Here is a 56255-nt window from a genome sequence, read left to right on the forward strand (position 1 = left end):
GTACGTTCCTGCTCGGGCCGTTCGCCGGCACCGCGCTGACGTTGCCGCTGTTCGACGGCGGGCGTCGTGCGGCCGGCGTGCAGCAGGCGCGCGCGCAGTACGACGAGCAGGTCGCGAACTACCGGCAGCAGGTGCTCGTCGCGTTCCGCGAGGTCGAGGACAATCTCGCCGATCTGCGTTTGCTCGATGATCAGATCCGCGCGCAGGATGCGGCCGTCAATGCGTCGCGCCGGGCGGCCACGCTGTCGCGGACACAGTATCAGGAAGGTGAGGTCGCGTATCTCGACGTGATCGACAGCGAGCGCTCGGTGCTGCAGTCGCAGTTGCAGGCGAACCAGTTGACCGGTGCGCAGGCGGTGTCGACCGTCAATCTGATCCGTGCGCTGGGCGGCGGGTGGGGCGCGGCGCCGACGGCGGTCGGCGATACGGCGTCCGTCAAGGCGGAAGTGGCGGCGCGGTGACGCGCGAACGGCGGGCGGTTCGTCGCTCGCCGGCCGGGAAGCGAAAAGCCCCGGCATGCAGGCTTTGGTCTGCATGCCGGGTTTTTTTTTATGGGGCGTCGCGAATTTCGGGGAGGAGCGGTCAGTCGACAGCATCCGGGAGATCGGTAACAATCCATCTGATTCTCACGGGTAGCTGCTGATCGTGACGGAAGACATATGACGCATTCCTTATAGGCGCATCACGACAATAGCGTTCCCATCCGGTTTTCACTACCAGATCATCGAGAATCCGCATGCGCTTTGCGGTGACACGATAAAACCTCGAGAGGGGTACGATGGCCGACTCAATCTCGGATGAGGAGCTGTTCGAGCTCTGGCTCAATAACTTCCTGAAGTGGCTGGAAGTTTTGACCATGGAACCAGTTGAGCTTTGTGATACTTGGGGAAACTACAACGTCGCCTGGGAATTGGTTTCCGACCTGAACACGGCCGGAAGTTTCATCGTCGCCGTCAAGTGCGGGTATCTTACTGAACGACAAAAACAAGAGATTCGCGTTTTTCTCGATAGTCTCACCCTGATACCGAAGTCGTTGCTTGTTTCAGCGACAACGGCAGCGGCCAATCGAAAAGCGATGAGCGACGCGTGTTGGGTGCGCTATCGCGAAGGCGCGCTCGCCCTGCTGGTTATCCTCCGGCCTGCGGCCGAAAGGAACAGAGAATACTTTTCCCGCCAGAAATGATCGGATGATTACTTCGGGCCGATGCCGGCCATCGACTTCGCGCGCAAGCGCATCGTTCGATGGCGTCACGGACGGAGCCGCACCGATAGATGCAAGCGTTGAATTCCGGTCTTGGTCGACACGGCGGCCGTCTAATCGTGGAGTAGTATTCCCGCATGTCCGCGGTTACTGTCCAGGCCTCCACGGCGCCCGGCCGATGATCTACCCGTGACGGCGGTGGCAAGCTCGTTAGCGAGCGTCTGGAACCTGCTTCGACGATACGTGCGGCGGCGCCGTCCGCGGCGACGGCATTGACGGGAACGCATCATGTCAACCGAGTGGAAGCACCGCGTCAGACTGTTTATCCAGCGCTTCTGGCAGCCGACCAGTGCGTGCATGACCTGCATGCCGGGGAGCTGGGGAAATATCACGAGCCTGCCCCACTGGACCATCGCATTTCATACGGGTCTGCTGACCGGGCTCCTGGCTGTACTTCTGACTTTCACGCCGGTGGGGAAACTCTATGCGCATCGATATGGCAATGCGCTGGTCGTTGGCGTCCTGACGACGTTGGGCGATGCGTACTCGCACACGAGTCATTACCGTATCCCCTATGTCGAGCACATCGTGACGGGTGCCATTTCAGGTCTATTGGCGCTTGCGGCCTCCTATCTCTTCGAAGATCGCGCGCGGCGCCTTCGCGCGGTGTGGGCTCGCGTTTCCGGACAGCTTATCCGCTGACTTTCCGGGCAACGTGCCGACAAGTGACCGTTGCGGGCCGGAAGTGAGACGTCCACGGAAATCCACGAAGAACCTTTTTCATTGCACCGCATGTCGCAACTAACGGTCAGTTCCGCCCGCCGCCTTCCGACGGCGCGGCGGCGTCCCGCCCCGCGCGCCGTCGATGGATGACGACGATCAGCGTGCGGGCAGAGCGGCAACGCGTGACGCCGCGTCCGCATCCGCGCGGAACCGGTCACGCGCCACCACATCACCGCATCACGCGCCGCCGAACGCGCGTCCCATCGGCTTCATCCGCATCCCGCGCGCGAGCCGGGTCCACGGCAGGTCCGCCGGGTCGGCCTGCATCGGCCCCGGCGCCTTGGCGACCAGCACCGCGTGCGCGATGTCCTGGAAATCGGCGCGGAAGTGCACCGAGCTCTTGTTGACGAGAATCTTCATCGCCTCCGGCTCGATTCCGCCCACCCGATACAGATTGCGATCGAGCATCTGCGCCTTGCCGGCGCTCACGACGATCCGCACGCCGTCGATCCGCAGGCACGCGACCGGCCCGACGTCGGCCTGCATGCCGTTCATCATCGGGCCGTCGTAGCGGCAGATGCCGTCGGACAGCGCGACGACCTCGAAGCGCGCGCGAAGCGGCTCGTCGCCGGGCACGCCCGAGCCGCCGAGCGACAGGTCGACGCGCGCGCCGGCTCCCGCGCGCCACGCCGCGGCCACCGCCGCCGGATCCCACAGCAGGCCGAGCGCCGCGTCCTGCGCGCCATGACGCAGCAGCGCGCGAAGCAGGCCCGTCGTATTCGAATCGCCGCCCGCGCCTGGGTTGTCCTGCGTGTCGGCGATCACGACCGGTTTGCTTGCGTCCGCCGCGAGCCGCATCGCCTCGCGCACGGCGTCGTCCGGCGACAGGAACGGCACCTGCCACTGCGCCTCGTCGGCCAGCATCGTGTCGTACAGCGTCTGTACGGCGGCCTCTACCGCGTCGGCGTCGCCATAGCCCCAGATGACCGGCCCGCATTCCGGGAAATCCGCGGCCGGGAAGCCCGGTGCGAACGACAGCGACACCACGCCGCCGGCTTCGAGCGCCGCAAGGCGCGCGTACATCGTGCAAGCGGGATCGAGCAGCGTGCACATCCCGTTGATGGGAATCAGAAACGGCAGCCGCCGCGCCGCGCGATGCAGCGGGCCGCGGCCCGCGAGCAGGCGTTCGAGCAGCGCGGCCGCGCGTGCGCCGGTTTCCGCCATGTCCACGTGCGGATACGTGCGAAAGGCGACCAGTGCGTCGGCGTGGCGCAGCATCAGGTCGGTCACGTTCGCGTGCAGATCGAGCGACGCGACCACCGGCACGTCCGGGCCGACCGCGGCGCGCACGCGCTCGAGCAGGGTGCCTTCGCCGTCGTCCGTGTGCTCGGCGACCATCGCGCCGTGCAGGTCCAGATACACCGCGTCGCAGCCGCCGCGTCGCGCCGCCTCGACGATCTCGCCGGCGATGCGTTCGAAGGCGTCCTCGGTGACGTGCGCCGACGGGCTCGCGCCGGCCCAGATCACCGGCAGCAAGCGCCAGCCGCGCCGCTCGGCCGCGTTGATGAAGCCGCCGGCCGGAATGTTGACGTCGCGTAGCGCGAGCACGTCGGCGCCGCGCACCAGCGCGGGAAATCCTTCGCCGCGTTCGAAGTTGGCATAGGCGGCCTTGGTGGGCGCGAAGGTATTGGTTTCATGCTGGAAACCGGCAACGAGAATGCGTCGGGTCATGTGTCTGAGTCCAGTAAAGCAGGTGGGTGTGCGGGGTCGATGGGGCGCTACGGTGCCGTCGCGGCACGCCGGTCAGCGCGCTGCGGCGGGCAGGCGGTTCATGATCAGCGCGACGGCGCCCGCGACCATCAGCGCGACGATCACGAGCAATCCCGCCTGCATGCTGCCGGTGGCGGTGCGGATCTCGCCGATCAGCGTCGGGCTGAGGAAGCCGCCGAACAGGCCGATCGTGTTGATGAGCGCGATGCCGCCGGCCGCCGCGTTGCCGGTCAGGTATTGCGACGGGATGGCCCAGAACACGGTGTAGGCCGCCCACAACAGCGCCGTGGCGATCGTCATGCAGACGAGCGAGATCGCGAGATTGCCGCCGGCCCAGGTCGCGGCGGCCAGCGCGGCCGCGCCGACGAGCGCCGACACCGCGCTGTGCCAGCGGCGTTCGCCGCGCCGGTCCGAGCGCCGGCCGATCACGAGCATCGCGCAGGCGGCGCCGATGTACGGAATCATCGAATAGAAGCCGATCTGCATCGTGTCGGTCACGCCGTTGGCCTTGAGGATCGACGGCAGCCAGAAGCTGACCGCGTAGATTCCGCAGATCATCGTGAAGTACGCGAACGCCAGCAGGTAGACGCGCGGGTCGCGCGCCGCCTGCCCGAACGCGTGGTGGCCGGCCGCGGGCGTCTGCAGCTCGGTGGCGAGCAGGCTCTTCTCGCGGTCGCTCAGCCACGTCGCATCGTCCGGGCGATCGGCCAGTACCTTCAGCACCAGCAGGCCGAGCACCGCGCACGGCAAGCCTTCCGCGACGAACATCCACTGCCAGCCGGCCAGCCCGTGCGCGCCGTCGAGGGCCGTCATCAGCCAGGTCGACAGCGGCGAGCCGACGATGCCGCCGATCGGCCCGGCCAGCATCACGACGGCCATCACGCCGGCCATGCGGCGCGGGCCGTACCAGTAGGTCAGGTAGAAGATCATGCCCGGCGCGAAGCCGGCCTCGAACACGCCGAGCAGAAAGCGCAGCACGTAGAACGACGTGGTGTCGTGCACGAACATCATCGCGGCGGACGTGAGCCCCCACAGCACCATGATCCGGCTGATGGTCTTGCGCGCGCCGATCCGGGGCAGCATCAGGTTGCTCGGAATCTCGAACAGCACGTAGCCGAGGAAGAAAATGCCCGCGCCGAGGCCGTAGGCCGCGTCGGAGAAGCCGAGCGCGCTTTGCATGTGAAGTTTCGCGAAGCCGATGTTGACGCGATCCAGATACGCGAACGTGTAGCAGAGCAACAGCAGCGGCAGCAGGCGCCAGTTCAGTTTGCGGTACAGCGCCTGTACTGGCGCGCTGTCGTGCGCGACCGGACGGCGGGAGGTTGGGACGGCGGACATGTCGCTCTCCAGTGGCGTAAGCGTGTTGCGGGACGGGTTCCGATTGCCGCATCGTCGAAGAGTCGAAAAAGCAGAGCAAGAGCAACTTAAGTGATCTAATGTTGCTCGACAGGCAACACTCGGGCAAACCGCCAGCAAACATCAGACAGACCGGACACGCCATGCGCGAACTCAACCAGCGCCGCTTGCGCTACTTCCACGAGGTGCTGACCCACGGCTCCATCCGCGGCGCGGCCGACAGCATCAATACCGCGCCGTCCGTGATCACGCGACAGATTCGCCTGCTCGAGGAGGAGATCGGCGTCGAGCTGTTCGAGCGGCAGGCGCGCGGCGTGCGGCCGACCGAGGCGGCCGCGCATCTGCTCGAATACTGGCGCGGTTGCCGCTCGCAGCAGGAATTGTTCGAGGAACGCCTGCAGGCGTTGCGGCGGCTGCAATCCGGCCAGGTGCGCATCGTCACCAGCGAAGGCTACGTCGACGTGCTGATGGACGAGGTGCTGACCGATTTCTGCATGCGTTACCCGAAGCTCGACGTGATCGTCGATGTGCTGCCCGTCAACAACGTGCTGCAGGAAGTGGCGGAGAGCCGCGCGCACATCGGGCTCGCGTACAACCCGCCGGCTCATCCGGAGATCGCGTATCTCGCCACGTCGTCGCAGCCAGTGGTCGCGCTCGTTCATGCCGGCCATCCGCTCGCGGTGCGGGGCGGCGCGGTGCGCGCGCACGAACTCGGCGAATATCCGCTCGCACTGATGCCGCCGGCGTTCGGCCTCGGTCAGGTCGCGCAGATGCTGGCGTATACCGAGAACCTGCCGATCCGTCCGACGCTGACGACCAACTCGCTCGCGGTGTTGCGCCATTTCGTGAAGCGCCACGAGGGGATTACGTTGATCGGCGCATTCGCCGCGTATCGCGAACTCGAGAGCGGCGAACTCGTCGCGCTACCGATCGCGCATCCGTTGTTCGATTCCGCGAAAGCGCGCCTGCTCGTGAAGGCGGGGCGGCCGCTTGGCGTCGCGGCCGATACGTTGCTGAACTGCCTGCTGCACGACATGACGATGTTCGCGGGAGCGGCGACGCGTCGGGGCCCGACCGGGAAACGGCCGCGCGCGGCGAAGCGCGCGCGTTGACGGGCGCTGTCGCCGGTGGCGACGTTCAGGTGTCGGCGCGTCGTCGTTGACAGGCCGTCCGCCGCCTTCCGCGATGCGATTTCCCGGCAAGCCGTCGCGCCGGGCTCCCGTTCCCTTTCCCGCCACCCGCCGAAACGACATCGGCGCGGCGCTTCATTCGTCGCGCCCACTCGGGTTACTCGGTACGCAATTTCTCGACAGTCCGCAATAAGTTGATATCTCGTCGCGGCACCGCTCACTACCATCCATCGATATCGAATCCACCCGATGGGCGGGCGGTTTGACGGAGCCACCTCGCGTGGCGTGAGTGTCGATGGAACGAAGCACGAGCATCGAGGCAGGGCGCCGGTCGTCGTGTGGCCGGGCGTCGGCATGGATCGCGATCGCGTTGACGCTGCTGCTGGCGTACGGCGTCGCGAGGCATGTGTCGCGGGCATCGCCGGCGCTGCCGCAGCAACGGCATTTTTCCGTCGACGTGGACCGCGACCGGGCGCCGTGGGCGCGACCCGTGATCGCGATTCACGAAGGCATGCCGGTGCATATCGACGTGCATGCGCGGGAAACCGGCGTCCTGATGGCGCACGAAATACCGGGGGCGTTGGCGGCATGCGCGTCCGGCAGCACGCAGTCGCTGGATATTGTCCCGGTCGGCATCACCGGGCGTTTCTCGCTGCATTTCCACAGCCGGACCGGCGACACGATCGAGGTCGCCGTGATCGAAATCTATCCGGGGCCGTGACCGCAGCGCATTTTCACCACGACAAACAAGACGGAAGGAGACAACGATGCAATCACCGATTCGCGCAGCGTTCGCGCTGTCGCTCTGCATGTTCGTGCTGACCGGCTGCGGCGGAGAAGCCGATGACACGCCGGCGGCCACGCCCGGCGTGTCCGTGGCCGACTATGTCGTGCCGCGGGCGCCGAGCTGCAGCCCGGGCGATACGCCCGAGACCGCGCTGCAGGGGCAGGTGCCGGCCGCACTTCGACAGGCCGGCTTCGGTGGCTTCAACTGCAACCTCAAGCGCGTGAGCCAGGTTCAGGGCGAAGGCGCGTCGTGGTCGGCCGCCACGTATACCGACAGGAAAGGCCAGACCTGCTTCTATCACGCGACGATGGGCGCGAGCGCGCTGTTCAACAATCCCGATGCGCCGCCGCGCGTGAACCCGGGCGTGCCGGTGATCGACATCACCAACCCGGCGCGGCCGGTGCGGGTGAGCTCGCTGACGTCCACGTCGATGATCGATCCGTGGGAGTCGCTGCGCGTGAACGTCGCGCGCGGGATCCTCGCCGCCGACAACGGCCTGGGCGGCGGTGGCGGCCCGGAGATCGACCTGTACGACATTGCTTCGGATTGCACACGGCCGCAGTTGCTGGCGAGCGTGCCGGTCGGCACGGGCGCGGACGGCGGTATCGTACCGACCACCCGGTCGCTCGGCCACGAAGGCGGATTTTCACCCGACGGGCTGACCTATTACGTCGGCGGCGCCTTCACGAAAAGCTACTACGCGATCGACCTGACCGTGCCGACCCGGCCGAAGATGATTTCCGCGATCGGCCTGCCGGATCTGGGCATGGGAAGCTTTTCGCACGGCCTGTCGGTGAGCCAGGACGGAACGCGGGCGTACTTCGTCGCGTCGGGGAACGGCGGTGCGGCCGTCGGCATGAGTGCGCCGCCGCTGAACGACGCGAACGCGACCGGCGACAACGGCTTTTTCGTCGTCGATACCAGCGAAGTGCAGAGCCGGCGTCCCAACGCGCAGATGCACCGGATCGCGACCGTGCCGGTGCGGAACGGCAGCGTCGCGCAACATACGATCTCGTTCGCCGTGGCGGGCAAACCGTATCTGATCGAAGTCGACGAGGGCGGGGGCGGCGGGCTCCAGGATCCGGGCGCAACGGCGGTCAAAGCCGCATGCAATGCCGGTGTGGCGCCGTTCCCGATGGGGCACATCTACGACATGTCCAACGAAGCTGCGCCGCGGCTGGTGTCGGAGCTCCGGCTCGAAACGCACGCGATCGCGAACTGCAGCAAGGTCATTCCCGATATCGCCGGCCTGACCACATTCACGTACGGCGCGCACTACTGCAGCGTCGACAACCGGCAGAACGCGACCGCGCTCGCGTGCAGTTACTTCAACTCCGGCATTCGCGTCTTCGACATTCGCGATCCGTCGAAGCCGAAGGAGATCGCGTACTACAACCCGGCTTCGGTGAAGTCGCCCGGCGCGGGCTCGGCGCATCTGATGTTCGGTCAGTACCGTGCGGGCGGGCCGGACTGGTGTGCGTCGCGTCTCGATTTCGATTTCGATCGCCACCTGCTGACCACCGCATGCCAGGACAACGGCATGCTCGTGTTGTCGTTCGAGAACGACAGTTGGCCGTTCCCCGAAAGCACGAAGGCGACGGAGATCGGCAATTGATGCGCTTTCGCCGTGACCTGCTGGTTTGCGCGATTGCGCTCGCGATGCCGCTGACGTGTGCCGGTTTCGAGGCCGACGTGCACTTCGGCCTCACGCTTTGGCTGGCACGGCAGGCCGGCTTCGCGCCGCGCGACGCCGAGGCCATTGCGCTCGCGGATCAACGCATCGATGCAGGATCGATCGAGTACATGACATCGCCGTTGCAGTACGCGTGCCTGTCGCGCTTTGTCCCCGATGCGCTCGATGCGCAGGCCCGACACTATCCGGGCGCGCCCAGCGTACCGGCCGATGCGCAGGCAAGAGCCGTAGTGCCCGGTGGGCCGGCTGCGTTCGCGCCCGTCGACGCGGCGCTCGGCAAGGCCGGCGGCGGCAAGGCCGCATTCATGCTCGGCGAATTCGGCCGCGCGCTCCATGGCTGGCAGGATTCGTGGGCGCATCGCGGTGTGCCGTCCGTTCCGGACTGGAGCCGCGACGGCATCGCGTGCGATGCCGGTCTGGCGATGGCGGCGCCGCTCGATCGACACGCATCGTCGAGCCACGCGGCGGAGCTGACCTGGCGTCGGGTCGCCGATGTGGAAGCGATGGCGCAGGCGACCTACCTTCAGATGATCCGGTATCCGGCTATCGATGGAGCGGCGCGGCAGGCGGCACCCTGGGATCAAGTCCGGCAACGGCTTCCCGACTTCGTCGCTGCGCGAACGAAGCGCGCGAAGTCGGACTGGTTCGTCGCGAACGGCATCGCGGATACGTCGTTTCTCGACGGTATCAGCCTGCCCGACGGGCCTGCGTGGAAAACCGTCCGATGGCATGGGCGGCGCGACCTGCCCGCGCCGCTGCCGTCGGCGATGCAAGCTGGCGTCGACAAGGACATCGTCGATTTCTACACACGCTTTCTCAGCGACTGGGTCACGACGTCGCCGGTCGACAAGCGCTGGCTGCCCGCGATTTCGGTCGAGCGCGGGCAGAAGCCTGACGATGCGTTGGTCAACGCGCTGGTTGGATGGAGACTGAGGGATCACGGCGCTTATCTGGCCGTCGAGGGGTTACCGCATTCGGCGACGCATTCGCTCGCACCTGCGCGCAATCGCACGTCGTTCGAGGTGTTCAGGTCATTGAACGACGCCGTGCTGCCGCTGATCGTCGAAGGCGAGAAGCCGTCCCCCGTCCTGCCTTTCGTGGTGTTTGCGCTACCGTGGTCGAGCGCCGGCCACCCGCGCGCCGTTGCACTCGTCAAACTGCTCGACGCACCGTACGACACCGTGGGGATCGTGTCGGAGAAGCGCAATGGAATCGGCTGGAAGGTGACGGGATGGATCTCGTCGGCCGACTACTGATCGGGAAGACGTCGAAATGCGTGACGATATCGTGCATCAATCGGCGCGGGCGAGCGGCCAGTTCGAAGGCGTCGCATTGCACGGAAAGGGATGGCTGACCTTCGGGCTCGCATGGATTGTCTTGTGCACGCCAACCGGCGCGAGCGCCCACGCATGGAATATCCCGTACTACCTTCCGGTGCCGTTGTGGCTGTATGCGTATGCCGCAACGGGCACGCTGATGGTGTCCTTCATGATCCTTGCGTTTGCGTCGGGCATGCGCGCACCCGAGCCGGGAAGGCAATCCGGAACCTGGACGAAAGCGCTGCGAATCCCGGTTCCGCTCGTGAACGCCGCGCAAATCGCGAGTGCGGTATTCGTCGCGCTCCTGGTCGTGGCCGGCCTCGCGGGAACCACGAATCCGTTCCTGAACCTGGCGATGCCGGGCTTCTGGATCTGGTTCTATCTGGGCGCCTTGTATGTCAGCGCGATATTGGGTGACGTCTATGCATTCACCAATCCGTTTGCGCTTCTGTTGCGAATCGCCGTGCGCTGTTTCCCCGTCCTGGAGCGCGGGCGCTATCGTTATCCCGAACATCTCGCCTCGTGGCCCGCGTTGGGCGGCTATATCGCGCTCATCGCGCTGGAACTGTTCGGCGCGGGGCGCCCCCGAGACGTCGGCCTGTTCCTCGTCGCGTATGCCGCGTATGCGCTGATTGGTGCGTTCTGCTTCGGGCGCGAGCGCTGGCTCGCCCACGGCGATACGTTCGGCGTGCTGTGCAGGCTATGCGCGAAGCTGTCGCCGCTGAAATGGCGTGGGGCAGCGCGTCGTCACGTGATCGTGGAATCGAGAAAGCCGGTCGCGGACATGTCGCGCGACGGGCCGGCGGATACCAGCGTCATCGCCGTTCTGTCGTTCATGCTGTCGTCGACGGCCTACGACGGCTTGCGCGATACGGCTACGTGGCACGCATTCTTCTGGCGCAGCATCTATCCGCACGTCGTCGATCTGTTTCCGTCGCTCGGCCGGCACTACGCTTTTTCAGCGGACATCCTGCTGATCTGGCAATGGCTGGCGTTCGCGATCATCGGCATCGCGTATTACCTGGTGTTCCGGGGCTGCTGCACGCTCGGCGCGATCAGTTCGCGTTCGTCGTCGGGCGGAGCGTCGTTCTCGCGGCAGTTCTGCCTGGTACTGCTGCCGATCGCGTTCTTCTACAACGTCTGCCATTACTTCACGCTGTTCTGGGATCAGGGGCGGCAGATCTTCCGGCTCGCGTCCGATCCGCTCGGCCTCGGGTGGAATCTGCTGCCGGTGGCGGCCGCGGCCGATCAGATGTCGGCGGCCCAGGCGCTCATCGACGTCGGATACATCTGGCATGCGCAGGTGCTCCTGATTCTCGCCGGGCACGTCGTGAGCGTGATGCTCACGCATGCGATTGCCGTCCGGAGCGACCGTCCGGCCGCAACGGCGACCGTCGGCCAGTTGCCGCTGCTGGTGCTGACGATCGCATTGACGATCAGCGGCCTGTGGATTCTGTCGCTTCCGCTGGCGTAGCGGTCGCGGCGCGCGGCTTGAGTGCGGAGGGCGACACGCCCCACCGCTTGCGGAATGTCGCCGAAAAGTGGCTCGCCGACGAGAAGCCGCAGTCGATCGCGGCTTCCGTCACGCCGTATGCCCCGCGCTCGATCAGGCGGCGGGCGGCTTGAAGGCGGTTCTCGATGATGTACTGGTGCGGCGTCAGTCCGTTGGCCTTTCTGAAGCTCCGGATGAACGAATAGAGATCGCCCGGGTAGCCGACCGCATCGGCCACCATCATCAGCGTCAGCGGGCCGCGGAAATGGTCCCTGATGTACTCACCGGCCTTGCGCATCATGCCGGCTTGCGCATATTGCTTCGCCTGCGGCCGAGCTTCCAGGTGCAGCATGCGGTGCAGCGCGGCTGAGCCGAGCGCTTCCGCATAGGTCGGGCCCTGCGGCATCCCCGCGACGGCGTCTTCATGGAGGCTGCGGACGATCTGTGTGAGCAGGTCGTCGATCACGTCCATCCGGAGCGCGGCCGACGCGAACCAGACGTCGCTTTGCAGCCCTGTCCGCGACAGCCATGACGGTTCGAAGTGGACGCTGATCCACTCGATTTCATCGGACCATCGGCCGGAAAACGAGAAGCCGGGCGGAACATAAGCCAGCGGTCCGCGGATGCGGGTCGGTGCCCACCGGCCGGTGTTCGTTCGCAGCTCGAGTGTCGTGGGCGCCTGCAGATACATGCCCAGGATCGGGCCGGTCGTCTCCAGATCGACGATTTCCGTGGCGCCAGCGATGTAGTGCTCGATCGAGACCGCGGCGAACGATGGTGCGACGGGCTGCCTTTTCCACTTGTGCGGCGGATGCCAACCGACGCGGCTTCCGTTCGGCGCAATCGCGCAGACGTCCCTCATGGCTGGCCGGCTGATCACGCGTTCTCCTTTCGTCTGATCTGGCGAGCGGTTCCCGAGATGCGATTCGATGCCACGATGGCATCGCGCAAGCGAACCTACTGTAGGCCGCGATACTTACTCGACGCTTACCTGGCGGCGTGTGTGAGCCAGGGCCGCAACCGTCAGGAATTGCCGGCGGCAGCCCGCAGCGCCCGCACCAGCTCGCTCGCCGCCTTGCCGAGCCCCGTATGTTTCGGCCGCCGCAAATACACGGGCAACGGCAACCCGTTGCGGATGTTCGCGAACACGAGCGGTGCGAGTTCGCCGTCGGCCACATAGCGGCCAATGATCGATTCCGGCAAGTTCGCCCAGCCATGACCGGCCTTCACGAGCGCGATCGCGGTCGCCATGTCGGTCACCTTCCACGTGCGGTTGCCGATCAGCGGCCGCACGTCGGTGAGTGGCCGCTCCGGATCGGCGATCACGATTTACCGAAATCCCGACAATCGCTCGATCGCCTCCGGATGCGCGGCTTCGGCAATCGCAGGATGGTCGGGCGCGGCGACCGCGATCAGCGTCTCGGTCCACAGCGCGTGAATCTGTTCCTGCGGATGCAGATCGAGCCCGCCGTACGCGACGCAAAGATCGACGGCGCCGCGATGCAGCGCATCGACGATCGCATCCTGCGGCGCCGTGACGACGCTGACCGCGAGCGCCGGATATTGCGCCGCGACGGCCGTCAGCGCGCGTGCAACCGGCGCACCGTCGATTTCGGCCGCGAGCCCGAGCCGCAACGTGTCCTCGACGCCTTCGGACAAGTGCTGCGCATGCGCGCGCAGCGCATGCAGCCGTTCGGCGATCGCGCGTGCGTCGGGCAGCAGCGCGGCCATCGCGGCGGTCGGCGTCGGCTCGCGCGTGCCGCGATCGAACAGCACGAGGTCGAGTTCGGCCTCGAGGTTCGCGATCGCCATGCTGACTGCCGACGGCGTACGGCCGAGCGCACGCGCGGCCGCCGAGAACGAGCCTTTGTCGATGACGGTCAGCAGCATGTCGATGTGATCGCTGGTCAGCATGGTCGGCCGTCTCCTGTCAGAAAAATTGAAAGGACCTGACTTTGGCGGACGACGTGCCCGCGGTAGTCTCGCCACCTGGTTCGATATGAAGGTGGTCGGTCATGCAAGGATGGAAGAGACGCATAGTCTACGTCGTGATGTTCGAGGTGCTCGGCATCCTCGTCGCGTCGTCGGTGCTCGGCATGTTGAGCGGCGCGAGCGCGGCGACGAGCGGGCTGCTCGGCGTGATGATCTCGACGACGGGCGTCATCGTCAATTTTCTGTACAACCTCGGCTTCGAGGCGTGGGAGCGGCGGCGCGCGGAAACGACGCGCACCGTCGGGCGGCGCGTCGTGCATGCGATCGGGTTCCAGATCGCGCTCGTGACGTTCCTGATTCCGCTGATCGCGTGGTGGCTCGACGTGTCGCTGCTGCAGGCGTTCCTGTACGACGCGGTGCTGATCGTGTTCTTCCCGATCTTCACGTTCACGTACAACTGGGCGTTCGACAGCGTGTTCGGGTTGCCGGACGCGGTGACGCGCAAGGCGGCGCCGGTGGCATGACGCAGAGGGATGCGAAACGATTCGATGCGGGCAGTACGCGTCGTGTCGTTTCGGTAGCAGGCCGTGCGACGACGGCAGCGAAGACGGGCGGCGCGCCTGCCGCCCGCGACGTTACGCGCCGACGAACTCGTGCACGTAACGGTTGAACACCGCGGGGCTCGCCGCGTTCATTCCGTGCGATGCGCCGGCGACGGTCTGCCGTTGCGCATCGCCGATCCACTGCGACAGCGTGTCGACGTTGTGACGGAACATCTTCGGGCTGCGCTGGCCGTCGATCAGCAGCGTGCGGCATGCGATGTCGCCGGCCGTGTGCTGCGAATACGCGGGCAGCGGGTCGCGCAGCTGCTTCGGCAGCGTGCTCGCATTGTCGATCGCCATCGTGCGAAAGCGCGCCGTGCTCTTCTTCCATGCGCCGGGCAGGCTCACGGAATCGACGAACATCTCGAGACCGGCTTCGACGTCGCCTTGCCCGATCAGGTTCACGGCCTTCGTGCGCAGCGCGAGGGCGGCGGCCGGCAGCGCGGCTTCGCGCACGCCGGGCTGCTGGAGCGGGCCGCCCGGATCGGCGAGCGTCAGCGACTCGACGAGGTGCGGATGCTGGCGCGCGACGTTGAACGCGACGCTACCGCCGCGCGAATGGCCGACCAGGTGCACGGGGCCGAGATCGAGCGCATCGATGAATTCGGCGAGCTCGTCGACGTGGTTCTGCCAGCTGAACTCGTCCTGAATGCCTGCTTCGACGGCCGGCCAGTAATGGCTGAGGCTCGGCGCGATGCAGCGGTAGTGGGCCGACAGCGCCGCGAGCTGCGGATCCCAGTAGCGGTAGTCGCACAGCGAGCCGTGCACGAACACCATCGGCGCACCGCTGCCCCGCTCGACATACGGCAGGCTGATGCCTGACGAAAGCGTCGCAAATTGCAGGTCGGGGTTCGCGAGCACGGACGGCTCGATTCGCATGTTCATGGCTGAAAGGCTCAAAGGTGCGTCAACACGACGCAACTATGCATCACGGCGACCTGCAAGGAAAACGCATAATTTTCATCGTGACGATCAATTTTTTTGATGGCACAGCCGGAAACCCCTGTCGGAGCGTGGTCATGTACCGAAGCCTTCAATCGTCTGACGATTCGTTTCGCCGATGAAAGGGCGTGCCGCGGGCTGCGCGCACGCGCGCTGGCATCGGAACGGGGAAGGGGGCGCGTCAGCGCACGCTCAACGCGGGCGCGGTCTGAAGCTCGACGGGGAGGTCGTTGTCGGTGGCGAACTGCATCGCGAAATCGAATGCGTCCGCGCAGACGGCGCGCAATTCGTCGGACACGAACAGGCATTTGACGCCGCCGTCGACGACCGGCATCGCGAGCCGCGATAGCGCGCACGGATAGCCGGGCCGCCGTTCGCCGACGAACAGCGTGATGACGCCCGCGAGGCGCTCGGGCCAGTCGCTCGGGCGGAAGGTTTTCTGCGCGCGCGTGACGCCGCGGATCAAATGGCCGGCGATGCGGCCGTGGTCGGTGATGTCGATGCGATCCATGCTGGGGTGCGTGTCCTCGTGCGCGTCATTCGCCGCCGTCGGCCGCGGCGTCGCCGCGCGCGGGAATCCGGAGGTTGCGCAGCTTGTGATAGAGCGTTTTCTTCGGCATGCCGAGCGCCTCGCTCGCGTCCGCGACGTTGCCGTGGTGACGCCGCAGCATGTCCTCGATCAGCATCCGCTCGAAATACGCGAGCTGCTCCGCGAGCGTGCTGCCGGCCGTCGGCGTGCCGCCGGACGACAGCAGGCTGTCGCCGGTCAGCCCGAGCACGAAGCGGTCGGCCACGTTCTGCAGCTCGCGCACGTTGCCCGGCCACGCGTGCGTCATCAGTTCGGATACCTGCGCGGCGGTGACGACCGGCGCCGGCTGCCCGAAGCGCCGCGCGGCCGCGAGCACGAAATGCTCGAACAGCAGCGGCACGTCCTCGCGCCGCTCGCGCAGCGGCGGCAGCTCGATCTGCGCGACGTTGAGGCGATACAGCAGATCCGCGCGAAAACGTCCGTCGGCCGCGAGTTCGGCGAGATCCGCCTTCGACGCGGCCACCACGCGGCAGTCGACCGGAATCAGGTCGTTCGCGCCGAGCCGCTCGACCACGCGTTCCTGCAGCACGCGCAGCATCTTGATCTGCAGCGCGATCGGCATCGTCTCGATCTCGTCGAGGAACAGCGTGCCGCCGTCCGCCCACTCGATCTTGCCGATGCGCTTCTTGATCGCGCCGGTGAACGCGCCGGCCTCGTGGCCGAACAGCTCGCTCTCGAACACCTGCTCGGGCAGGCCGCCGCAGTTCAGCGCGACGAAATGCGCGTCGCGGCGGCCGCCGAAGTCGTGCAGGCTGCGCGCGATCAACTCCTTGCCGGTGCCCGTCTCGCCGGTGATCAGCACCGACACCGACGTATCGGCGAGGCGCAGGATCTTCTTGCGCACGTCGGCCATCGCGGGCGACTTGCCGAGCACGAACGCCTCGATGCCCTGCCAGTTGTTCAGCGCCGCGCGCAGCCCCTTCACCTCCAGCGTCAGGCGGCGCTTCTCGACCGCGCGCGCGACGCGGCCGGCGATCACGTCCGACGAAAACGGCTTCTCGATGAAGTCGTACGCGCCGACCTGCATCGCGCCGACGGCCGTCGAGATGTCCGCGTGGCCGCTGATCAGCACGACCGGGATCTGCGCGTCGATGGCCATCACGCGGTCGAGCAGCTGCAGCCCGTCGATGCCGGGCATCCGCACGTCCGACACGATCACCACCGGCGCGCCGGGCGCGACGTGCGCGAGCGCGTCGGCGGCGGACGCGAACGCGTCGACCGGGAACCCGGCGAGCGCGACGGCCTGCTCGACGCCGATCCGGACGTTTTCATCGTCCTCGACGACCAGCACCCGAATCTCATCTTCCATGCTCTGTCCTCTGTTGCGGCGTCGCCGCCGCGAATTCGATGGTGAACTGCGCGCCGCCTTCGTCGCGGTTCGTCGCGGTGATCCTCGCGCCGAACGCCTCGACGATGCGCGACGTGATCGCGAGGCCGAGCCCGAGGCCCTGGCCGCGCGGCTTGGTCGTGACGAACGGCTCGAACAGGTGCGGCAGCACGTCGGGCGCAATGCCGGCGCCGCTGTCGGTCACCGTCAGGCGCACGCGACCGGCGTCGTCCGCCTCGTCCGCGTCGTCCGCTTCGACCGCCTCGATGACGATGCGGCGCACCGGCGCGTCGTGCACCGCGTCGAGCGCGTTGCCGAGCAGGTTCACGATCACCTGCTGCAACTGGCTCGATTCGGCCGAGACCGTCGTGCCGGGCGCGATGTTCACGTCGAGCCGTACGCCTTCGTCGCGAATGCGCGCATCGTAGATGAGCCGCGCATGCGCGACGGCCTCGTTCAGCGATACCGCGACGCGCTCGACGTCGGGCTTGCGCGCGAAGGTCTTGAGCTCGCCGGTGAGCACGGCCATGCCGTCGACCAGCTTGCCGACCCGCTCGAGATTCGCGAGCGCCGGCGCCGGCTGGCCGCGCTCGAAGAACGTGCGCGCGTTGTCGCACAGCGTGCGGATCGCGACGAGCGGCTGGTTCAGCTCGTGCGTGAGGCCGGCGGCCATCTGCCCGAGCACCGCGAGCTTGCCCGCGTGCACGACTTCCTGCTGCGACGCGCGCAGCCGCTGCTCGGTGCGTTCGCGCTCGTCGATCTCGCGCTGCATCCGCTCGTTCGCGGCCGTCAGCGCGGCGGTGCGTTGCGCGACGGTCAGTTCCAGCCGGTCGTTCGCGCGGCGCAGCGCGTCCTGCGCGTTCAGCCGCGCGAGGATCGCCCGGCGGCGCTGGATCGCATAGCCGACCAGCAGCGCGACGATCAGGAACGCGCCGGTGACGAACACGAACGCCGTCTGCTGCTGGCGTCGCGCGCCCGCGATGTCGAGCAGCACCATCAGCGAATCGCCGGCCTGCGGCGCGGGGCGCGACATCACGAGATAGCGCGTGGTGCGGCCGGCGTGGCGCGGATCGGGGAAGGTGCCGAACCACGCGGCCGAGCTGCGATCGCCGATGCGGCGATAGGGCAGCGCGTCGACGGTGCGGCCCGCGTACTGGCGCGACGCCTGGATGTCGCGCTGCTGCTGCGCGGTGATCGGGCGCAGCGCGGTGAATTTCCACGCGGGCTCGGTCGAGATCACGACCACGCCGTTGCTGTCGACGACCATCGCGGCGACGCCCGGCGCGCGCCATGCCGATTCGAGCGGATCGACGCTGATCTTCACGGCGGCCACGCCGATCGGTACGCCGTCGCTGCGCACCGCGCTCGCGAAGTAGACGCCCGGCACGCCGGTGTTGGTGCCGATGCCGAAGAAGCGGCCGCTGCCGCGCGCGAGCGCGTCCTTGAAGTACGGCCGATACGACACGTTGGTGCCGACGAAGCTGATCGTCTCGTTCCAGTTGCTCGCGGCGATCACGTCGCCTTGCAGGTCGATCACGTCGACCGCGCCGCTGCCCGCGTCGCGGTTCACGGCTTCGAGGTAGGTGTTCACCGCATGCACGCGCTCGGGCGCATCGTTCGGCGCGGCTTTCAGCATCGCGCGCACGCCGTCCTGCCGCGCGACCAGGCCGGGCAGGATCTCGAAGCGGCCGAGCTCGCTTTTCAGGCTCGACGCATACAGGTCGAGCCGGTGCGCGCCGGCTTCCTCGAGCGCGTCGATCGCGCGTTCCCACGCGAAGTCGACGGCCGCGCCGGCCACGCCGACATACAGCACCGCGGCCGATGCCCAGCCCCACCACGGGATTCCCTTGAAGCTCTTCTGCACGTTCGCCCTCATCGAAGCCCGCTATCGGCGTGAACCGGCCCTGGCCGCGTTGAACGGCGCGCGCCGCGCACCGGCCAAGGCCGGCGGCGGCGCGTGCGAGGCAGCCGGCGCGACGGGGCGCGCGGCCGCGCGTTATCCGAAGTGCGCGACCAGGATCAGCGTCACCGTGACGACGATCGCGCCGCCGATGCGGGTGGCGATCTGCGCGAACGGCATCAGCTGCATCCGGTTCGCGGCGGTCAGGATCGCGACGTCGCCGGTGCCGCCTTGCCCGCTGTGGCAGGCGTTCACGATTGCGGTGTCGATAGGGTACATCTTCAGCAGGCGGCCGACCACGAAACCGGTGCCCATCAACGTCGCGACGGTCGACACGATCGTGACCACGTTGACGAGCGTGAACGCGGCGGTCAGCTTGTCCCACGGCGTCATCGCGACGCCGATCGCAAACAGCAGCGGATACGTGACGGCGGTCGAGAAGAACTTGTAGACGACGAACGCGCCTTCCTGCAGCGGCGGCGACACCGCACGCGCGAGCTTCACCAGCACCGCGAGGAACAGCATCGCGACCGGCGCGGGCAGGCCGAACAGCTTGTGCGCCATCAGACCGACGAGGTACAGCGTGATCGCGGTGATGCCGGCGCCCGCGATGTGCGTGACGTCGACGTGGCCGCGGATCTCTTCGCTTTCCGGCGTCATGTCGCCGCTTTCGCCGACCTGCAGGCGGCCGTTGCCGGTCAGGTGCGGCAGGCGCTTGCCGAGCATGTCGAGCGCGCCCGACAGGATGATCGCGGTCAGGCTGCCGAGCATCACCGGCGGCAGCACCATCGCGAACATCTCGCCCTGCGGCAGGTGCATCAGTTCCGAATAGCCGATCGACAGCGGAATCGCGCCTTCGCCGACGCCGCCCGCCATGATCGGCACGACGATGTACAGCAGCGTGTGGCGCGCGCCGAGGCCGAGCGCGGTGCCGACCGCCGTGCCGACGATCGCCGCGGCGACCGACCCGGCCGCGAGCGGAATGAAGATCTTCACGAAGCCCTGGATCAGCACGCGGCGGTCCATGCTCAGGATGCTGCCGACGATGATCGACGCGATGAACAGGTACAGGAAGTTGGTCGACTTCGTGAACTCGACGGTGAGGTTCAGCACCGGCTTCGGCAGCACGTGGTAGTACGTGAGCGCCGACGGCACGAAGGTCGCGAAGATCGCGGCCGCGCCGATGTTGCGCAAGAGCGGCAGGCGCTTGCCGAGTTCGGCGCAGGTGAAGCCGAAGAACGCGAGGACGGCGATCGCCATCGAGATTTCGCCGGGCACCTTGCCCGTGACCGCGAAGCCGACGATCAGCCCGAACAGGATCACGTAGACCGGCAGCGGGATGATGCCGATGCGGATTTCCATCAGCTTCCACCAGCCTTCCGGCCAGAAGCGTTCGCGCGTGGCGGGACCGGCCGCGGCAAGCGGCTCCGGATGGGACGGGGTTTGGATAGAGGTCTGCAAGACGTGTCTCCTGATGTTTGGAATGCCTGCATCGCTTCGCGGCATCGTGTGCCGTCTATTACGCAACCCCCGTGCCAGCATGACGGCCTGCCGGAATATTTTTAATGCATTGATTCATAAGGGATTTGTTTCGTCTGCGGAAAGGGTTTTCTGCGCAGGCTGGCCGAGATTTCGGAATCGGCGCGGCGCTCAGGCCGAGATTTCGGCCTGGCGGCGGCCGGGGTGCGCGGCCAGGCCCGCCGTCCGCCGTACCGCCGGCCATATCGCCGCGCGCGATTTTCTTCGCACAATCGCTTCGTAGACCGCCTTCCCGCCGCTCTCTATCATCGGCTGATCCTTTTCCGATGCGATGACGACTGTCCGGAGAACGCCCGCGCGTTCGCCGCGGTGTCGCTCATCCGTCGATACCGTCTTTGGACAGGAGAGTGGTTTCCATGCTGCATCCCGTTTTTTCCGCCCGCTTTTCCGCCGGCCGCCTGGCCCGCCTGGTGACGACCGCGCTGCTCGGCGTCGTGCTGCTGAACGGCGCGCGCGCCGACACCGCGCCGCTGAAGGTCGGAATCTCGACCAGCCCGCAGATCGAGGCGCTGAAGATCGCCGCGAAGGAGGCGAAGGAGCAGGGGCTCGACGTGAAGATCGTCGAATTCACCGACTGGAATACGCCGAACGCGGCGCTCGCGAACAAGGACATCGACGTCAACTACTTCCAGCACATCCCGTTTCTCGAGAACGCGAAGAAACAGGGCGGCTACAACTTCATCTCGATCGCGCCCGGCACGATCATGAAGATCGGTCTCTATTCGAAGAAGGTGAAAAGCTTCGCCGAGCTGAAGGACGGCGCGCGCGTCGCGATCGCGAACGATCCGGTCAACGGCGGCCGCGGGCTGTTGCTGCTGCAGCGCGCGGGGCTCATCACGCTGAAGCCGGGCGCCGACTACCGCGCGACCACGCACGACATCGTCGCCAACCCGAAGCACCTGAAGATCATCCCGCTCGAAGCGTCGCAGCTCGCGCGTTCGCTCGACGACGTCGATCTCGCGCAGGGTTACCCGAGCTTCATCAAGCTCGCCGGCACGACCGACCCGAACAGCGCGCTGCTGTTCGACGGCACCGAGAACAAGAACTTCGCGATCCAGTGGGTCGTGCGGCCCGAGAGCGCGAACGATCCGCGCATCCGCAAGTTCATCGCGATCTACCAGCACTCGCCGGCGGTGCGCCGTGCGCTCGACAACGCGTTCGGCTCGCTGTACGCGATCGCGTGGTGACGGAGGCGGCATGACGACGGCGAACCGCAAGAAGATCCTGCTCAACGCGTTCAACATGAACTGCGTCGGGCACATCAACCACGGGCTGTGGACGCATCCGCGCGACCGCTCCGCGCATTACACCGATCTCGACTACTGGGCCGATCTCGCGAGGACGCTGGAGCGCGGCAAGTTCGACGGGATCTTTCTCGCGGACATCGTCGGCGTGTACGACGTGTTCGGCGGCGGCCCGGACGCCGCGCTGCGCGAATCGGTGCAGGTGCCCGTCAACGATCCGCTCTTGCTCGTGCCGGCGATGGCGCAGGTCACGCGGCATCTCGGCTTCGGCGTGACCGCGAACCTGACCTACGAGCCGCCGTACCTGTTCGCGCGCCGCATGTCGACGCTCGATCATCTGACGAAAGGGCGCGTGGGCTGGAACATCGTCACCGGGTACCTCGACAGCGCCGCGCGCGGGATGGGCCTCGCGCAGCAGATCGGCCACGACGACCGCTACGAGCGCGCCGACGACTACATGGACGTCGTCTACAAGCTGTGGGAACAGAGCTGGGACGACGATGCGGTGATCCGCGACGCGCAGGCGCGCGTGTTCGCGCAGCCGGGCAAGGTGCGGCGCGTGAAGCACGACGGGCCGTTCTATTCGGTCGATGCGATTCACCTGAGCGAACCGTCGCTGCAGCGCACGCCGGTGCTGTACCAGGCCGGCTCGTCCGCGCGCGGCGTCGAGTTCGCGGGGCGCCACGCGGAATGCGTGTTCGTGAACGGGCAGAGCAAGGCGGCCGCACGCGCGGCGGCGCTCGACATCCGCGCGGCCGCCGCGCGGCAGGGGCGCGACCCGGCGTCGATCAGGATCTTTGCCGGCGTGAGCGTCGTGACGGCCGAGACCGAATTGCTCGCCCGCGAGAAATTCGACGAATACCGGCGCTACGCGAGCCCGGAAGCCGGCCTCGCCCATTTCGCGAGCTCGACGGGCATCGACTTCTCGAAGTACGGCCTCGACGAGCCGATCTCGTACGTGAAGACCGATTCGATCCAGTCGGCCGTCGACGCGATCTCGAAGAAGAGCACGACCGGCACGTGGACCGTGCGCCGCATGCTCGAACAGATGTCGCTCGGCGGCCGCTATGCGCCGATCGTCGGCTCGCCGTCGCAGGTCGCGGACGAGCTGCAGTCGTGGATCGACGAGACCGGCATCGACGGCTTCAACCTGACGCGCACCGTGATGCCCGAGTCGTTCGAGGATTTCGTCGACTGGGTCGTGCCCGAGCTGCAGAACCGCGGCGTCTACAAGGAAGACTACGATCCCGCGCCGACGCTGCGCGAGAAGCTGTTCGGCGCGGGGCCGCGCCTGCCCGCGTGGCATACCGGTGCGCAGCACCGGCCGGCGGCCGCAGCCGAACCCGCGCACCCCGCGCATGCCTGAACGTGACGGAGCGAAGCGATGACGCAATTGTTCGATACGCTGGGTTTCATCGAGGCATCGGCCGTGCGCGCCGGTGCCGGTGCCGATGCAGCGGCACATGAGGAAGCCGTGACGCCGGCCGGCGGCGCGGCCGTGTCGCTGGAACAGGTCGGCAAGGTATTCGCGACGCCGCGCGGCCACGCCGCCGCGCTGCGCGACGTGACGCTCGACGTGCGGCGCGGCGAGGTGTTCGGGATCATCGGCCGCAGCGGCGCGGGCAAGTCGACGTTGCTGCGCCTCCTGAACGGCCTCGAGCGGCCGAGTTCGGGCCGCGTGCGCGTGCAGGGCGTCGACGTCGGCGCGCTCGACGAGGATGGCCTCGTCGCGTTGCGTCGTCGCACCGGCATGGTGTTCCAGCATTTCAACCTGCTGTCCGCGAAGACGGTGTTCGAGAACGTCGCGCTGCCGCTGAAGATCGCCGGCGTGCCGAAGGCCGAGCGCGTGCGCAAGGTCGAGGCGCTGCTCGACCTCGTCGGGCTCGCCGCGAAGCGCGACGCGTATCCGGCGAGCCTGTCGGGCGGGCAGAAGCAGCGGGTCGGCATCGCGCGGGCGCTCGTGCACGATCCCGAAGTGCTGCTGTGCGACGAAGCGACGTCGGCGCTCGATCCGGAGACCACGCAATCGATCCTCGCGCTGCTGGCCGACATCAACCGTCGTCTCGGGCTGACGATCGTGCTGATCACGCACGAGATGGAGGTGATCCGCGCGGTGTGCGACACCGTCGCGGTGATCGAACAGGGCGAAGTCGTCGAAACCGGCCCGGTGTGGCGCGTGTTCGGCGATCCGCGCCACGGCGCAACGCGCGCGCTGCTGAGCACGCTGCAGCACGACTTGCCGGCCGAGCTGGCCGCGCGCGTGCGGCCGCTGCCCGAACAGGCCGCGCTGCCCGACGGCGCACAGATCGTGCTCGACGTCCGCTATACGGGCGAGAGCGGCGGCGAGCCGGATGTCGGTGCGCTCGCGGCGGCGCTCGGCGGCTCCGTGCGGTTCCTGCACGGCGGCATCGAACGCATCCAGGGGCACGCGCAGGGGCGGCTCGTGATCGCCGCGACGCCGCGGGCGGACGACGCCGGCCCGGCGGCGCGCGGCGGTGCGGTCGCCGCGCTGCTCGAACGTGCGCGCCGCCATGCGAATCACGCGGAGGTGCTCGGCTATGTTTGACCTCTGGTGGCCCGAACTGCTCGACGCGATCCGCGACACGCTGTCGATGGTCGCCGCATCGGCCGCGATCGCGGCGCTGATCGGCATTCCGCTCGCGGTGATCCTCGTGACCACCGCGCCCGGCGGCATCTATGCGCGGCGCGGCGTGAACGCGGTGCTCGGCGCGCTCGTCAACGTGTTCCGCTCGACGCCGTTCATCATCCTGCTGGTCGCGCTGCTGCCGTTCACGCGCGTGCTGATCGGCACGACGATCGGCGTGTGGGCGGCCGTCGTGCCGCTGTCGATCGCCGCGATCCCGTTCTTCGCGCGAATCGCCGAAGTGAGCCTGCGCGAAGTCGATCGCGGGCTGATCGAGGCCGCGCTCGCGATGGGCGCGAAGCGCCGCCACATCGTGTGGCACGTGCTGCTGCCCGAAGCGTTGCCCGGCATGCTCGGCGGCTTCACGATCACCGTCGTCGCGCTGATCGGCTCGACCGCGATGGCGGGCGCCGTCGGCGCGGGCGGGCTCGGCGATCTCGCGATCCGCTACGGCTATCAACGTTTCGACACCACCGTCATGGCGACCGTGATCGTGATCCTGATCGCGCTCGTCTCGGCCGTGCAAATCACGGGCGACCGCCTGGTCCGACGCGTGACCCGGCGCACCTGAGCGACGCCACGAGCGTCCGCTCGCTTCATTCCTGATCCTGAGAGAAAAATCATGACCTTGCCCATCGGCGCGCCGCGCGAATGGAACGGACAATTCGAGGAAGCGCTGTTTCTGGAGGTGGCGCGACGCCATCGTCCGGACTTCCCCGACAAGCTGGCGACCCCGCCGCGCGAGCCGCGCGACGGCGACGAGCTGGCCGCCGTCGCCGACTACTACACGAAGATGGCGTCGCACGACCTGTTCATCGTGCAGGTCGTCGCGAAGGCGATCGACACGCTGTTCCGCGACGATCCGCATTTCCAGTTGATCCTGTCGCGCCAGTTGGGCGACGACGGCGCGCACGCGGTGATCGGCCGCGAACGCGTGACCGCGCTCACCGGGCGCGATCCGCTGCCGGAAGTCGACCGGCTGGTCGCCGCGCACTGGGCACGCGTCGGCGACATCGCGGTGCGCGACGTCGCGGGCTTTCTCGCGTTCGAATGGCATTACGAGCTGCACATCCTCGCGAAGCTGTGGATCCAGCGCAAGACCGGCCGCATCGGCGACAGTGCGATGCGCGAGCACGGCGAGAACCGGATCCGGCCGGACGAGGAGTGGCACCGCGTGCAGATCGTCCAGTGGTGGTTCGACACGCTGCAGGCGCTGCCGGTCGCCGAGCGCGACGCACTGATCGATCGCGTGATCGCGGCCGACGAGGAAACCCAGGCGCGGCTCGACGGCTATTTGCACGACGAGTACGCGCATACCGCACTGGTGTTCGGCGCGGATATCGCCGAATATCGTGCGATCTACGACGACTGGCGGCGCGAGATCCTGTCGCGGCTGACCGGCCGCCAGCTCGGCGCGCTCGTCCCGCTGTCGGGCGAAACCGTTGAACAGGAAGCTGTCGCATGAACGATCCCCGCGGCCCGGCGACGCTGGCGCCGGATACCGATGCACCGGCCGTCGACCGCGCTGCGCTGGCGCGCGCGATCGACGCGTTGCGCGTGAGCGCCGCCGAGCGCGACCGCGCGGGCGGTCACGCCGCGCAGGAGAAGCAATGGCTCGCCGACGCGGGTTTGCTGACGCTCGCGGTTCCGCGCGCGTTCGGCGGCCAGGAGGCGGCGTGGCCCGCGATCTACGACGTGATCCGGCAGGTCGCGCGGGTCGACAGCGCGCTCGCGCATCTCGTCGGGTTCCAGTGCCTGCAGGTGGTGAGCGTCGACGTGTGGGGCAACGCCGCGCAGCGCGAGCGCTACCTGCGCGGCACGGTCGACGGGCGCTGGTGGTGGGGTAACGCGGTCAATCCGCTCGACACGCGGCTCGTGGCCACGGCCACGCCCGACGGCGGCTACCGGCTCGACGGCGTGAAGGGCTTCTGTTCCGGCACGCGCGGCTCGCAGCGGATGACGGTATCCGCGCACGATCCGGCCATCGGCCGCACCGTGTTCGGCGTGGTGCCGACCGATCGGGCCGGGATCACCGTGAACGACGACTGGGATCCGGTCGGCCAGCGCCAGACCGACAGCGGCAGCGTGCGCTTCGACGGCGTGACGCTCGCGGCCGACGAGGTGCTGCATCGGTCGGAAGCGCCGCCGACGCCGCGCGCGACGCTGCGCACGCTCGTGTCGCAGCTCGTGCTGACGAACCTGTTCGTCGGTCTCGCGGAGGGTGCGCTGGGCGAGGCGCGCGACTACGTGCGGCAGCATGGCCGCCCGTGGATTCACTCGGACGTCGAGCGGGCCGAGGACGATCCGTACACGCTGCAGCGCCTCGGCGACATGCGCGTGCGTGCGGTCGCCGCGGCGGCGCTGGCCGATCGCGCGGCCCACGCGTTGCAGCACGCGTGGGCGCGGCAGGATGCGCTGACGGCCGACGAACGCGCCGAAGTCGCACTCGCGGTGTCGGAAGCGAAGATCGTCGCGCAGCGCGCGGCGCTCGACAACGGCGAGGCGCTGTTCGACGCATGCGGCGCGCGCGCGACGGCCGCGTCGCTCGGCCTCGACCGCTTCTGGCGGAACGCCCGCACGCATACGCTGCACGATCCGCTCGACTACCGGCTGCGCGACGTGGGCCGGTTCGCGCTGACCGACGCATTGCCGCCGGCGTCGCTCTATACGTAATACGCAGCGGGGCGCTGCCGGCACGGCCCCGCGTACCGCGGCCTTCGTGCCGCCCTCGCTGTCGCCGCATCGATGATGCCGGGCTGCTGGACGCCTGGAATGATATGTTATATCGTAGCGATACAATATATCATTTCATCCTCAATGTCCTGTTCCGGAATCGCCCGATGAGCCCCGCCCTTCACCCGTCCACGCGGCTTCCCGTGACCGTCCTGTCCGGCTTTCTCGGCGCCGGCAAGACGACGCTGCTCAACCACATCCTCAACAATCGCGAGGGCCGGCGCGTCGCGGTCATCGTCAACGACATGTCGGAGGTCAACATCGACGCCGCGCTCGTGCGCGACGGCGGCGCGGGGCTGTCGCGCACCGACGAGAAGCTGGTCGAGATGAGCAACGGCTGCATTTGCTGCACGCTGCGCGAGGATCTGCTGATCGAGGTTGACCGGCTCGCGCGCGAAGGGCGCTTCGATCAGCTCGTGATCGAATCGACCGGCATCTCGGAGCCGCTGCCGGTGGCCGAGACGTTCACGTTCGAAGGCGAGGACGGCCGCAGCCTCGGCGAAGTCGCGCGGCTCGACACGATGGTGACGGTGGTCGACGCGTTCAATTTCCTGCGCGATTACGCGTCGCGCGACAGCCTGCAAGCGCGCGGCGAATCGATGGGCGACGAGGACGCGCGCACGGTCGTCGATCTGCTGATCGACCAGATCGAGTTCTGCGACGTGCTCGTGATCAACAAGATCGACCTGATCGACGGCAGCGCACGCGAGCGGCTGGTCGCGCTGCTGCGCGGGCTGAACCCGCGTGCGCGGATCGAGATCGCCGAATTCGGCAAGGTGCCGCTCGAACGTGTGCTCGACACCGGCCTGTTCGACTTCGACGCGGCGTCGCGCGCGCCGGGCTGGCTGCAGGAACTGCGCGGCACGCACACGCCGGAGACCGACGAGTACGGGATCCGCAGTTTCGTCTATCGCGCGCGGCGGCCGTTCCATCCGCAGCGCTTCTTCGATCTCGTCGAAAGCGAATGGCCGGGCGTCGTCCGCTCGAAGGGGTTCTTCTGGCTGGCCACGCATCCGGCCGTCGCCGGTTCGTGGTCGCAGGCGGGCGCGGTCGCGCGGCACGGGCCGGCCGGCCACTGGTGGGCGGCCGTGCCGCCCGAGCGTTGGCCGCAGGACCCGGAAGCCGTCGCGCAGATCCGCGCGCGCTGGGACGAGCACGTCGGCGACGCCCGGCAGGAACTCGTGCTGATCGGCATGGACATGGACGAGCCGGCGTTGCGCGCGCGCTTCGACGCGTGTCTGCTGACCGACGCCGAGATGGCGACCGGCCCCGAACACTGGACCACGTGGAACAACCCGTTTCGCGACTGGCCCTGACCTGAACGCGCGCTTCCTGCATCGATCCGGATGGAGAAGGCGCTCCACCGGATGTCAAGCATGAACGCAGCGCTTCCCGATATTTCCCTGACCGATGCCGCGCCGGGGCACCGCCCGCTGGAATGGGTCGGCATGCAGGGCATCGACCTGCCCGTCGTCGTGGCGGAGCCCGGCTGCCGGCGCGACGTGCATGCGCGTGCCGACGTGCAGGTCGATCTGCCTGCGCCGCAGGTGAAAGGCATTCACATGTCGCGGCTGTACTGGCTGCTCGACTGGCTGGCCGACGGCGAAGCGCTGTCGCCGGCCGGCCTGCAGCGCGTGCTGCGCGCGATGGTCGACAGCCACCGCGACTGCGATACGCGCAGCGCACGCGTGCGGCTGCACTTCGACCTGCTGGCCCGCCGCACGGCGCTCGTGACCGACGGGCTGAGCGGCTGGAAGGCCTATCCGGTGCGGGTCGACGCGACGCTGGCCGGCGACGCATTCGCGTTGCGCGCGCAGGTGACGGTCGTCTATTCGTCGACGTGCCCGTGTTCGGCCGCGCTGTCGCGGCACTGGATCGAACAGGCGTTCCTGACGGCGTTCGGCCGCGAGGATCGCGTGGACCCGGCAGCGGTCGCCGCATGGCTGAAACAGCATGCGACGGCCGCCACGCCGCACAGCCAGCGCAGCGAAGCCGTCGTCAGCGTGGCGCTGCCCGCCGATGGCGCGACGCTGGGGCTGATCGGCCTGATCGATCGCGTCGAGCAGGCGCTCGGCACGCCGGTGCAGACGGCCGTCAAGCGTGCGGACGAGCAGGCGTTCGCGGTGCTGAACGGCGGCAACCTGATGTTCGTCGAGGATGCCGCGCGCCGCGTGCAGGCCGCGCTGGAAGGCCATCATGCGGGCCCGCGCGTGCGCGTGCGCCATCTCGAAAGCCTGCATCCGCACGATGCTGTGGCGTGGGCCGCTCCGCTGCGCGAGGGGGCCGACGCATGCTGATCCGCAAGCTGTTCCGCTTCGAGAATGCGCACGTCGTGCGCGGCTGCAGCACGCGGCGCTGCTCGCATTCGATCCATGGTCATTCGTACCGTGTCGAGTTGCTGCTCGAAGCGCATGCGCTGGACCACGGGCAGATGATCTACGACTTCGGGCTGCTCAAGGGCGACGTGCGCGACCTGATCGACGCGTTCGACCATGCGGTGACGCTGTGGTCGGACGACGATCCGCGCTATGTCGAAAGCATGCGTCGGCATTCGGAGCGCTGGGTGCTGCTGCCGGTGTCGCCGAGCGCCGAGCAGTTCTCGCGCGTGCTGTTCCGGCTCGTCGATGCCGCGCTGTCGGGCACGCCGATGTCGAACGGCGAAGCCGACGTGCGACTGCATTCGGTGATCGTTCACGAGACCGAGACCGGCTACGCGCAGTGCTTCCGCGACGACGCATTCAACCCGCGCATGGGCCGCATCGATCTCGACGCGATCGTGTTCGCGCCGGCCATCGTCGCGCAGTGGCGCGATCCGGGCCTGTTCGAGCGGCTCAAGCGCAGTCATGTCCTTTCAAGGCAGGAATCCTGATGATCCGAAAGAACCCGCGCGGCGATCTGCCGACGATTCATCCGAACGCGTTCGTCGACCCGACCGCCATCCTGTGCGGGCACGTGATCGTCGAGGAGAACGTGTTCATCGGCCCGTACGCGGTGATCCGTGCCGACGAAACGGATGCCGACGGCCAGATCGCGCCGATCGTGATCGGCGCGCATTCGAACATCCAGGACGGCGTCGTGATCCACTCGAAATCGGGTGCGAGCGTGACGATCGGCCGGCACACGTCGATCGCGCATCGCGCGATCGTCCACGGGCCGTGCAAGGTCGGCGACGGCGTCTTCGTCGGCTTCAACAGCGTGCTGTTCAACTGCACGATCGACGACGGCTGCGTGGTGCGCTACAACGCGGTCGTCGACGGCTGCCACCTGCCGCCGGGTTTCTACGTGCGCTCGACCGAACGCATCGGGCCGGAAACCGACCTCGCCGCGTTGCCGCAGGTGACGGCCGACGCGAGCGATTTCTCCGAGGACGTCGCGCGCACGAACAATGCGCTGGTGCTCGGTTACAAGCACATCCAGAACGAGTTCTGACGCATGGACGCGCGGCTGCGACAGGAAGCGGGCGACCGATCGAAGCTGCGGCACGCCGATCTGCTGGTGCACGGCGGCACGGTGATGACGCCCGGCGGCGCCGAGCGGATCGACGTCGCGTGCGCGGATGGCCGCGTCGTCGCGCTGGGCGCGCTGCACGGCGCGTGGAGCGCCGACGTGCTGCTCGATGCGCGCGGCTTGCACGTGTTGCCGGGCGTGGTCGACAGCCAGGTGCATTTCCGCGAACCGGGGCTCACGCACAAGGAGACCCTCGAGGCCGGCATGCGCGGCGCGGTGCTCGGCGGCGTCACGACGATCTTCGAGATGCCCAATACGCATCCGCTGACGCTGGACGAGCAGGATCTGGGCGCCAAGCTCGATCTCGCGCGCGGCCGTGCGTGGTGCAACTACGCGTTCTACATCGGCGGCTCGGCCGTGAATGCCGAACGGCTGCCGGTGCTCGAACGGTTGCCCGGCTGCGCGGGGGTGAAGGTCTTCATGGGCAGTTCGTTCGGCGATCTGCTGGCCGACGACGAAACCGTGTTGCGCCGGATCCTGCGCAACGGCCGGCGGCGCATGGCCGTGCATGCGGAGGACGAGGCGCGGCTGCGCGAGCGCAAGGCGATCGCGGAAGCGAGCGGCGACGTGCGCGACCATCCGCGCTGGCGCGACGCGGAAAGCGCGCTGGCCGCGACGCGGCGCATCGTCGGGCTGGCCGCGCAAGCGGGCCGCCGGCTGCATGTGCTGCACGTGTCCACGGCGGATGAAATGGCGTTGCTCGCGCGGCACCGGCGGCGCGTGACGGTCGAAGTCACGCCGCATCACCTGAGCCTGCATGCACCGGATTGCTACGAGCGACTCGGCACGTTCGCGCAGATGAATCCGCCCGTGCGCGAACGGCATCATCGGGATGCGCTGTGGCAGGCGGTTCGCGACGGCGTGGTCGACGTGATCGGCAGCGATCACGCGCCGCATACGCGCGACGAAAAGCGCCGCCCGTATCCGCAGTCGCCGAGCGGGATGACCGGCGTGCAGACGCTGCTGCCGTTGATGCTCGATCACGTGCAGGCCGGCCGCCTGAGCCTCGAACGGCTGGTCGACCTGACGAGCGCCGGGCCGGCGCGCGTTTTCGGCATCGAAGGGAAGGGGCGCATCGCGGCCGGCTACGACGCGGATTTCAGCATCGTCGACCTGCGCGCGCGGCGGATCATTCGCGACGCATGGATCGCGAGCGTGAGCGGGTGGACGCCGTACGACGGCTGTGCGGTCACGGGGTGGCCCGTGCATACGGTCGTGCGCGGGCAGGTCGTCGTGCGGGACGAGGCGCTGAACGGGCAGCCGGCGGGGGAGGCCGTGACGTTTCTCGACACCTAGATCGGCAACCGCACCGTCTGCTTGATGCGCTTCAGCGGGATTTCGGTTTCGACGTTGCGCACGCCTTCGATCTGCGTGAGCGTTTCCATCTGAAAGCGCTGATAGTCGTCGAGATCCTTCGCGATCACGCGCAGCAGATAGTCGTAGCTGCCGGCCATCAGGTGGCACTCGAGCACTTCGGGCGCCTGCTCCATCTCGCGTGCGAAGCGTTCGACCGTCGTCTTGTCCTGGCGCTCCAGCGTGACGCGCACGAATGCCGTGAAGCGCAGCTCGACGGCTGCCGGGTTCAGCAACGCAACGTAGGCGTCGATCACGCCCTGTTCCTCGAGCAGGTGAACGCGGCGCAGGCACGGCGTGGGCGACAGTCCCGCCTGTTGCGCGATGTCGGCGTTCGTCTGGTTCGAATTCTGCTGCAACGCACGCAGAATGCGTCGGTCGATTGCATCCAGTTTGATTGGCATGTTTGGCTACCCAAAACCTCAAGATTGGAGAATAACTCCAAATCAACAGCCGGAAGTAGCCGGTTTTGCATCCAATCTCCACGGGAAATTGCCGATAATCTGACGACTGCCCGGCCTCCGAAGCGCGCGATCCCCGCGCGCCGCGGCGCCGCTTTCAGGAGTTTCCAGATGCCGCACGTCGCCTGGTTGCCGTTCATGGCCACCTCCCTTCTGATCATTCTGACGCCCGGCCAGGACATGGTCCTCGTGATGTCGCGCACGCTGTCCGGCGGCACGCGCGCGGGCCTCGTGACCGCCGCGGGTGTCAGCGTCGGGCTGCTCGTGCATACGATGCTCGCGACGCTCGGGCTGGGCGCCCTTCTTCAGGCCTCCGAATGGCTGTTCACGGCGCTGAAGATGGTGGGCGCGCTATACCTGCTGTACCTCGGCATCACGCTGTTGCGCTCGACGGGCGAATTGACGCTCGCGGGCCACGGCAATGCGCCGGCATCGCGGCTGCGGGCGTTCGCGCAAGGCGCGCTGTCCAATGTGTCCAATCCGAAGGTCGCGCTTTTCTATCTGGCGTTCCTGCCGCAGTTCGTGCCGGCCGGCGCCCCCCATCCGATGCTGTCGCTGTTCGTGCTGGGTGCGACGTTTGCCGGGCTGACGTTTCTCGTCAAGGGGCCGGTCGCGCTGTTCGCCGGCCTGCTGTCGGCATCGATCCGCCGCAACCCGCGCATCCTGACGCGCATGCATCGCGTCAGCGGGGTAGTCTTGCTCGCGCTGGGCGTGAAGCTGGCGCTCGAACGCCGCTGAGCGCGGCCGCGGCGCCGGCGCGCCTGCCGGCTACTCCGCCGGCAACGCGTCGGCCAGCGCCCGCATCGCCTCCGCCGTTTCCGGGTTCGCCGGAAAGAACGCCTCGATCGCGAGTTCCGACAGCGTCACGTCGACCGGCGTGCCGAATACCGTCGTCGTACTGAAGAACGTCAGCTCGCCGCTCGCCGTGCGCAGCCGCAGCGGCACGGCGATCTCCGCGAAATCGGTGCGTGCGTGCGAATCGTCGGGCTGGCCGGCCGGTGCCGGATACGCGGCGAGCTCGTCGCGCAGCGCATGCAGCGTACGGTCGCCGCTCGCATCGATCTGCCGCTGCAACCGATGCAGGATGTGCGCGCGCCATTCGTGCCAGTTGGCGATCTGCGACGCGAGGCCGTCCGGATGCAGGCTCAGTCGCAGCACGTTGACGGGTGGTTGCAGCAGCGCCGGATCGGCCTGCGCGACCAGCGCGCCGAGCATCCGGTTCGCGGCGAGCAGCGTCCAGTGGCGGTCCACCGCGAGCGCCGGATAAGGCTCGTGCCCGCGCAGCACGGCTTCGACCGCATGACGCGCGGCATCCAGTTGCGGGTCCGAAAACGGCCGTTCGCGAAACAGCGGCGCGAAGCCGGCCGCGACGAGCAGCGCGTTGCGTTCGCGCAGCGGCACGTCGAGGCGCTCGGCGAGATGCAGCACCATCTCGCGGCTCGGCTGCGCGCGGCCCGATTCGACGAAGCTCAGGTGGCGCGCGGAGACTTCCGCATCGAGCGCGAGCGCCATCTGGCTCAGGCGCCGGCGTTGCCGCCACGTGCGCAGCAGCGGGCCGATGCCGGACGCGCGGCCGGCGGACGGGGAGGGCGAATGGAGCGTGGCGGTCGAGTTCATGGAGCGAATGATAGGCAATCTCGCGCCGCTTCGGCATTACCTGCGAGGTAAGCGCCGCGTGCCGCCGCGGTCGCGCGCAGCCGCTGCGTTACCATAGCCCCCGTGCCACCTGAGAGGCGGCGCCGGACCTGCGGCCACGATGCCGAGGCCGGACCCCGCGCACATCGACAACAAGGCATTCCAGGGGAATCCAACAATGAAAAAACTTGCCGTCCGGCTCGCCTGCGTGGCGACGCTCGCACTCGCCGCGACCAGCGGCCACGCGCAGACCGAAGCCGCGCAGGTGGAAATGAGGGCCGCCGCCGCGGCCGCCAACGAAGCGGTCGTGAAGGGGCCGACCGACATCGACGTCAAACACGAAGCCGTGCTGAAGCTGAAAGCCGGCGAATCGTTCGTGCCGGCCGCCGAAGCCGGCCGCTACCTGCGCTCGATGGGCAACGCGATCGACGAAGCGAAACTGGTCGGCCTCGTGCTGCCCGACGATCCGGACGCCGACTGGATTTCGGTCGTGTCGTTCGAGCCGAGCGGCTACATCCGCGACGACGACGCGAAGGACTGGAAGCCCGACGAACTGCTGAAAAGCCTGCAGGCCGGCACCGAGGAAAACAACCCGGCGCGCAAGGCGCGCGGCCTGCCCGAAACCGAGGTGGTCGGCTGGGCGAAGGCGCCCGCGTACGACGCGGCCACGCACCGGCTCGTGTGGTCGGCGATCATCCGGGACAAGGGCGCGGCGCCGAATGCCGCGAACGACGGCGTGAACTACCGGACGCTCGTGCTCGGCCGCGACGGCTACCTGTCGCTGACGATGGCGTCGACGCTCGCCGACCTGCCGAAGTACAAGGCGTCGGCCGACGAACTGCTGTCGAACATCCGTTTCAACGACGGCAAGCGCTATGCCGACTTCAACCAGTCGACCGACCACGTCGCCGAGTATGGGCTCGCGGCGCTGATCGTCGGCGTCGGCGCGAAGAAGCTCGGCCTGCTCGCGCTGATCGGCGCGTTCGCGGTCAAGTTCTTCAAGATCGGCGCGGTCGCGCTGCTGGCCGGCGGCGCGGCGCTCAAGCGTTTCTTCGGGCGCAAGCCGAAGGCGGCCGCGGCCCCGGCCATCGCGGATGCATCCGACGCCGCCGCCACGGAGCGCAAGGAATGACGAAGCTGTTGCTGCTGATCTTCGGCGGCCTGAAGCTCGGCAAGGTGCTCGTCTCGGCGGGCACGATGCTCGCGTCGATCGCGGTCTACGCGCTGTTCTACGGCTGGCGCTTCGCGGCCGGTTTCGTCGCGTTGCTGCTGGTGCACGAAGCCGGCCACTACGTCGCCGCGCAGCGGCGCGGGCTCGACGTCGGGCTGCCGACCTTCATCCCGTTCGTCGGCGCGTGGATCCAGTTGAAGGACATGCCGCACGACGCGGAAACGGAGGCCTACGTCGGCCTCGCCGGGCCGTTCGTCGGCACCCTCGGCGCGCTGGCCTGCTACGCGGCCGCGCGCCACACCGACAGCAACCTGCTGCTCGCGCTGTCGTACACGGGTTTCTTCCTCAATCTGTTCAACATGATTCCGCTGTCGCCGTTCGACGGCGGGCGGATCACCGCGGTGCTGTCGCCGCGCATCTGGTTCGCCGGCGTGCCGGTGCTGATCGCGCTGTTCGTGTATTGGCCGAGCCCGCTGCTGATCGTGATGGCGATCCTCGCGCTGCCGCAACTGAAGCGCGCGTGGCGCTACGATCCCGACGCGCCGGAGAACCGCGTGTACTACGCGACGTCGATCGAGACGAAGACGACCTACGCGCTTTGCTACGTCGGTCTGCTTGCGTTCCTCGCGTTGATGACGTCCGGCGTGCACGACATGCTGCGCGCCGTGCACGCGTCGACCTGACGTCGCTCCGATGTAAAAAAACGGCGGCCGCGCATGAAGCGGCCGCCGTTTTTCAAAGGTCGAACCTCACGCGTCGCGATGACGCAGTTCGACGCGCTTGATCTCCTTCACGATCACGAGATAGCTGAACACGGTAACGAGCGCGTTCAGCCCGACGAACACGAGCGCGCCGTTGAACGAGCCGCTCGCGCCGACGAGGTAGCCGATCGCGATCGGCGCGACGATGCCCGCCGTGTTGCCGAACATGTTGAACAGGCTGCCCGACAGGCCGATCGCTTCCTTCGGCGCGGTATCCGCGACGACGGCCCAGCCGAGCGAGCCGATCCCCTTGCCGAAGAACGACACGGCCATCAGCATGATGACCAGCGCTTCGCTGTCGACGTAGTTGCAGCCGATGATGACCATCGACAGCAGCATCCCGCCGACGATCGGGATCTTGCGCGCGAGCGTCAGCGAAACGCCGCGGCGGATCAGCGCGTCCGACAGCATCCCGCCGAGCACGCCGCCGAGGAACCCGCAGATCGCCGGCAGCGACGTCATGAAGCCGGCCTTCAGCAGCGACATCCCGCGCGCCTGCACGAGGTAGATCGGAAACCACGTGAGGAAGAAGTACGTGAGCACGTTCACGCAGTACTGGCCGACGTACACGCCGATCAGCATCCGGTTCGACAGCAGCTGGCGCACGTAGTACCAGCCCGCCACGCGGCTGCCTTCGGACGCGCCGCCGCTACCGCGCGTGGTGGACCGCACGAGGCCGCCGCCCTGCTCGATATGGTCGAGCTCCGCCCGGTTCACGGCCGGATGGTCGGCCGGGTCCTTCACGACGCGCAGCCACAGGAATGCGAGCGCGATGCCGGCGAGGCCGAGCCACAGGTACACCTGGTGCCAGCCGTACGCATGCGTGAGCCAGGCCATCAGCGGCGAGAACACCACGGCCGCGAAGTACTGCGCGGCGTTGAAGATCGCCGATGCGGTGCCGCGCTCGGCCGTCGGGAACCAGCTCGCGACGACCTTCGCGTTCGCCGGAAACGCCGGCGCCTCCGCGATGCCGACCGCGAAGCGCATCGCGAACAGCGCGGCGACCGCGAACGCGGCGCTGCCGCCGAGGCCGATCGTGCTCTGCAGCAGCGTGAACGCCGACCACAGGAAGATGCTCGCCGCATACACGCGCCGCGCGCCGAAGCGGTCGAGCAGCCAGCCGCTCGGCAGTTGCGCGAGCACGTACGCCCAGCTGAACGCCGAGAAGATGTAGCCCATCGTCACCGGATCGATGCCGAACGCCTTGCGGATCGGCGTGCCGGTGATCGACAGCGTGGCGCGGTCCGCATAGTTGAGCGTCGTGACGACGAATAGCATCGCCAGGATCCAGTAGCGCACGGCGGTCCGGCGCGCGGTGCGCGCGAGGTCGAGCGGAAGATCGCGCGGGGAGGGTTGATTGCTCACTTTAAATATACGTCGTCGTATGACATGAGCGAAAGTTTATTGAGAATGCTCGAATCCAGAAACCTCGGGTTTTCCCTTTGAGGATCGTCGTCACAGTGTGGGAAAGTCGTGAGAGGCTGGCCGGGAAAGGCTTCCGCGTGTATCGTCGGCGCCTTTGCCTGCGGACAGGATACTGCGCGGATGTCGGCAGACATCGTATCTGTTGAGCTACAATAGGCAATCCATTCCCGAACCACGGAGCACACCCATGCAACTGACAGGAGAGATGCTGATCGGCGCCGAAGCGGTGGCCGGCTCGGCCGGAACCTTGTACGCGTTCGATCCGGCGAAGGGCGCACCGATCGAGGCGCCGGCGTTCGGCGTCGCGACGCAGGCCGACGTCGACCGCGCGTGCGAACTCGCACGCGACGCGTTCGATGCGTACCGCACGCAGCCGCTCGCGGCCCGGGCGGCGTTTCTCGAAGCGATCGCCGATGAAATCGTCGCGCTCGGCGACGCGCTGATCGAGCGCGCGCACGCCGAAACGGGCCTGCCCGTCGCGCGGCTGCAGGGCGAGCGCGGCCGTACCGTCGGCCAGCTCCGGCTGTTCGCGCGTGTCGTGCGCGACGGACGTTTCCTCGCCGCGTCGATCGATCCCGCGCAGCCGGCGCGCACGCCGCTGCCGCGTTCGGACCTGCGGCTGCAGAAAGTCGCGCTCGGGCCCGTCGTCGTGTTCGGCGCGAGCAATTTCCCGCTCGCGTTCTCGGTGGCGGGCGGCGATACCGCGTCGGCGCTCGCGGCCGGCTGCCCGGTGATCGTGAAGGCGCATGAAGCGCACCTCGGCACGTCCGAGCTGGTCGGCCGCGCGATCCGCGCCGCCGTCGCGAAAACCGGCATGCCGGCCGGCGTGTTCTCGCTGCTGGTCGGCCCCGGCCGCGTGATCGGCGCGGCGCTGGTCAGTCATCCGGCGATCCAGGCCGTCGGCTTCACGGGCTCGCGGCAGGGCGGGATGGCGCTCGTGCAGCTCGCGAACGCGCGTCCGCAGCCGATTCCCGTCTATGCGGAAATGAGCAGCATCAACCCGGTCGTGCTGTTCCCGGCCGCGCTGGCCGCGCGCGGCGACGCGATCGCCGCGGGCTTCGTCGATTCGCTGACGCTCGGCGTCGGCCAGTTCTGTACCAATCCGGGCCTCGTGCTCGCGATCGACGGCCCCGATCTCGACCGCTTCGAGACGGTCGCCGCGCAGGCGCTCGCGAAGAAGCCGGCCGGCGTGATGCTCACGCGCGGCATCGCCGATGCGTACCGTCACGGTCGCGGCAAGCTGGCCGAACTGTCGGGCGTGCGCGAAATCGGCTCGGGCGAGGCGGCGCAGACCGACTGCCAGGCGGGCGGCGCGCTGTACGAAGTGGGCGCGCAGGCGTTCCTGGGCGAGCCGGCGTTCAGCCACGAAGTGTTCGGGCCGGCGTCGCTGATCGTGCGCTGTCGCGATCTCGACGAAGTCGCACGCGTGCTCGACGCGCTCGAAGGCCAGTTGACGGCCACGCTGCAGATGGATGCCGACGACAAGCCGCTCGCGCGCCGGCTACTGCCGATCCTCGAGCGCAAGGCCGGGCGCCTGCTGGTCAACGGCTACCCGACCGGCGTCGAGGTGTGTGACGCGATGGTGCACGGCGGGCCGTTCCCCGCGACGTCGAACCCGGCCGTCACGTCGGTCGGTGCGACGGCGATCGAGCGTTTTCTGCGGCCGGTGTGCTATCAGGACTTCCCGGACGACCTGTTGCCGGAAGGGCTGCAGGAAGGCAACCCGCTCGCGATTCCGCGGCTGCGGGACGGCAAGGCGGAGTGACGGGCGGCGGCCCGGCGGCGAACGCCGGGCCGCTCGCCGGATGGGTAAAAACGGAGGCGGCCGGTGGCCGTCTCCGTTTTTTTCAGCGCGGCTTTCCTGTTGGCACCGTTTCTCCTACAGTAGCGAAGCCTCGGACCGTCAGGTCCGCGGGCGAGCCTGAGAGACGCACAAGACCAACAAGGAACCATCCAATGAATATCAGCAAGCGTGGCGACCACCTGTTCGCGGCCGGATTGTGGAAAGCGATCGGCGACGTCGCGAAATCGGTCCGTACCCAGATCGGCGAAACCAGCGAAGGGCGCGTGCTGGCCGACGCGCTGTTCGCGCTGCAGCGCGAGCTGGGCGGCAGCGAATTCGACGTGACGATCAACCAGGGGCGGCCCGTCGTGGGCCCCGATCCGCATTCGGTGATCTTCGGCAGGGCCGTCGAGCGCTTCAAGCAAGACATGGAGGCGGTGGTGTTCGCGCTGAAGCACCGCCGCAGCATCGACGGGCCGAACGGCGCGCAGCGCGCCGACGCGCTCACGCAGGCCAACACGCATCTCGCGACGGCGAAGCAGTACGCGATGTTTACCGTCGGGCGCTTCTTCGATGCAGTCGTCGATCGCGACGTGCTGGAACAGATCGTGGGCGCCGAGTCGCCGGCGCGCGGCCGGCCGCTTGCGGCGCGCAAGGGGATCGACGAGACGCAGCACACGCTCACCGGTGTGCGTCAGCGGATCATCGGCGCGATCGCGCAGATGTAATGCAATGGCCGCGCCGGCTCGTCGAGCCGCGCGGCCATCGCGTGAGACGGAGGCGGAGCGGGACGCCCGCGCCGCCGGCGAACCCGCTTACTGCGGGCCCATCTTCCTGATCAGCACGTCGAGCTCGGCCGCTTCGGCTTCGGTGAGATCGACGAGCGGTGCGCGCACCGGGCCCGCATCGTGGCCGACGAGCTTCGCGCCCGCCTTCACGATGCTGACCGCGTAGCCCGCGCGGCGATTGCGGATCTTCAGGTACGGCAGGAAGAACTCGTCGATCAGGCGGCCGACCGTCGCGTGGTCGTCCTTCGCGATCGCTTCGTAGAACGCCATCGCCGTCTTCGGGATGAAGTTGAACACGGCCGACGAATACACCGGCACGCCGAGCGCCTTGTACGCGGCGGCATAGACTTCGGCCGTCGGCAGGCCGCCGAGGTACGCAAAGCGATCGCCGAGGCGGCGGCGGATCGTGACCATGCTCTCGATTTCACCGACGCCGTCCTTGAAGCCGATCAGGTTCGGGCAACGGTCGGCGAGGCGCTCGAGCATGTCCGCATTCAGCTTCGAATTCGCGCGGTTGTACACCACGACGCCGATCTTCAGCGCGCGGCACACCTGCTCGACGTGGTCGGCGATCCCTTCCTGGCTCGCTTCGGTCAGGTAGTGCGGCATCAGCAGCACGCCGCTCGCGCCGAGGCGCTCGGCCTCCTGCGCATATTCGATCGCGACGCGCGTCGCGCCGCCCGCGCCGGCGAGGATCGGCACCTTGCCCTTGCAGGTTTCCGTCGCGACGCGGATCACGTCCGAATACTCGCGCTGCGTGAGCGAGAAGAATTCGCCGGTGCCGCCGGCCGCGAACAGCGCGCTCGCGCCGTACGGCGCCAGCCATTCCAGGCGCTCGGCATAGGTGCTCGGACGGAAGCTGCCGTCGGCGTCGAAATCCGTCAGCGGAAACGACAGCAGGCCGTGGGAGATGATCTGTTTGAGTTCTTGCGGTGAAGTCATGGTTGGGGTCGTCCGTCTAGCGCGAGTGCTGGTTCGTCGGGAACGGCATACGAGCCGAATTGGCGATGTCGTTGTATGTCATCGTACAACGCAAGAAAGAGCGACGCAAGCGGTTTGCTGGCGGGTCAAGGGTAGGGTCTTTCCGGATAAGGGTTTACGCAGCATCGTCGAGTGAGGTTGAATGTCGTATGATGACTAACGATATCGCAGAATGCTTCCAGGAATTCCGATGACTGCTTCCCCGCTCTACATCCGCGTGCATCCGGACGACAACGTCGCGATCGTCGTCAACGACGGCGGTTTGCCCGAAGGCGCGACGTTCGCCGACGGGCTGACGCTGTGCGAAGGCGTGCCGCAAGGACACAAGGTCGCGCTCGTCGACCTCGCGGCCGGCGCCCCGGTCGTGCGCTACAACGTGGTGATCGGCTATGCGCTGACCGACCTGCGCCGCGGCAGCTGGGTCAACGAGCGCACGATGCGCATGCCCGAGCCGCCGGGCCTCGACGACCTGCCGCTCGCGACGCGTGCCGCGCCGCCGCTCGAGCCGCTCGAAGGCTATACGTTCGAGGGTTTCCGCAACGCCGACGGTTCGGTCGGCACGCGCAACATCCTCGCGATCACGACGACCGTGCAATGCGTGTCGGGCGTCGTCGAACATGCGGTGAAGCGGATCAAGGACGAACTGCTGCCGCGCTACCCGAACGTCGACGACGTGGTCGGGCTCGAACATACGTATGGCTGCGGCGTCGCGATCGATGCGCCGGACGCCGACATCCCGATCCGCACGCTGCGCAACATCAGCCTGAATCCGAATTTCGGCGGCGAAGTGATGACCGTGAGCCTCGGCTGCGAGAAGCTGCAGCCCGAGCGTCTGCTGCCGCCGGGCGCGATCCCGGTGAGCGCCGACGGCGCGACCGGCAACGGCGGCGTCGTGTGCCTGCAGGATGCCGCGCACGTCGGCTTCAATTCGATGATCGACTCGATCATGAAGATGGCCGAATCGCATCTCGAGCGGCTCAACCGCCGCCGTCGCGAGACGTGTCCCGCGTCGGATCTCGTCGTCGGCGTGCAGTGCGGCGGCAGCGACGCGTTCTCGGGGCTCACCGCGAACCCGGCGGTCGGCTTCGCGGCCGACCTGCTGGTGCGTGCGGGTGCAACGATCATGTTCTCGGAAGTGACCGAAGTGCGCGACGGCGTCGCGCAGCTCACGTCGCGCGCGGCGAACGAGGACGTCGCCCGCGAGATCATTCGCGAGATGGACTGGTACGACCGCTACCTGCAGCGCGGCCGCGTCGACCGCAGCGCAAACACGACGCCGGGCAACAAGAAGGGCGGGCTGTCGAACATCGTCGAGAAGGCGATGGGGTCGATCGTGAAGTCGGGCAGCGCGCCGATCGCCGGCGTCGTGCGCCCCGGCGATCGGGCGCGGCAGAAGGGGCTGCTGTACGCGGCGACGCCCGCGAGCGATTTCATCTGCGGCACGCTGCAGCTCGCGGCGGGGATGAACCTGCACATTTTCACGACCGGCCGCGGCACGCCGTACGGCCTCGCGCAGGTGCCGGTGATCAAGGTCGCGACGCGCAGCGATCTCGCGCGCCGCTGGCACGACCTGATGGATCTCGACGCCGGGCAGATCGCGACCGGCGCGGCGACGATCGAGGACACGGGCTGGGAATTGTTCCGGCTGATGCTCGACGTCGCCAGCGGCAAGCGCCGCACGTGGGCCGAGCAATGGAAGCTCGCGAATGCGCTGACGCTGTTCAATCCGGCGCCGGTGACCTGATACGTGCGGGTGGTAGCGGCAAGACGATGCGGGCGCCTTCGGGCGCCCGTTTTCTTTTGGGGCGGCGCACGCGCGATTTCCTTACCTCGCACGTAATCGACCGTCCGCGCGCGCCCGGCGACGATAGCGGCACGCGGACCCGAAACGTCCGCGACATCGTCCACCGACACAAGGAGCCTCGCCATGAACACCGCTCAATCCGCTTCGTCCGTCCACGCCGACCTGGTCGACCGCTACTTCGACGCGTGGAACGAACCCGACGTCGCGCGCCGCCGCGCGCTGATCGACGCGACCTACGCGAGCGACGCGGCCTATCGCGATCCGCTGATGGCCGGCGACGGCCACGCGGGCATCGATACGATGATCGCCGCCGTGCAGCAACGTTTCCCCGCGTACCGCTTCCGCCGCACGACTGACGTCGACGCGTTCGGCCAGCATCTGCGGTTCTCGTGGGCGCTCGTGTCGCCCGACGGCGCGGCGATCGTGAAGGGCTCGGACTTCGGCACCGTCGACGCATCGGGCCGCCTCGCATCGGTCACGGGTTTCATCGACGAAATGCCGGCCGCGGCGTCGTGACGCGAACGGCACATGCGCAGCGGCCGCCGGGATCGGGTAACGTTATGCGATTCGTTCCTGATCCCGGAGACTAGCCGACATGCTGAAGAATCTCGACCCGCTGCTGCACGCCGACATCCTGCACACGCTGCGCGCGATGGGCCACGGTGACGAAATCGCGATCTGCGATGCGAATTTCCCGGCGGAATCCGTCGCGGAGCACACGGTGGTCGGCCGCGCGCTGCGGATCGACGGCGCCGATTCGGCGCGCGTCGTGCGCGCGGTGCTGTCCGTGCTGCCGCTCGATACGTTCGTCGACACGCCCGCATGGCGGATGGAAGTCGTCGGCGACGCGGCCGCGGTGCCGCCCGTGCAGCGCGAAGTGCAGGCCGAGATCGACCGCGCGGAAGGGCGCGCGGTGCCGCTCGCCGGCATCGACCGTTTCGCGTTCTACGAGCGCGCGCAGCAGGCGTATGCGGTGATCGTCACCGGCGAAACGCGCGGCTACGGCTGCTTCATCTTCAAGAAGGGCGTGCTGTTGAGCGACGCGGGCTAAACGCGTTTTTTCCACGCGTCGGGCCGCGGGCGTCGCCGCCGCAGTGTAAAGATTTGCTACAACCTTTTTCTTGGACACCGCGGAAAGACCCTCTATGCTGGCCCATTTGCCGCGCGCCCCCTGCCGGGCCGCGCGGCCGGCCGAATTGCATACGAGGAGAGAGGCATGACGCGTACCGTCGATTCCGGCGTCATTTTTTTCGCACGCCTGGCGCTGGCGGCGTTGTTCTTGTGGGGCGGCATCATGAAGCTGCTCGGCTACAGCGACTTCGTCGCGTATCTGCACGGGATGAACGTGCCCTATCAGCAGGTCGTCGCGCCGATCGTCGTCGCGATCGAGGGGCTCGGCGGCCTGCTGCTGATCGTCGGTTACAAGGTACGGCCGCTCGCGTTGCTGATGGCGGTCTACACGATCGCGACCGCGATGGTCGGGCACAATTTCTGGGACGCGACGAACGCGGCCGTCCAGCACGACATGGTGATTCACTTCTGGAAGAACGTCGCGATCGCCGGCGGGTTCCTGCTGCTGTTCGTCACGGGCGCAGGCGGCGCGAGCATCGACGCGCTGCGCCGGCCGAGTTCGTCGTACGGCGTGCTGCGCTGAACCGGGCAGATTCACGCAGCCGCCGCCAGGCCGACGCAAGACAAAAGGGCCGAATCCCGCACGCTGCGGGATTCGGCCCTTCGTTCATCCGGCCCGCGCGTGCGCGCCGACGTTCAGCGTGCGTCCTTCACATCCTTCGCATCCTTCGAGAACTGCACGGCGATCGCGCCCAGCACGCAGATTGCCGCGACGTACACGACCGGCGCGAGCGGATTCGACTTCATCATCAGCGACACGATCACCGGCGTGAGGCCGCCGAAGATCGCATACGCGACGTTGTACGAGAACGAGATGCCCGAGAAGCGCACGACGGCCGGGAAGCTCTTGACCATCACGAACGGCACCGCGCCGATCGTGCCGACCATGAAGCCCGCGATCCCGTAGTAGAGCGGCAGCGTCGACGCATCGGCCGCGACCTGCGCGAACAGCAGGTAGTAGCACGCGGCCAGCCCGAGCCCGCCGATGCCGAGCACGCGCTTCGCGCCGATCCAGCCCGCGAGCGAACCCGCGGTGATGCAGCCGGCCGTCAGGCACAGCGTCGCGACGCTGTTCGCGAACAGCGTCGTCGCCGGCGTCAGGTGGAACTGCTTCTGCAGCAGCGCGGGCGTCATCAGGATCACGACGACGATCGCGGCCGACAGCATCCACGTGAGCAGCATCGACACGATCACCGCGCGGCCGTGGTCGCGCAGCACCGCCTTCAGCGGAATCTCGGCCGCGAGCGCCTTCTTCGCCTTCATCTCGGCGAACACCGGCGTTTCATGCAGCCAGCGGCGCAGGTACACCGAGAACAGCCCGAACACGCCGCCGAGCAGGAACGGAATGCGCCATGCGAACGCGCCGACTTCGGCCGTCGAGTAGCGGCTGTTGATGCCGGCCGCGACGAGCGAGCCGAGCAGGATGCCGGCCGTGAGACCCGCGGTCAGCGTGCCGCATGCGTAGCCGATATGGCGCGACGGCACGTGCTCGGACACGAACACCCACGCGCCCGGCACTTCGCCGCCGACCGCCGCGCCCTGCAGCACGCGGAACAGCAGCAGCAACACCGGCGCGAGGATGCCGATCGTGTCGTAGGTCGGCAGCAGGCCCATCAGCAGCGTCGGCACCGACATCATCAGCACGCTCAGCGTGAACATCCGCTTGCGGCCGAACAGGTCGCCGAAGTGCGCCATGATCACGCCGCCGAGCGGACGCGCGAGATAGCCGGCCGCGAAGATGCCGAACGTCTGCAACTGGCGCAGCCAGTCGGGAATGTCGTGCGGGAAGAACAGTTGTCCTATCGCCGGCGCGAAGAACACGAAGATGATGAAGTCGTAGAACTCGAGGGCGCCGCCGAGTGCGGCAAGGCCAAGGGTCTTGTAGTCGCTGCGCGTGAGCGCGCGTTCGGCGGCGCGAGGCACGCCGCTCAATTCGGAAGCTTGCATGGTCAGGACGATCGGTATTCGAATGTTGTTGTCGGTGCTGCGTCTCCAGGGCCCGCTTTTCGGCATGGACTGACAAGGCGCGGCTTGCGTCGTCGAAGCGTGCGGCGTGCCGGGTGGGGCGCGCAACACGCGCCGCCGCACCGGGATGGGGCACGGCGGAGACGAAGCGTCAAAGCGGGTGGGGGGATTCTACAGGAGCGCGAAATGCCTGCGCGCGGGCGCGCGCCGAGGACGGCTTCGGACCGGGCGGCCGAAGCGCGCGCGGCGCGGGCGGCCGGTGAGCCGCTGGCGCGCCGCGCGGGAAGGGGTGCGTATCAGTTGCCGGCGATCGTATCGACCGGCTTGAACGCGCCGCGCTCGACCTTGTAGATCGTCACCGGCGCATCCTTCAGGTCGCCCTTCGCGTCGTACGCGATGCTCGGGGCCGACACACCCTTGATCGACACCTTGCCGAGGTACGGCGTGTACACCTTCGGGTCGGTCGAGTTCGCGTCCTTCATCGCGGTGAGCAGCGCGATCGTGCCGTCGTACGAATACGGCGAGTAGGTGATCACGTCTTCGTTGAAGCGCGCCTTGTAGCGGGCCGCGTAGCCGGAGAAGCCCGGCATCTTTTCCTTCGGCAGGCCGCCCATGTAGACGATCGCGCCTTCGGCCGCGTCGCCGCCGACCTTCAGGAACGTCGGCGAGCGCGACATTTCGCCCGTCACGAAGGCCGACTTCATCCCGAGCTGGCGCATCTTGCGGATCATCGGCGACGATTGCGCATCGCCGCCGCCGTAGAAGATCGCGTCCGGATTCATGCCCTTCAGGTTGGTCAGGATCGCGGAGAAATCGAGCGCCTTGTCGTTCGTGAAGTCGCGCTTGACGATCGTGCCGCCGGCCGCTTCCACGGCCTTCGCGAATTCGTCCGCGATGCCCTGGCCGTAGGCCGTGCGGTCGTCGATGATCGCGATGCGCTTGAAGCGCAGCGTCTTCACCGCGTACGTGCCGACGATGCGGCCCGCCTGCGCGTCGCTCGTCAGCAGCCGGTAGGTCGTCTTGTAGCCGCGCGCCGTGTATTGCGGCGACGTCGCCATCGAGATCTGCGGCAGCCCCGCGCGATCGTACAGGTCGGACGCCGGAATGCTGGTGCCCGAGTTGAAGTGGCCGATGATCCCGCGGACGTTGTCGTCGATCAGTCGCTGCGCGACGGTGGTGCCGGTGCGCGGGTCGGCCTGGTCGTCCTGCGAGTCGAGCTGGAACGTGACGGGCTTGCCGCCGATCGTCGGATGCGTCGCGTTGAAATCGGCGATCGCGAGCTGCACGCCCTTCTGCATGTCCGTGCCGTAATTCGACTGCGGGCCGGTCAGCGGTGCGGCGAAACCGATCTTGACGACGTCGGCGGCGATGGCGTGCGCGCCCGACAGTGCGCAGGCGGCGGCCAGCGCGACGTGCGATACCTTCAGCTTCACTTTCACTTCCCCTTGATGGCGTGGTTGGGCCGCCGCCGGCATGCGGGCCGGCGCCGGTAAACCGGGCGAGACGTATCGATCCGCAGGCCGGTGCGCAGCGGCGATGCGTGCTCGCCGCGTACTGCGTGCGCTATGCCGGAATCGGCGTGCGCGACGGCGGATGCGACGGGTCGTGCGTGCCGATTGCGGCAGCGGCGGGATGTCGTCTCGTGACCGTGAAGCGAAGTCTAGATAGCGAAAATGCGTGCGTCTTGCGCGTTCGATGCGTGACCGGCGACGATATCGGCATATCGTCGATTACCCTGATATATGCTGAAATCGTCATGGCGAATGCGCAAACCCGCCAAGACGCGGGTCGCCGGCATTTTTAGGATGGCGGATTCGGGGGCGTGCTGGCAGTGTGTCGATGTGCTGCGCCGGCCGCGGCGAAAGCGGAACCTTCGCCGGCGCCGCATGCGTTTCGAAGTGGTTGTGTGCGCAACCTGTGCGGCTGACCGATGCGGCCGATCGCGACGCACGATGCAACCGGCCGCCGCCTTGCCCGCCCCGCGTTCGGCGCGACGCGAACGAAGGGGCGCTCCTATAATCGACGCCATCCGCCACTCGCTTCGCGGTTGCCGGGATGACGACCTTGCTTGCCGTACCGCCCATGAGCCTGTCCGACACGTTGCGCTACCAGCCCGACAACGCCGATCTCGGCGCGATGCTCGTGCATTTCCGCCTGCTCGAACCGGTGTTCGATGCGCTGCCGGACGTCGCGTTCTTCGTGAAGGATGCGAGCGGCCGCTACGCGATCGTCAATCGCACGCTGGCGATGCGCTGCGGTTACAAGGACAAGCGCGACCTGCTCGGCAAGACGGCCGACGAGGTGTTTCCGCGTCGCTTCGGCCGCAGCTATTTCGAGCAGGACATGGCGACGATCAACGCCGGCCAGCAACTGATGGACCAGCTCGAGCTGCACCTGTATCCGGGCCGCCAGCCAGGCTGGTGCCTGACCTGCAAGGAGCCGCTGCGCGACGCCGCGGGCCGGGTGGTCGGCCTCGCGGGCATCTCGCGCGACCTGAAGGCGCACGAGGGATCGCACCCGGCCTACAGCCGGCTCGCCGACGTGGTCCAGCACATCCAGGATCATTACGTGCAGCCGCTGAACCTGAAGCAGCTCGCGCAGATGGCCGGGATGTCGGTCGCGCAGCTCGAACGCTACTTCCACAAGGTGTTTCACCTGACGCCGCGCCAGGTGCTGCTGAAGACGCGGCTCGACGCGGCCACCGCGCTGCTCGTCACGCACGACAAGGTGACCGACGTCGCCGCACTGTGCGGCTACACGGATCACAGCGCGTTCACGCGTCAGTTCAAGGCGACGGTCGGCGTGACGCCGACGGAATACCGGTTGATGCTGCAGGAGCGGGCGGGGTGACGCAACTCGCCGGCGTGGCCGGCGCGTTGCGGGGATCGGGGTAAGGCGGGGAAGCGGGAAGGGTGAAGCGGTGAAAGCGGCGGCTTAGCGGTAGCCGAGCCCTTTCAGGACGGCCGTGCCGTCTTCGGTCAGCCGGAAGCTCGGGGCCGTATCGGGGTCGAGCTTGACCATTTCGACGAGGCCGGCTTCCTGCAGCGCGGGCAATTCGGGTTTGGCGTTCGCACCGATCGGCGCATGCAGCAGCACGAGCAGCGTCGCGATTTCATGATGACTGAGCAGGCGGCGCAGCATCGTCTTCTTTGCAGGGGGCGCGGCCGGGCGGCCCGCGGGTGCTTCTACGGCGCTCATCGCTTTCCTCCTTTTCGAGATGACCATCGGGTACTGGTTGCGGATGGTGCCGTCGAAGACTTAAGCGATTCTTAAAACCGTGGCGGACGGCGCAATGCTGCGCTGCGGTACGGGTTACGGGATGTAACGCCAGACGCCGCGTAGCTTCCCCGCTGATCGAGGCCGGCCGTGCGGGCGGGCCTTCGGCGGTGCGATTCACCACGATGGTGCGGGTGAAAGGTGGGCCGCCCGAATGGTCGCCGAATCGCTTGCGTGGTCCGGCCCCAACTCCGCTTCGCGTCCTTTCCTTATTTCCTGCGCTGCGCCTGCGCGGCGAGCCGCACGGCCGCATTCGCCGCGCCATAGCCGTCGTATCCGCCGCGCCGCTCGACGATCTCCAGCGAGAAGCGGTTGTCGACCAGCTCCGTATACGCATGCAGGAATTCGCCGCCGTGCTCGTCGCGGTCGTACAGCAGGTGATGCGCGCTCAGCGTGTCGATCAGTTCGTCCGGCAGCGCGTAGCGCGCGGCGAGATCGTCGTAGTAGTTGGCCGGAATCCGCAGGAACGGCACGCCGTCGGCCGCGAACGCGGCGACCGTCTTCACGATGTCGTCGGTGCGGAACGCGACGTGGTTCAGCCCGGTGCCGTGGTAGCGGTCGAGCGATTCGGCGACGGCCGTATGGCGGTCGACCGACGCGTTCAGCGCGATCCGCACCGAGCCGTCGGCGCTGCGCACCGCGCGGCTGCGCATCAGCCCGTACGGGTCGGGCACGAGCCAGCTGCGCTCGGCCTCGAAGCCGAACGCCGTCTTGAAGAACAGGATCCAGGTGTCGAGCGCGTCGGCCGGCAGCGCGAGGCACACGTGATCGATGCCCGTCAGCGGGCCGACTTCGCTCGGGCCGTCGATGTCGGTCAGCACGAAGTCCGATTCATATAGCGTCGGCGCATCCGGCGCCTCGTCGACGAAATATTCGAGGCTGCCGTCCGGCGCCTTCACGCTCGGCAGCACACGCTCGTTCGGCCCGACCCGGCCGGAGAACGGCGCGTAGCCGAAGCCGGCCGCGCGTTCGAACGCCACTTTGGCATCGTCGACGCGGAACGCCGACGCGCATAGCGACAGCCCGTGCTGCTGGAAGAACGCATCGGCGAACGAGTCGCGCTCGGCGTTCAGCACGATCGACGCGGCGCCGTGCTGGAACAGCGTCACGTCCTTCGAGCGATGCCGGCCGGCGAGCCGGAAGCGCATCCGGCCCAGCCATTCGCCGACGGTCGCCGCCGCCGGTGCGTCGACCGCGAATTCGATGAACTGGAACCCGACGTGCGCGGGCGGGGCCGGCGGCGCGAACAGCGGTTGGCTGGCGGCGGGCGTGCGACCGTCCTGCGCGAGCCGCGCGCGCGTCAGGTCTTCCAGATAGAGCAGCGAGCGATGGCCGTCGGCGGCCGTGAGCGCGGTCGGCGCCGCGCGGAAGCCGTCGTTGAAGATCTCGAGCGACAGCGGCCCCGTATAGCCCGACTCGATCACGCGCGCGGTGAAGCGCGCCAGGTCGAAGTCGCCCTGGCCCGGGAACGAGCGGTAGTGGCGGCTCCATTCGAGCACGTCCATCACGAGCTTCGGCGCGTCGGCGATCTGCACGAACGCGATCCGGTCGCCGGGGATGTCGGCGATCGCGTCCGGCGAATCGTCGAGCGACAGCGTGTGGAAACTGTCGAGCGCCAGGCCGAGGTGCGGGCTGTTCACCGCGTTCACGAGCTTCCACGCGTGGCCGTACCGCTTCACGACGCGGCCCCACGCGAGCGCTTCGTACGCGGCCACCACGCCGGCCTGCCGCGCGGCTTCGGCGAGCACGCCGAGCTGGTCGACGAGCAGCCCGTCGTCCGCGATCGTGTCGGCCGCCACACTGCTGCAGACGAGGATGCGGTCGGTGCCGAGCGCATGCATCACGTCGAACTTGCGCTTGATCCGGTCGAGATTGCGCGCAAGCTGGGCCGCGCTCACGCCCTCGAAGTCGCGAAACGGCTGGAACAGCACGATGTCGAGGCCGAGGTCGGCGGCCATGCGCCGGACGTCGGCCGGCGATCCGTCGAAGTAGACGAGATCGTTTTCGAAGATTTCGACGCCGTCGAAGCCCGCGGCCTGGACGGCGGCGAGCTTCTCGGCGAGCGTGCCGGACAGTGACACGGTGGCGATCGAGCGCTGCATGGGCGTTTCCTGCGGATGAACAGGGCATGGCGCCGGTCGAACCGGCCCTGAATGAACCAGTCGTTGAGTTCCGTACGCGCGCCATATCCCGAATTTACTGGGTTAGTGATGCGTATTGTACAAACTAACTAGGTGGTACAAATTAGCGAAAACCCGAAAAGACAGCCCGCGTGCACGGGCGCACACTAGCGCCAAATTCCGATGTCTTCGGGGCGGCGCCGATCCTGGTCTGCCCCTGTTTCAGGAGCAGAAACACGATGAGCAAGCACAAGGTGCTGGTGCTGAACGGCCCGAACCTCAATCTGCTGGGCACCCGCGAGCCCCATATCTACGGCGCGGAAACGCTCGCCGATCTCGAGCAGCGCTGCCGCACGGCGGCGGAAGGGCTCGGGCTGGAAATCGAGTTTCGCCAGTCGAACGCCGAGCACCAGCTGATCGACTGGCTGCATGCCGCGCGTCACGACACGCACGGCATCGTGATCAACCCGGCCGCCTATACGCACACGTCGGTCGCGCTGGCCGACGCGCTTTCCGCGATCGCGAAGCCGGTGATCGAGGTGCATATCTCGAACGTCCATCGCCGCGAAGCGTTTCGCCACCATTCGTATATCTCGGCGATCGCCGAAGCCGTGATCTGCGGCTGCGGCACCGAAGGCTATGTGTTCGCGTTGCAGCGCCTGGCGACGCTGTTCGCGCAGGGGGCCGCCCGATGAGCCGCCCGTCGTTTCTGATCGGCCTGATCGGCCAGGGCATCGGCGGTTCGCTGTCGCCCGCGATGCACGAGGAAGAGGGCTTCCGCCAGGGCTTCGGCTACGTGTACCGGCGCATCGATCTCGATGCGCTTGGCGTGACCGTCGACGCACTGCCGCAACTGCTCGAGGCCGCGCAGCGGATGGGCTACAACGGGCTGAACATCACGCATCCGTGCAAGCAGCGCGTGATCGAGCACCTCGACGCGCTGTCGGACGACGCGCGTGCGCTCGGCGCGGTGAACACCGTGCTGTTCAAGGACGGCAAGCGGATCGGCCACAACACCGACTGGTCGGGCTTTGCGAAATCGTTCCGCCGCGGGCTGCCGGACGCGAAGCTCGACCGCGTCGTCCAGCTCGGCGCGGGCGGCGCGGGCGCGGCCGTCGCGCACGCCGCGCTGCAGATGGGCGCGGCTGAACTGACGATTTTCGACGTCGACGGCACGCGCGCCACCGCGCTGGCGGGCGAATTGCAGCAGCGCTTCCCTGCCGCCCGGGTCACGCCGGGCAGCGATCTCGCGGCCGCGATGCGCGCAACGACCGGCCTGATCCACTGCACGCCGACCGGCATGGCCAAGCATCCGGGCCTGCCGCTGCCGGCCGAACTGCTCCACGCAGGCATGTGGGTGGCCGACATCGTGTATTTCCCGCTCGAAACCGAACTGATCCACGCCGCGCGCGCGGCCGGCTGCGCGACGCTGCCGGGCGGCGGGATGGCCGTGTACCAGGCCGTCGACGCGTTCGAGCTCTTCACCGGGCGCACGCCCGACGCCGAGCGGATGTTCGATCACTTTCAGTCGCTCGTCGCGCGCTGACCCCCTTGCAGACACAGAAAGAGAGACAGGAGACGACCATGCAACACACCACCCACACGAGCGCCGCGCCGGCGCAGGCGGCCGGCACGGTCCGGCGCACGTCGGCGCGCTACAAGATCCTCGCGCTGCTCGCGATCGGCACGATGATCAACTATCTCGACCGCACCGTGCTGGGCGTGGCGGCGCCGCAGCTCACCAAGGAGCTCGGCATCAACGCGGCCGTGATGGGCGTCATGTTCTCCGCGTTTTCGTGGACGTACGTGGCGATGCAGGTGCCCGGCGGCCTGTTCCTCGACCGCTTCGGCAGCAAGATCACCTACTACTGGTCGATGACGCTGTGGTCGCTGTGCACGTTCCTGCAAGGCTTCGTGCCGGGCGTCGCGACGTTGCTCGCGTGCCGGCTCGGTCTCGGCGTGACGGAAGCGCCGTGCTTCCCGACCAACAGCCGCGTCGTCGCGACGTGGTTCCCGCAGAACGAACGCGCGATGGCGACCGGCACCTACACCGTCGGCGAGTACATCGGCCTCGCGTTCTTCAGCCCGGTGCTGTTCGCGTTGATGGGCGCGTTCGGCTGGCGCTCGCTGTTCTGGGTGGTCGGTGCGGTCGGCATCGTGTTCGGCCTAGTCTGGTGGAAGTTCTACCACGAGCCGCGCAACCACCCGGGCGCGAATTCGGCGGAACTGGCCTATATCGAAGCGGGCGGCGGTCTCGTGCACGGTGCGCGCAAGGACGGCGACAAGAGCGGCAAGCCGGCGCAGGCCAAGTTCAGCTGGTCGATGGTCGGCCAACTGGTGAAGAAGCGCCAGCTCGCGGGCATCTGCCTCGGCCAGTTCGCCGGCAACTCGACGCTCGTATTCTTCCTGACCTGGTTCCCGACCTATCTGGCAACCGAGCGCCACATGGGCTGGCTGAAGATCGGCTTCTTCGCGGTGATGCCGTTCATCGCCGCGTCGGTCGGCGTGATGTTCGGCGGGATCTTCTCCGACTGGCTGCTGCGCCGCGGCAAGTCCGCGAACCTCGCGCGCAAGCTGCCGATCATCGCGGGCCTGCTGCTCGCGTCGACGATCATTCTCGCGAACTACGTGCAGAGCAACGAGGCGGTGATCGCGATCATGTCGGTCGCGTTCTTCGCGCAGGGGATGGCCGCGCTCGGCTGGACGCTCGTGTCGGACATCGCGCCGGACGGCCTGCTCGGCGTGACGGGCGGCATCTTCAACTTCGCGGCGAACCTGGCGGGCATCGTCACGCCGCTCGTGGTCGGCTTCATCGTCGCGTCGACCGGCTCGTTCGTCGGCGCGCTCGTGTTCATCGGCGTGATCGCGCTGGTCGGTGCGCTGTCGTACATCTTCGTCGTCGGCGACATCAAGCGGATCGAGCTGTAAGCACCGGCTCCACGCACACTCGGTGCGTTCGCCCGGCGGCCGGTTGGCCGCCGGGTTTTTTGTTTGCGCGTGCCGACCGGTCGGCACATACCTCGCTTCATGCGGGCTGCATCGCGATGCCGAGCGATTCGATTGCCTGCGCGATCGCGGCGACCGCCCGCCGGATATCGCCTGCATCGATCGCGCCGATGCAGCCGACGCGGAACGTCTCGAGCCGCGTCAGTTTGCCCGGATACAGGATGAAGCCCGCGTCGCGCACCGCGTCGTAGAAACGGCGGAAATCGTAGGCTGGATGGTCGGGCGCGTGAAACGTGACGATCACCGGCGCCTGCACGCTCGCGTCGAGGAACGGCACGAAACCGAGCGCGCGCATCGATTCGACCAGCGTCCGGCAGTTGTCCGCATAGCGCGCGCCGCGCGCCGGCTGGCCGCCTTCGGCGAGATACTGGTCGAGCGCGGCGCGCAGCGCGGCAATCACGTGCGTCGGCGGCGTGAAGCGCCATTGCCCCGTCCTGCGCAGGTACGCGTACTGGTCGTGGAGATCGAGCGCGAGCGAGGGCGAGTTGCCTTCGCTCGCGTCGAGCGCGTCGCGCCGCACGATCGCGAATCCCATTCCCGGCACGCCTTCGAGACATTTGCCGCTGGCCGAGATCAGCGCGTCGATGCCGCTGTCCGCCAGCGCGATCGGCAGCGCGCCGAACGAACTCATCGCATCGACGATCAGCCGCTTGCCGTGCCGCCGGCACGCGGCCGCGATCGCGTCGAGCGGATTCAGGATCCCGGCGCTCGTTTCCAGGTGCACGAGCGCGACGTGCGTGATGCGCGGCTCGCGCGCGAACGCAGCCTCAATGGCCGCCGCGTCGACGGCCGCGTCTTCGCCGAACGGCAGCGCGATCGCGTCGATACCGAGCCGGCCGAGAATTTTCTGGATGCGCGCGCAATACGCGCCGTTGTCGGGCACCAGCACGACGCCGTCGCGCGGCACCAGCGTGCCGAGCGCGGCTTCGACCGAGAACGTGCCGCTACCCTGCATCGGCACGCATACGTACTCGTCTCCGCCATGCGCGATGGCGACGAGATCCGCGCAGACGCTGGCCGTCAGCTGGTTGAAAGCGGCATCCCACGACCCCCAGTCATGTTGCATTGCGTGGCGTGTTGTGGCGGACGTGGTGAGCGGGCCGGGCGTGAGCAGGATCGGGTCGGACATGGCTTTTGTCTCCAGCAAAGGGCGAACGAAACACCGGATGGCATTTCCGAATGGACTTGCATGATAGTGGCAAAATGTGTCATTTTTTGGAAATTGTGGCATTCGTCACGGCTTTGTCATCGAACGCTGTGATCCTTCGGTTGCCGCGCGACACCCAGCCTGAGCGCGGTAGCGAGGCGGGCCGCCAGGCGGCTCGCCCGAAGACAACAGGAGAGCCGGATCGTGCCCCGGCCGTTTGGTGTTCCGCCTACGGAGAAGTGAGATGACACTGCAGAAACCCTCGCGCGCCGCCGCCGGCGCGTTCCGCAAACTCGCGCTGGCCGCCTGCGCCGCCGGTCTGCTGCAAGGCGCCGCGATGCCGGCGCATGCGGCAAACGCGGTCGTGCTGTACACGGCGGACGGCCTCGAGAACCTCTATCGCGACGTGCTGCCGGCTTTCGAGAAGAAGGAAGGCGTGAAGGTCAACATCGTGACGGCAGGCAGCGGCGAGGTGGTGAACCGCGCGAACATCGAGAAGAATTCCCCGAAGGCCGACGTGATCGTCACGCTGCCGCCGTTCATCCAGCAAGCCGGCCAGATGGGCCTGCTGCAGCCGTACCAGAGCGTGAACTACAAGAACGTGCCGGCCATCGCGAAGGCCGAGGACGGCACCTGGGCGACGTTCGTGAACAACTACTTCTCGTTCGCGATCAACCCGGACGTCGTGAAGAACCAGCCGAAGACGTTCGCCGACCTGCTCGCGCCGGCCTACGCCGGCAAGGTCGCGTACTCGAACCCGGCCACGGCCGGCGACGGGATGGCCGTGCTGATCCTGACGACGTCGCTGATGGGCGAGGACAAGGCGTTCGACTATCTCGCGAAGCTGTCGCAGAGCGTGAAGTTCCACACGAAGGGCACGGGTTACCTGAACGTGCTGCTGTCGCGTAACGAGATCAGCGTCGCGAACGGCGACCTGCAGATGGACCTCGACGATGCCGAACACGGCGCGCTGTCCATCAAGCCGATCTTCCTGGCCGCGAAGGACGGCGACCAGCCG

General features: G+C 67.7%; 51 protein-coding genes and 1 pseudogene (2 of these 52 running past the window's edge). 34 read left to right on the forward strand and 18 right to left on the reverse strand.

The features are described 5' to 3' along the window. The 3 genes from opcM to MMB92_RS05650 form a co-directional block, all read left to right on the forward strand. Nucleotides 1–461, forward strand: partial view of a multidrug efflux transporter outer membrane subunit OpcM gene (gene opcM, locus MMB92_RS05640; protein WP_048985336.1) — the 3' end only. It extends 1075 nt beyond the left edge of the window; 461 of the gene's 1536 nt are visible here — the last part of the coding sequence; its start codon lies off the left edge, out of view; its stop codon occupies nt 459–461. A gap of 317 nt (nt 462–778) precedes the next feature. Beyond that, nucleotides 779–1183: a hypothetical protein gene (locus MMB92_RS05645; RefSeq protein WP_034203244.1), complete on the forward strand. Its 405-nt coding sequence runs from the start codon at nt 779–781 to the stop codon at nt 1181–1183. 306 nt (nt 1184–1489) lie between these two features. After that, nucleotides 1490–1903 (forward strand): hypothetical protein, encoded by a 414-nt coding sequence (locus tag MMB92_RS05650; RefSeq protein ID WP_043204459.1) that lies wholly within the window; start codon nt 1490–1492, stop codon nt 1901–1903. Between the two features lie 258 nt (nt 1904–2161). Here the strand turns inward: MMB92_RS05650 and MMB92_RS05655 are convergent, their stop codons facing one another. Both MMB92_RS05655 and MMB92_RS05660 read right to left on the reverse strand, forming a co-directional pair. Continuing rightward, on the reverse strand, nt 2162–3655 hold the full coding sequence (locus tag MMB92_RS05655) for a M81 family metallopeptidase (protein ID WP_277562591.1): 1494 nt from the start codon (nt 3653–3655) through the stop codon (nt 2162–2164). Between the two features lie 72 nt (nt 3656–3727). Further along, nucleotides 3728–5032, reverse strand: a complete 1305-nt coding sequence (locus MMB92_RS05660) for an MFS transporter (RefSeq protein WP_006494237.1) — start codon at nt 5030–5032, stop codon at nt 3728–3730. A 161-nt stretch (nt 5033–5193) separates the two neighbouring features. On the opposite strand from MMB92_RS05660, the gene MMB92_RS05665 reads away from it, so the two are divergent. The 5 genes from MMB92_RS05665 to MMB92_RS05685 all read left to right on the forward strand — a co-directional run bounded on the left by MMB92_RS05665 (nt 5194) and on the right by MMB92_RS05685 (nt 11453). Then, a complete protein-coding gene (locus MMB92_RS05665; RefSeq protein WP_006484475.1) occupies nt 5194–6162 on the forward strand; it encodes a LysR family transcriptional regulator in 969 nt (322 codons plus the stop codon). Nucleotides 6163–6475: 313 nt separating this feature from the next. Next, the gene (locus tag MMB92_RS05670; protein ID WP_034203248.1) at nt 6476–6901 is read left to right on the forward strand and encodes a hypothetical protein; all 426 of its coding nucleotides are present in this window, start codon (nt 6476–6478) and stop codon (nt 6899–6901) included. 46 nt (nt 6902–6947) lie between these two features. After that, nucleotides 6948–8582: a hypothetical protein gene (locus MMB92_RS05675; RefSeq protein ID WP_125331524.1), complete on the forward strand. Its 1635-nt coding sequence runs from the start codon at nt 6948–6950 to the stop codon at nt 8580–8582. A gap of 44 nt (nt 8583–8626) precedes the next feature. Continuing rightward, complete coding sequence (locus MMB92_RS05680) at nt 8627–9916, forward strand: DUF6765 family protein (RefSeq protein WP_227746326.1); 1290 nt, start codon at nt 8627–8629, stop codon at nt 9914–9916. Nucleotides 9917–9932: 16 nt separating this feature from the next. Next, nucleotides 9933–11453 carry a hypothetical protein gene (locus MMB92_RS05685; RefSeq protein ID WP_277562592.1) on the forward strand — a complete coding sequence of 507 codons (1521 nt, stop codon included), beginning with the start codon at nt 9933–9935 and terminating at the stop codon, nt 11451–11453. Here the strand turns inward: MMB92_RS05685 and MMB92_RS05690 are convergent. Beyond that, on the reverse strand, nt 11416–12351 hold the full coding sequence (locus MMB92_RS05690; protein ID WP_059720624.1) for an AraC family transcriptional regulator: 936 nt from the start codon (nt 12349–12351) through the stop codon (nt 11416–11418). The two genes, MMB92_RS05685 and MMB92_RS05690, sit on opposite strands and share 38 nt — an antisense overlap. A 143-nt stretch (nt 12352–12494) precedes the next feature. Then, a pseudogene (locus MMB92_RS05695) lies at nt 12495–13385 on the reverse strand (LysR family transcriptional regulator). Between the two features lie 101 nt (nt 13386–13486). Between MMB92_RS05695 and MMB92_RS05700 the strand changes: the two are divergent. Next, a complete protein-coding gene (locus MMB92_RS05700) occupies nt 13487–13927 on the forward strand; it encodes a PACE efflux transporter (RefSeq protein WP_006484477.1) in 441 nt (146 codons plus the stop codon). Nucleotides 13928–14038: 111 nt separating this feature from the next. On the opposite strand, the gene MMB92_RS05705 is transcribed toward MMB92_RS05700, so the two are convergent. From MMB92_RS05705 to MMB92_RS05725, 5 genes are all read right to left on the reverse strand, one after another. Further along, nucleotides 14039–14890, reverse strand: coding sequence for an alpha/beta hydrolase (locus MMB92_RS05705; RefSeq protein WP_006484487.1), 852 nt, complete (start codon nt 14888–14890; stop codon nt 14039–14041). Between the two features lie 238 nt (nt 14891–15128). Continuing rightward, on the reverse strand, nt 15129–15458 hold the full coding sequence (locus MMB92_RS05710) for a DUF3579 domain-containing protein (RefSeq protein WP_006484473.1): 330 nt from the start codon (nt 15456–15458) through the stop codon (nt 15129–15131). Nucleotides 15459–15483: 25 nt separating this feature from the next. Beyond that, nucleotides 15484–16845, reverse strand: a complete 1362-nt coding sequence (locus MMB92_RS05715; RefSeq protein WP_034203253.1) for a sigma-54 dependent transcriptional regulator — start codon at nt 16843–16845, stop codon at nt 15484–15486. Beyond that, nucleotides 16835–18739: an ATP-binding protein gene (locus MMB92_RS05720; protein WP_006494245.1), complete on the reverse strand. Its 1905-nt coding sequence runs from the start codon at nt 18737–18739 to the stop codon at nt 16835–16837. The genes MMB92_RS05715 and MMB92_RS05720 overlap by 11 nt, the downstream gene beginning before the upstream one ends. 120 nt (nt 18740–18859) lie before the next feature. Next, complete coding sequence (locus MMB92_RS05725; RefSeq protein WP_006481998.1) at nt 18860–20224, reverse strand: 2-hydroxycarboxylate transporter family protein; 1365 nt, start codon at nt 20222–20224, stop codon at nt 18860–18862. Between the two features lie 434 nt (nt 20225–20658). On the opposite strand from MMB92_RS05725, the gene MMB92_RS05730 reads away from it, so the two are divergent. The 11 genes from MMB92_RS05730 to MMB92_RS05780 all read left to right on the forward strand — a co-directional run bounded on the left by MMB92_RS05730 (nt 20659) and on the right by MMB92_RS05780 (nt 31726). Further along, a complete protein-coding gene (locus tag MMB92_RS05730; protein ID WP_048985325.1) occupies nt 20659–21489 on the forward strand; it encodes a MetQ/NlpA family ABC transporter substrate-binding protein in 831 nt (276 codons plus the stop codon). 10 nt (nt 21490–21499) lie between these two features. Next, the gene (locus MMB92_RS05735) at nt 21500–22912 is read left to right on the forward strand and encodes an LLM class flavin-dependent oxidoreductase (protein WP_006493142.1); all 1413 of its coding nucleotides are present in this window, start codon (nt 21500–21502) and stop codon (nt 22910–22912) included. 18 nt (nt 22913–22930) lie between these two features. Further along, entirely contained in the window at nt 22931–24112 is a 1182-nt protein-coding gene (locus MMB92_RS05740; protein ID WP_060264046.1) for an ATP-binding cassette domain-containing protein, read from the forward strand. Beyond that, complete coding sequence (locus MMB92_RS05745) at nt 24105–24761, forward strand: methionine ABC transporter permease (protein ID WP_006491339.1); 657 nt, start codon at nt 24105–24107, stop codon at nt 24759–24761. The genes MMB92_RS05740 and MMB92_RS05745 overlap by 8 nt, the downstream gene beginning before the upstream one ends. 51 nt (nt 24762–24812) lie before the next feature. Continuing rightward, nucleotides 24813–25655 carry a hypothetical protein gene (locus tag MMB92_RS05750; RefSeq protein ID WP_060264044.1) on the forward strand — a complete coding sequence of 281 codons (843 nt, stop codon included), beginning with the start codon at nt 24813–24815 and terminating at the stop codon, nt 25653–25655. After that, complete coding sequence (locus MMB92_RS05755) at nt 25652–26863, forward strand: acyl-CoA dehydrogenase family protein (RefSeq protein ID WP_277562593.1); 1212 nt, start codon at nt 25652–25654, stop codon at nt 26861–26863. The genes MMB92_RS05750 and MMB92_RS05755 overlap by 4 nt, the downstream gene beginning before the upstream one ends. 167 nt (nt 26864–27030) lie before the next feature. Continuing rightward, nucleotides 27031–28239 (forward strand): zinc metallochaperone GTPase ZigA, encoded by a 1209-nt coding sequence (zigA, locus tag MMB92_RS05760; protein ID WP_171984089.1) that lies wholly within the window; start codon nt 27031–27033, stop codon nt 28237–28239. 60 nt (nt 28240–28299) lie between these two features. Further along, nucleotides 28300–29220, forward strand: coding sequence for a GTP cyclohydrolase FolE2 (gene folE2 / locus MMB92_RS05765; protein ID WP_006491344.1), 921 nt, complete (start codon nt 28300–28302; stop codon nt 29218–29220). Beyond that, the gene (locus tag MMB92_RS05770; RefSeq protein ID WP_006491331.1) at nt 29214–29792 is read left to right on the forward strand and encodes a 6-carboxytetrahydropterin synthase; all 579 of its coding nucleotides are present in this window, start codon (nt 29214–29216) and stop codon (nt 29790–29792) included. The genes folE2 and MMB92_RS05770 overlap by 7 nt, the downstream gene beginning before the upstream one ends. Then, a complete protein-coding gene (locus MMB92_RS05775) occupies nt 29792–30352 on the forward strand; it encodes a carbonate dehydratase (RefSeq protein ID WP_006491343.1) in 561 nt (186 codons plus the stop codon). The genes MMB92_RS05770 and MMB92_RS05775 overlap by 1 nt, the downstream gene beginning before the upstream one ends. Before the next feature lie 3 nt (nt 30353–30355). Continuing rightward, on the forward strand, nt 30356–31726 hold the full coding sequence (locus MMB92_RS05780; RefSeq protein WP_006491330.1) for a dihydroorotase: 1371 nt from the start codon (nt 30356–30358) through the stop codon (nt 31724–31726). Here the strand turns inward: MMB92_RS05780 and MMB92_RS05785 are convergent. Further along, entirely contained in the window at nt 31723–32187 is a 465-nt protein-coding gene (locus MMB92_RS05785; RefSeq protein ID WP_006494255.1) for an Lrp/AsnC family transcriptional regulator, read from the reverse strand. The genes MMB92_RS05780 and MMB92_RS05785 overlap by 4 nt on opposite strands. Before the next feature lie 168 nt (nt 32188–32355). Between MMB92_RS05785 and MMB92_RS05790 the strand changes: the two genes are divergently transcribed. Then, nucleotides 32356–32982, forward strand: coding sequence for a LysE family translocator (locus MMB92_RS05790; protein ID WP_006491345.1), 627 nt, complete (start codon nt 32356–32358; stop codon nt 32980–32982). Nucleotides 32983–33012: 30 nt separating this feature from the next. Here MMB92_RS05790 and MMB92_RS05795 read toward each other — a convergent pair whose 3' ends face one another. Further along, a complete protein-coding gene (locus MMB92_RS05795; protein WP_109342841.1) occupies nt 33013–33861 on the reverse strand; it encodes a helix-turn-helix transcriptional regulator in 849 nt (282 codons plus the stop codon). Between the two features lie 196 nt (nt 33862–34057). Here MMB92_RS05795 and MMB92_RS05800 point away from each other — a divergent pair, with 196 nt between their 5' ends. Both MMB92_RS05800 and MMB92_RS05805 read left to right on the forward strand, forming a co-directional pair. Beyond that, entirely contained in the window at nt 34058–35011 is a 954-nt protein-coding gene (locus tag MMB92_RS05800) for a DUF2167 domain-containing protein (protein ID WP_109342840.1), read from the forward strand. Further along, nucleotides 35008–35733: a site-2 protease family protein gene (locus MMB92_RS05805; RefSeq protein ID WP_277562594.1), complete on the forward strand. Its 726-nt coding sequence runs from the start codon at nt 35008–35010 to the stop codon at nt 35731–35733. The genes MMB92_RS05800 and MMB92_RS05805 overlap by 4 nt, the downstream gene beginning before the upstream one ends. Before the next feature lie 66 nt (nt 35734–35799). Here MMB92_RS05805 and MMB92_RS05810 read toward each other — a convergent pair whose 3' ends face one another. Beyond that, nucleotides 35800–37176, reverse strand: a complete 1377-nt coding sequence (locus MMB92_RS05810; RefSeq protein WP_006494259.1) for an MFS transporter — start codon at nt 37174–37176, stop codon at nt 35800–35802. Nucleotides 37177–37423: 247 nt separating this feature from the next. On the opposite strand from MMB92_RS05810, the gene MMB92_RS05815 reads away from it, so the two are divergent. Then, complete coding sequence (locus MMB92_RS05815; protein WP_264832790.1) at nt 37424–39001, forward strand: aldehyde dehydrogenase (NADP(+)); 1578 nt, start codon at nt 37424–37426, stop codon at nt 38999–39001. A gap of 191 nt (nt 39002–39192) precedes the next feature. Further along, on the forward strand, nt 39193–39747 hold the full coding sequence (locus MMB92_RS05820; RefSeq protein WP_069352611.1) for a hypothetical protein: 555 nt from the start codon (nt 39193–39195) through the stop codon (nt 39745–39747). Between the two features lie 87 nt (nt 39748–39834). On the opposite strand, the gene kdgD is transcribed toward MMB92_RS05820, so the two are convergent. Then, nucleotides 39835–40749, reverse strand: coding sequence for a 5-dehydro-4-deoxyglucarate dehydratase (kdgD, locus tag MMB92_RS05825; RefSeq protein WP_006491348.1), 915 nt, complete (start codon nt 40747–40749; stop codon nt 39835–39837). Between the two features lie 229 nt (nt 40750–40978). Here kdgD and garD point away from each other — a divergent pair, with 229 nt between their 5' ends. The 4 genes from garD (at nt 40979) to MMB92_RS05845 (ending at nt 44246) form a co-directional block, all read left to right on the forward strand. Further along, nucleotides 40979–42532, forward strand: coding sequence for a galactarate dehydratase (gene garD / locus MMB92_RS05830; protein ID WP_112750425.1), 1554 nt, complete (start codon nt 40979–40981; stop codon nt 42530–42532). 183 nt (nt 42533–42715) lie between these two features. Beyond that, on the forward strand, nt 42716–43108 hold the full coding sequence (locus MMB92_RS05835) for a nuclear transport factor 2 family protein (protein WP_006491341.1): 393 nt from the start codon (nt 42716–42718) through the stop codon (nt 43106–43108). Between the two features lie 79 nt (nt 43109–43187). Continuing rightward, entirely contained in the window at nt 43188–43643 is a 456-nt protein-coding gene (locus MMB92_RS05840; RefSeq protein WP_006491332.1) for an RbsD/FucU family protein, read from the forward strand. Nucleotides 43644–43808: 165 nt separating this feature from the next. After that, on the forward strand, nt 43809–44246 hold the full coding sequence (locus MMB92_RS05845; protein WP_006491342.1) for a DoxX family protein: 438 nt from the start codon (nt 43809–43811) through the stop codon (nt 44244–44246). 113 nt (nt 44247–44359) lie between these two features. Here MMB92_RS05845 and MMB92_RS05850 read toward each other — a convergent pair whose 3' ends face one another. Together MMB92_RS05850 and MMB92_RS05855 are read right to left on the reverse strand one after the other, a co-directional pair. After that, nucleotides 44360–45670 carry an MFS transporter gene (locus MMB92_RS05850; RefSeq protein ID WP_006494264.1) on the reverse strand — a complete coding sequence of 437 codons (1311 nt, stop codon included), beginning with the start codon at nt 45668–45670 and terminating at the stop codon, nt 44360–44362. Nucleotides 45671–45984: 314 nt separating this feature from the next. Then, nucleotides 45985–47121: a branched-chain amino acid ABC transporter substrate-binding protein gene (locus MMB92_RS05855; RefSeq protein ID WP_077175778.1), complete on the reverse strand. Its 1137-nt coding sequence runs from the start codon at nt 47119–47121 to the stop codon at nt 45985–45987. 622 nt (nt 47122–47743) lie between these two features. On the opposite strand from MMB92_RS05855, the gene MMB92_RS05860 reads away from it, so the two are divergent. Next, nucleotides 47744–48538: an AraC family transcriptional regulator gene (locus MMB92_RS05860; protein WP_006489480.1), complete on the forward strand. Its 795-nt coding sequence runs from the start codon at nt 47744–47746 to the stop codon at nt 48536–48538. 84 nt (nt 48539–48622) lie between these two features. On the opposite strand, the gene MMB92_RS05865 is transcribed toward MMB92_RS05860, so the two are convergent. Together MMB92_RS05865 and MMB92_RS05870 are read right to left on the reverse strand one after the other, a co-directional pair. Beyond that, nucleotides 48623–48886, reverse strand: coding sequence for a hypothetical protein (locus MMB92_RS05865; RefSeq protein WP_006489463.1), 264 nt, complete (start codon nt 48884–48886; stop codon nt 48623–48625). A gap of 287 nt (nt 48887–49173) precedes the next feature. Beyond that, a complete protein-coding gene (locus MMB92_RS05870; protein ID WP_060210992.1) occupies nt 49174–51066 on the reverse strand; it encodes a sugar phosphate isomerase/epimerase and 4-hydroxyphenylpyruvate domain-containing protein in 1893 nt (630 codons plus the stop codon). A 257-nt stretch (nt 51067–51323) separates the two neighbouring features. On the opposite strand from MMB92_RS05870, the gene aroQ reads away from it, so the two are divergent. From aroQ to MMB92_RS05885, 3 genes are read left to right on the forward strand one after another with little or no spacing between them, the layout of a single operon-like run. After that, on the forward strand, nt 51324–51779 hold the full coding sequence (aroQ, locus tag MMB92_RS05875) for a type II 3-dehydroquinate dehydratase (protein ID WP_006489476.1): 456 nt from the start codon (nt 51324–51326) through the stop codon (nt 51777–51779). Then, nucleotides 51776–52630 (forward strand): shikimate dehydrogenase, encoded by an 855-nt coding sequence (locus MMB92_RS05880; RefSeq protein ID WP_006489465.1) that lies wholly within the window; start codon nt 51776–51778, stop codon nt 52628–52630. Before aroQ ends, MMB92_RS05880 begins: the two co-directional genes overlap by 4 nt. Nucleotides 52631–52668: 38 nt before the next feature. Next, entirely contained in the window at nt 52669–54012 is a 1344-nt protein-coding gene (locus MMB92_RS05885) for an MFS transporter (protein ID WP_006489486.1), read from the forward strand. Nucleotides 54013–54109: 97 nt separating this feature from the next. Here the strand turns inward: MMB92_RS05885 and MMB92_RS05890 are convergent, their stop codons facing one another. Then, nucleotides 54110–55219, reverse strand: a complete 1110-nt coding sequence (locus MMB92_RS05890) for a 2-aminoethylphosphonate--pyruvate transaminase (protein WP_060264030.1) — start codon at nt 55217–55219, stop codon at nt 54110–54112. 262 nt (nt 55220–55481) lie between these two features. Between MMB92_RS05890 and phnS the strand changes: the two genes are divergently transcribed. Then, nucleotides 55482–56255 carry the 5' portion of a 2-aminoethylphosphonate ABC transporter substrate-binding protein gene (gene phnS / locus MMB92_RS05895; protein WP_006489475.1) on the forward strand. 318 nt of this gene lie beyond the right edge of the window, so 774 of the gene's 1092 nt are visible here — the first part of the coding sequence; the start codon lies at nt 55482–55484; the stop codon falls past the right edge of the window.

It is taken from the genome of Burkholderia sp. IO2 (assembly GCF_029522185.1).
In the GTDB taxonomy this organism is placed as follows: domain Bacteria; phylum Pseudomonadota; class Gammaproteobacteria; order Burkholderiales; family Burkholderiaceae; genus Burkholderia; species Burkholderia cenocepacia.

Coding starts and splice junctions, on each gene's coding strand:
- MMB92_RS05645 (WP_034203244.1), top strand. CDS start 779: ATGGCCGACTCAATCTCGGATGAGGAGCTGTTCGAGCTCTGGCTCAAT.
- MMB92_RS05650 (WP_043204459.1), top strand. CDS start 1,490: ATGTCAACCGAGTGGAAGCACCGCGTCAGACTGTTTATCCAGCGCTTC.
- MMB92_RS05655 (WP_277562591.1), bottom strand. CDS start 3,655: ATGACCCGACGCATTCTCGTTGCCGGTTTCCAGCATGAAACCAATACC.
- MMB92_RS05660 (WP_006494237.1), bottom strand. CDS start 5,032: ATGTCCGCCGTCCCAACCTCCCGCCGTCCGGTCGCGCACGACAGCGCG.
- MMB92_RS05665 (WP_006484475.1), top strand. CDS start 5,194: ATGCGCGAACTCAACCAGCGCCGCTTGCGCTACTTCCACGAGGTGCTG.
- MMB92_RS05670 (WP_034203248.1), top strand. CDS start 6,476: ATGGAACGAAGCACGAGCATCGAGGCAGGGCGCCGGTCGTCGTGTGGC.
- MMB92_RS05675 (WP_125331524.1), top strand. CDS start 6,948: ATGCAATCACCGATTCGCGCAGCGTTCGCGCTGTCGCTCTGCATGTTC.
- MMB92_RS05680 (WP_227746326.1), top strand. CDS start 8,627: ATGCCGCTGACGTGTGCCGGTTTCGAGGCCGACGTGCACTTCGGCCTC.
- MMB92_RS05685 (WP_277562592.1), top strand. CDS start 9,933: ATGCGTGACGATATCGTGCATCAATCGGCGCGGGCGAGCGGCCAGTTC.
- MMB92_RS05700 (WP_006484477.1), top strand. CDS start 13,487: ATGCAAGGATGGAAGAGACGCATAGTCTACGTCGTGATGTTCGAGGTG.
- MMB92_RS05705 (WP_006484487.1), bottom strand. CDS start 14,890: ATGAACATGCGAATCGAGCCGTCCGTGCTCGCGAACCCCGACCTGCAA.
- MMB92_RS05710 (WP_006484473.1), bottom strand. CDS start 15,458: ATGGATCGCATCGACATCACCGACCACGGCCGCATCGCCGGCCATTTG.
- MMB92_RS05715 (WP_034203253.1), bottom strand. CDS start 16,845: ATGGAAGATGAGATTCGGGTGCTGGTCGTCGAGGACGATGAAAACGTC.
- MMB92_RS05720 (WP_006494245.1), bottom strand. CDS start 18,739: ATGAGGGCGAACGTGCAGAAGAGCTTCAAGGGAATCCCGTGGTGGGGC.
- MMB92_RS05730 (WP_048985325.1), top strand. CDS start 20,659: ATGCTGCATCCCGTTTTTTCCGCCCGCTTTTCCGCCGGCCGCCTGGCC.
- MMB92_RS05735 (WP_006493142.1), top strand. CDS start 21,500: ATGACGACGGCGAACCGCAAGAAGATCCTGCTCAACGCGTTCAACATG.
- MMB92_RS05740 (WP_060264046.1), top strand. CDS start 22,931: ATGACGCAATTGTTCGATACGCTGGGTTTCATCGAGGCATCGGCCGTG.
- MMB92_RS05745 (WP_006491339.1), top strand. CDS start 24,105: ATGTTTGACCTCTGGTGGCCCGAACTGCTCGACGCGATCCGCGACACG.
- MMB92_RS05750 (WP_060264044.1), top strand. CDS start 24,813: ATGACCTTGCCCATCGGCGCGCCGCGCGAATGGAACGGACAATTCGAG.
- MMB92_RS05755 (WP_277562593.1), top strand. CDS start 25,652: ATGAACGATCCCCGCGGCCCGGCGACGCTGGCGCCGGATACCGATGCA.
- zigA (WP_171984089.1), top strand. CDS start 27,031: ATGAGCCCCGCCCTTCACCCGTCCACGCGGCTTCCCGTGACCGTCCTG.
- folE2 (WP_006491344.1), top strand. CDS start 28,300: ATGAACGCAGCGCTTCCCGATATTTCCCTGACCGATGCCGCGCCGGGG.
- MMB92_RS05770 (WP_006491331.1), top strand. CDS start 29,214: ATGCTGATCCGCAAGCTGTTCCGCTTCGAGAATGCGCACGTCGTGCGC.
- MMB92_RS05775 (WP_006491343.1), top strand. CDS start 29,792: ATGATCCGAAAGAACCCGCGCGGCGATCTGCCGACGATTCATCCGAAC.
- MMB92_RS05780 (WP_006491330.1), top strand. CDS start 30,356: ATGGACGCGCGGCTGCGACAGGAAGCGGGCGACCGATCGAAGCTGCGG.
- MMB92_RS05785 (WP_006494255.1), bottom strand. CDS start 32,187: ATGCCAATCAAACTGGATGCAATCGACCGACGCATTCTGCGTGCGTTG.
- MMB92_RS05790 (WP_006491345.1), top strand. CDS start 32,356: ATGCCGCACGTCGCCTGGTTGCCGTTCATGGCCACCTCCCTTCTGATC.
- MMB92_RS05795 (WP_109342841.1), bottom strand. CDS start 33,861: ATGAACTCGACCGCCACGCTCCATTCGCCCTCCCCGTCCGCCGGCCGC.
- MMB92_RS05800 (WP_109342840.1), top strand. CDS start 34,058: ATGAAAAAACTTGCCGTCCGGCTCGCCTGCGTGGCGACGCTCGCACTC.
- MMB92_RS05805 (WP_277562594.1), top strand. CDS start 35,008: ATGACGAAGCTGTTGCTGCTGATCTTCGGCGGCCTGAAGCTCGGCAAG.
- MMB92_RS05815 (WP_264832790.1), top strand. CDS start 37,424: ATGCAACTGACAGGAGAGATGCTGATCGGCGCCGAAGCGGTGGCCGGC.
- MMB92_RS05820 (WP_069352611.1), top strand. CDS start 39,193: ATGAATATCAGCAAGCGTGGCGACCACCTGTTCGCGGCCGGATTGTGG.
- kdgD (WP_006491348.1), bottom strand. CDS start 40,749: ATGACTTCACCGCAAGAACTCAAACAGATCATCTCCCACGGCCTGCTG.
- garD (WP_112750425.1), top strand. CDS start 40,979: ATGACTGCTTCCCCGCTCTACATCCGCGTGCATCCGGACGACAACGTC.
- MMB92_RS05835 (WP_006491341.1), top strand. CDS start 42,716: ATGAACACCGCTCAATCCGCTTCGTCCGTCCACGCCGACCTGGTCGAC.
- MMB92_RS05840 (WP_006491332.1), top strand. CDS start 43,188: ATGCTGAAGAATCTCGACCCGCTGCTGCACGCCGACATCCTGCACACG.
- MMB92_RS05845 (WP_006491342.1), top strand. CDS start 43,809: ATGACGCGTACCGTCGATTCCGGCGTCATTTTTTTCGCACGCCTGGCG.
- MMB92_RS05850 (WP_006494264.1), bottom strand. CDS start 45,670: ATGCAAGCTTCCGAATTGAGCGGCGTGCCTCGCGCCGCCGAACGCGCG.
- MMB92_RS05860 (WP_006489480.1), top strand. CDS start 47,744: ATGACGACCTTGCTTGCCGTACCGCCCATGAGCCTGTCCGACACGTTG.
- MMB92_RS05865 (WP_006489463.1), bottom strand. CDS start 48,886: ATGAGCGCCGTAGAAGCACCCGCGGGCCGCCCGGCCGCGCCCCCTGCA.
- MMB92_RS05870 (WP_060210992.1), bottom strand. CDS start 51,066: ATGCAGCGCTCGATCGCCACCGTGTCACTGTCCGGCACGCTCGCCGAG.
- aroQ (WP_006489476.1), top strand. CDS start 51,324: ATGAGCAAGCACAAGGTGCTGGTGCTGAACGGCCCGAACCTCAATCTG.
- MMB92_RS05880 (WP_006489465.1), top strand. CDS start 51,776: ATGAGCCGCCCGTCGTTTCTGATCGGCCTGATCGGCCAGGGCATCGGC.
- MMB92_RS05885 (WP_006489486.1), top strand. CDS start 52,669: ATGCAACACACCACCCACACGAGCGCCGCGCCGGCGCAGGCGGCCGGC.
- MMB92_RS05890 (WP_060264030.1), bottom strand. CDS start 55,219: ATGTCCGACCCGATCCTGCTCACGCCCGGCCCGCTCACCACGTCCGCC.